This window comes from Streptomyces sp. NPDC045431, assembly GCF_040646655.1.
Lineage (GTDB): Bacteria > Actinomycetota > Actinomycetes > Streptomycetales > Streptomycetaceae > Streptomyces.
Genome location: NZ_JBEZAQ010000001.1, coordinates 678757 through 735387, shown reverse-complemented (window position 1 = coordinate 735387; position 56631 = coordinate 678757). Strand labels below are relative to the sequence as shown.

Annotated in this window: 47 protein-coding genes, 1 tRNA gene and 2 pseudogenes (2 of these 50 cut by a window edge); 18 read left to right on the top strand and 32 right to left on the bottom strand. The window is 72.0% G+C overall.

Annotated elements, in window-relative coordinates:
- Nucleotides 1–954, bottom strand: the beginning of a protein-coding gene (gene polA / locus AB0A69_RS03300) for a DNA polymerase I (protein WP_361415197.1). It extends 1701 nt beyond the left edge of the window; only the first 954 of its 2655 coding nucleotides appear in the window; the start codon lies at nt 952–954; its stop codon lies off the left edge, out of view.
- Between the two features lie 180 nt (nt 955–1134).
- Between polA and AB0A69_RS03295 the strand changes: the two genes are divergently transcribed.
- Nucleotides 1135–3417 carry an FdhF/YdeP family oxidoreductase gene (locus AB0A69_RS03295; RefSeq protein WP_361414741.1) on the top strand — a complete coding sequence of 761 codons (2283 nt, stop codon included), beginning with the start codon at nt 1135–1137 and terminating at the stop codon, nt 3415–3417.
- Between the two features lie 68 nt (nt 3418–3485).
- Nucleotides 3486–3962, top strand: a complete 477-nt coding sequence (locus AB0A69_RS03290) for a hotdog fold thioesterase (RefSeq protein WP_361414739.1) — start codon at nt 3486–3488, stop codon at nt 3960–3962.
- 137 nt (nt 3963–4099) lie between these two features.
- On the opposite strand, the gene AB0A69_RS03285 is transcribed toward AB0A69_RS03290, so the two are convergent.
- From AB0A69_RS03285 to AB0A69_RS03260, 6 genes are all read right to left on the bottom strand, one after another.
- On the bottom strand, nt 4100–4807 hold the full coding sequence (locus AB0A69_RS03285; protein ID WP_361415195.1) for an ABC transporter ATP-binding protein: 708 nt from the start codon (nt 4805–4807) through the stop codon (nt 4100–4102).
- Between the two features lie 56 nt (nt 4808–4863).
- Nucleotides 4864–5769 carry an ABC transporter ATP-binding protein gene (locus AB0A69_RS03280; protein WP_361414737.1) on the bottom strand — a complete coding sequence of 302 codons (906 nt, stop codon included), beginning with the start codon at nt 5767–5769 and terminating at the stop codon, nt 4864–4866.
- A complete protein-coding gene (locus AB0A69_RS03275) occupies nt 5769–7136 on the bottom strand; it encodes a branched-chain amino acid ABC transporter permease (protein WP_361414735.1) in 1368 nt (455 codons plus the stop codon). Before AB0A69_RS03275 ends, AB0A69_RS03280 begins: the two co-directional genes overlap by 1 nt.
- Entirely contained in the window at nt 7133–8056 is a 924-nt protein-coding gene (locus AB0A69_RS03270; protein ID WP_361414733.1) for a branched-chain amino acid ABC transporter permease, read from the bottom strand. The genes AB0A69_RS03275 and AB0A69_RS03270 overlap by 4 nt, the downstream gene beginning before the upstream one ends.
- Nucleotides 8057–8189: 133 nt before the next feature.
- Entirely contained in the window at nt 8190–9410 is a 1221-nt protein-coding gene (locus tag AB0A69_RS03265) for a branched-chain amino acid ABC transporter substrate-binding protein (protein ID WP_361414731.1), read from the bottom strand.
- A 121-nt stretch (nt 9411–9531) separates the two neighbouring features.
- On the bottom strand, nt 9532–11016 hold the full coding sequence (locus tag AB0A69_RS03260; protein ID WP_361414729.1) for a cation:proton antiporter: 1485 nt from the start codon (nt 11014–11016) through the stop codon (nt 9532–9534).
- A gap of 344 nt (nt 11017–11360) precedes the next feature.
- Between AB0A69_RS03260 and AB0A69_RS03255 the strand changes: the two genes are divergently transcribed.
- The 6 genes from AB0A69_RS03255 to AB0A69_RS03230 all read left to right on the top strand — a co-directional run bounded on the left by AB0A69_RS03255 (nt 11361) and on the right by AB0A69_RS03230 (nt 16746).
- The gene (locus tag AB0A69_RS03255) at nt 11361–12956 is read left to right on the top strand and encodes an amino acid adenylation domain-containing protein (RefSeq protein ID WP_361414727.1); all 1596 of its coding nucleotides are present in this window, start codon (nt 11361–11363) and stop codon (nt 12954–12956) included.
- A 1-nt stretch (nt 12957) separates the two neighbouring features.
- A complete protein-coding gene (locus tag AB0A69_RS03250) occupies nt 12958–13212 on the top strand; it encodes a phosphopantetheine-binding protein (protein ID WP_361414725.1) in 255 nt (84 codons plus the stop codon).
- Between the two features lie 136 nt (nt 13213–13348).
- Nucleotides 13349–14305, top strand: a complete 957-nt coding sequence (locus AB0A69_RS03245; RefSeq protein WP_361414723.1) for a chlorinating enzyme — start codon at nt 13349–13351, stop codon at nt 14303–14305.
- A 98-nt stretch (nt 14306–14403) separates the two neighbouring features.
- Nucleotides 14404–15039 (top strand): alanyl-tRNA synthetase, encoded by a 636-nt coding sequence (locus AB0A69_RS03240; RefSeq protein WP_361414721.1) that lies wholly within the window; start codon nt 14404–14406, stop codon nt 15037–15039.
- On the top strand, nt 15026–16021 hold the full coding sequence (locus tag AB0A69_RS03235; RefSeq protein WP_361414719.1) for a DMT family transporter: 996 nt from the start codon (nt 15026–15028) through the stop codon (nt 16019–16021). The genes AB0A69_RS03240 and AB0A69_RS03235 overlap by 14 nt, the downstream gene beginning before the upstream one ends.
- On the top strand, nt 16018–16746 hold the full coding sequence (locus tag AB0A69_RS03230) for an alpha/beta fold hydrolase (protein WP_361414717.1): 729 nt from the start codon (nt 16018–16020) through the stop codon (nt 16744–16746). The genes AB0A69_RS03235 and AB0A69_RS03230 overlap by 4 nt, the downstream gene beginning before the upstream one ends.
- A 16-nt stretch (nt 16747–16762) precedes the next feature.
- Here AB0A69_RS03230 and AB0A69_RS03225 read toward each other — a convergent pair whose 3' ends face one another.
- The gene (locus AB0A69_RS03225; protein WP_361414715.1) at nt 16763–17416 is read right to left on the bottom strand and encodes a response regulator; all 654 of its coding nucleotides are present in this window, start codon (nt 17414–17416) and stop codon (nt 16763–16765) included.
- A gap of 102 nt (nt 17417–17518) precedes the next feature.
- Between AB0A69_RS03225 and AB0A69_RS03220 the strand changes: the two genes are divergently transcribed.
- Nucleotides 17519–17591, top strand: a tRNA-Leu gene (locus tag AB0A69_RS03220).
- A gap of 92 nt (nt 17592–17683) precedes the next feature.
- A pseudogene (locus AB0A69_RS03215) lies at nt 17684–17773 on the top strand (helix-turn-helix domain-containing protein); the annotation flags it as partial.
- A 15-nt stretch (nt 17774–17788) separates the two neighbouring features.
- Here the strand turns inward: AB0A69_RS03215 and pyk are convergent.
- Entirely contained in the window at nt 17789–19216 is a 1428-nt protein-coding gene (gene pyk, locus AB0A69_RS03210) for a pyruvate kinase (RefSeq protein WP_361414713.1), read from the bottom strand.
- A 132-nt stretch (nt 19217–19348) separates the two neighbouring features.
- Nucleotides 19349–20047, bottom strand: coding sequence for an SIMPL domain-containing protein (locus AB0A69_RS03205; RefSeq protein ID WP_361414711.1), 699 nt, complete (start codon nt 20045–20047; stop codon nt 19349–19351).
- 112 nt (nt 20048–20159) lie between these two features.
- Here AB0A69_RS03205 and AB0A69_RS03200 point away from each other — a divergent pair, with 112 nt between their 5' ends.
- Nucleotides 20160–21965: a 5'-nucleotidase C-terminal domain-containing protein gene (locus AB0A69_RS03200; RefSeq protein WP_361414709.1), complete on the top strand. Its 1806-nt coding sequence runs from the start codon at nt 20160–20162 to the stop codon at nt 21963–21965.
- Here the strand turns inward: AB0A69_RS03200 and AB0A69_RS03195 are convergent.
- The 4 genes and pseudogenes from AB0A69_RS03195 to leuA form a co-directional block, all read right to left on the bottom strand.
- On the bottom strand, nt 21962–23332 hold the full coding sequence (locus tag AB0A69_RS03195; protein WP_361414707.1) for a SidA/IucD/PvdA family monooxygenase: 1371 nt from the start codon (nt 23330–23332) through the stop codon (nt 21962–21964). The genes AB0A69_RS03200 and AB0A69_RS03195 overlap by 4 nt on opposite strands.
- Nucleotides 23329–24975, bottom strand: a complete 1647-nt coding sequence (locus tag AB0A69_RS03190; protein WP_361414705.1) for an aminotransferase class V-fold PLP-dependent enzyme — start codon at nt 24973–24975, stop codon at nt 23329–23331. Before AB0A69_RS03190 ends, AB0A69_RS03195 begins: the two co-directional genes overlap by 4 nt.
- Nucleotides 24976–25083: 108 nt before the next feature.
- Nucleotides 25084–27567, bottom strand: coding sequence for an aminopeptidase N (gene pepN / locus AB0A69_RS03185; RefSeq protein ID WP_361414703.1), 2484 nt, complete (start codon nt 27565–27567; stop codon nt 25084–25086).
- A 78-nt stretch (nt 27568–27645) separates the two neighbouring features.
- Nucleotides 27646–29393: pseudogene (leuA, locus tag AB0A69_RS03180) on the bottom strand (2-isopropylmalate synthase).
- Between leuA and AB0A69_RS03175 the strand changes: the two are divergent.
- Nucleotides 29392–29544, top strand: a complete 153-nt coding sequence (locus AB0A69_RS03175) for a hypothetical protein (protein WP_361415227.1) — start codon at nt 29392–29394, stop codon at nt 29542–29544. The pseudogene leuA and the gene AB0A69_RS03175 sit on opposite strands and share 2 nt — an antisense overlap.
- A gap of 137 nt (nt 29545–29681) precedes the next feature.
- Nucleotides 29682–30383, top strand: coding sequence for an FCD domain-containing protein (locus tag AB0A69_RS03170; RefSeq protein ID WP_361414701.1), 702 nt, complete (start codon nt 29682–29684; stop codon nt 30381–30383).
- Between the two features lie 88 nt (nt 30384–30471).
- Here AB0A69_RS03170 and AB0A69_RS03165 read toward each other — a convergent pair whose 3' ends face one another.
- The 3 genes from AB0A69_RS03165 to AB0A69_RS03155 are packed head-to-tail and all read right to left on the bottom strand — an operon-like array spanning nt 30472 to nt 32707.
- The gene (locus AB0A69_RS03165) at nt 30472–31470 is read right to left on the bottom strand and encodes an asparaginase (protein WP_361414699.1); all 999 of its coding nucleotides are present in this window, start codon (nt 31468–31470) and stop codon (nt 30472–30474) included.
- Nucleotides 31467–31808 carry a chorismate mutase gene (locus AB0A69_RS03160; protein WP_361414697.1) on the bottom strand — a complete coding sequence of 114 codons (342 nt, stop codon included), beginning with the start codon at nt 31806–31808 and terminating at the stop codon, nt 31467–31469. The genes AB0A69_RS03165 and AB0A69_RS03160 overlap by 4 nt, the downstream gene beginning before the upstream one ends.
- Nucleotides 31809–31819: 11 nt before the next feature.
- On the bottom strand, nt 31820–32707 hold the full coding sequence (locus AB0A69_RS03155) for an AraC family transcriptional regulator (RefSeq protein WP_361414695.1): 888 nt from the start codon (nt 32705–32707) through the stop codon (nt 31820–31822).
- 165 nt (nt 32708–32872) lie between these two features.
- Between AB0A69_RS03155 and AB0A69_RS03150 the strand changes: the two genes are divergently transcribed.
- On the top strand, nt 32873–34648 hold the full coding sequence (locus tag AB0A69_RS03150; RefSeq protein WP_361414693.1) for a beta-galactosidase family protein: 1776 nt from the start codon (nt 32873–32875) through the stop codon (nt 34646–34648).
- A gap of 62 nt (nt 34649–34710) precedes the next feature.
- Here the strand turns inward: AB0A69_RS03150 and AB0A69_RS03145 are convergent, their stop codons facing one another.
- Entirely contained in the window at nt 34711–35475 is a 765-nt protein-coding gene (locus AB0A69_RS03145; protein ID WP_361414691.1) for a serine protease, read from the bottom strand.
- A 282-nt stretch (nt 35476–35757) separates the two neighbouring features.
- Here AB0A69_RS03145 and AB0A69_RS03140 point away from each other — a divergent pair, with 282 nt between their 5' ends.
- Nucleotides 35758–36645 (top strand): hypothetical protein, encoded by an 888-nt coding sequence (locus AB0A69_RS03140; protein ID WP_361415193.1) that lies wholly within the window; start codon nt 35758–35760, stop codon nt 36643–36645.
- Nucleotides 36646–36669: 24 nt separating this feature from the next.
- Here the strand turns inward: AB0A69_RS03140 and AB0A69_RS03135 are convergent, their stop codons facing one another.
- The 4 genes from AB0A69_RS03135 to AB0A69_RS03120 form a co-directional block, all read right to left on the bottom strand.
- Nucleotides 36670–37086 carry a ribonuclease domain-containing protein gene (locus AB0A69_RS03135; RefSeq protein ID WP_361414689.1) on the bottom strand — a complete coding sequence of 139 codons (417 nt, stop codon included), beginning with the start codon at nt 37084–37086 and terminating at the stop codon, nt 36670–36672.
- A 76-nt stretch (nt 37087–37162) separates the two neighbouring features.
- Complete coding sequence (locus AB0A69_RS03130; RefSeq protein ID WP_361414687.1) at nt 37163–38170, bottom strand: winged helix-turn-helix domain-containing protein; 1008 nt, start codon at nt 38168–38170, stop codon at nt 37163–37165.
- Between the two features lie 136 nt (nt 38171–38306).
- Nucleotides 38307–39905, bottom strand: coding sequence for a DEAD/DEAH box helicase (locus AB0A69_RS03125; RefSeq protein WP_361414685.1), 1599 nt, complete (start codon nt 39903–39905; stop codon nt 38307–38309).
- A gap of 109 nt (nt 39906–40014) precedes the next feature.
- Entirely contained in the window at nt 40015–40218 is a 204-nt protein-coding gene (locus AB0A69_RS03120; protein WP_005318814.1) for a cold-shock protein, read from the bottom strand.
- 222 nt (nt 40219–40440) lie between these two features.
- Between AB0A69_RS03120 and AB0A69_RS03115 the strand changes: the two genes are divergently transcribed.
- Nucleotides 40441–41082 carry an SIMPL domain-containing protein gene (locus AB0A69_RS03115; protein WP_361414682.1) on the top strand — a complete coding sequence of 214 codons (642 nt, stop codon included), beginning with the start codon at nt 40441–40443 and terminating at the stop codon, nt 41080–41082.
- Between the two features lie 86 nt (nt 41083–41168).
- Here the strand turns inward: AB0A69_RS03115 and AB0A69_RS03110 are convergent, their stop codons facing one another.
- The 4 genes from AB0A69_RS03110 to AB0A69_RS03095 all read right to left on the bottom strand — a co-directional run bounded on the left by AB0A69_RS03110 (nt 41169) and on the right by AB0A69_RS03095 (nt 43835).
- Entirely contained in the window at nt 41169–42242 is a 1074-nt protein-coding gene (locus AB0A69_RS03110; RefSeq protein ID WP_361414680.1) for an AI-2E family transporter, read from the bottom strand.
- Between the two features lie 185 nt (nt 42243–42427).
- Nucleotides 42428–42904, bottom strand: a complete 477-nt coding sequence (locus AB0A69_RS03105) for a pyridoxamine 5'-phosphate oxidase family protein (protein WP_361414678.1) — start codon at nt 42902–42904, stop codon at nt 42428–42430.
- Nucleotides 42905–42955: 51 nt separating this feature from the next.
- A complete protein-coding gene (locus tag AB0A69_RS03100) occupies nt 42956–43399 on the bottom strand; it encodes a hypothetical protein (RefSeq protein WP_361414676.1) in 444 nt (147 codons plus the stop codon).
- Nucleotides 43400–43481: 82 nt separating this feature from the next.
- Nucleotides 43482–43835, bottom strand: coding sequence for a MerR family transcriptional regulator (locus AB0A69_RS03095; protein ID WP_361414674.1), 354 nt, complete (start codon nt 43833–43835; stop codon nt 43482–43484).
- Nucleotides 43836–43895: 60 nt separating this feature from the next.
- On the opposite strand from AB0A69_RS03095, the gene AB0A69_RS03090 reads away from it, so the two are divergent.
- Nucleotides 43896–44789: an aldo/keto reductase gene (locus tag AB0A69_RS03090; protein ID WP_361414672.1), complete on the top strand. Its 894-nt coding sequence runs from the start codon at nt 43896–43898 to the stop codon at nt 44787–44789.
- A 13-nt stretch (nt 44790–44802) separates the two neighbouring features.
- On the opposite strand, the gene AB0A69_RS03085 is transcribed toward AB0A69_RS03090, so the two are convergent.
- Nucleotides 44803–45522: a VWA domain-containing protein gene (locus AB0A69_RS03085; RefSeq protein ID WP_361414670.1), complete on the bottom strand. Its 720-nt coding sequence runs from the start codon at nt 45520–45522 to the stop codon at nt 44803–44805.
- 20 nt (nt 45523–45542) lie between these two features.
- Nucleotides 45543–51431: a TIR domain-containing protein gene (locus AB0A69_RS03080; RefSeq protein ID WP_361414668.1), complete on the bottom strand. Its 5889-nt coding sequence runs from the start codon at nt 51429–51431 to the stop codon at nt 45543–45545.
- Between the two features lie 125 nt (nt 51432–51556).
- Between AB0A69_RS03080 and AB0A69_RS03075 the strand changes: the two genes are divergently transcribed.
- Nucleotides 51557–52720, top strand: a complete 1164-nt coding sequence (locus AB0A69_RS03075) for an SLC13 family permease (RefSeq protein ID WP_361415191.1) — start codon at nt 51557–51559, stop codon at nt 52718–52720.
- A 3-nt stretch (nt 52721–52723) separates the two neighbouring features.
- Here AB0A69_RS03075 and AB0A69_RS03070 read toward each other — a convergent pair whose 3' ends face one another.
- The 4 genes from AB0A69_RS03070 to AB0A69_RS03055 form a co-directional block, all read right to left on the bottom strand.
- The gene (locus AB0A69_RS03070; protein WP_361414666.1) at nt 52724–53572 is read right to left on the bottom strand and encodes an inositol monophosphatase family protein; all 849 of its coding nucleotides are present in this window, start codon (nt 53570–53572) and stop codon (nt 52724–52726) included.
- Nucleotides 53553–54161: a hypothetical protein gene (locus AB0A69_RS03065; protein ID WP_361414665.1), complete on the bottom strand. Its 609-nt coding sequence runs from the start codon at nt 54159–54161 to the stop codon at nt 53553–53555. The genes AB0A69_RS03070 and AB0A69_RS03065 overlap by 20 nt, the downstream gene beginning before the upstream one ends.
- A 7-nt stretch (nt 54162–54168) precedes the next feature.
- Nucleotides 54169–55143 carry a hypothetical protein gene (locus AB0A69_RS03060; RefSeq protein ID WP_361414663.1) on the bottom strand — a complete coding sequence of 325 codons (975 nt, stop codon included), beginning with the start codon at nt 55141–55143 and terminating at the stop codon, nt 54169–54171.
- Nucleotides 55144–55453: 310 nt separating this feature from the next.
- On the bottom strand, nt 55454–56631 hold the 3' portion of the coding sequence (locus tag AB0A69_RS03055; RefSeq protein ID WP_361414661.1) for a glutamate synthase subunit beta. Its footprint extends 283 nt past the window's final position; the window shows 1178 of its 1461 coding nt (coding positions 284–1461); its start codon lies beyond the right edge, outside the window; its stop codon occupies nt 55454–55456.

Genomic DNA, 56631 nt, shown 5'->3' with positions numbered 1-56631 from the left:
CTGCTCCAGCCAGAAGGCGAGCTCGCCGGAGCCGAGCACCGTACCGTCCAGTTCCACCCCGGCGGCCGGGGCGGGGGCCTCTTCCTCCTGCGCGCCCGGGTCGACCGCGAGGAGCCGGTCGCGCAGGCTCGGGTTGCGGATCTCCAGGACCTCCAGGAAGCCCTTGAGCGCGGTCCGGTCGTACGGCCGGCGCTCCAGGTCCGCCACCGTCTTCGGCAGCTCCACGTCACGGACGAGCTCGGTCAGGTGGCGGTTGAGCTTGACGGACTCCAGGTGGTCGCGCAGGGCCTGGCCGACCTTGCCCTTGACCTCGTCGGCCCGCTCGACCAGCTCGGCGAACGAACCGAACTGGTTGATCCACTTCGTGGCCGTCTTCTCCCCGACGCCCGGGATGCCCGGCAGGTTGTCGGACGGGTCGCCCCGCAGGGCGGCGAAGTCGGGGTACTGCGACGGGGACAGCCCGTACTTCTCCTGGACCTTCTCCGGGGTGAACCGGGTCAGCTCGGAGACGCCCTTCGTGGGGTACAGCACGGTCACGTGGTCGGAGACCAGCTGGAACGAGTCCCGGTCGCCGGTGACGATCAGCACCTCGAAGCCCTGGGCCTCGGCCTGCGTGGCGAGCGTGGCGATCACGTCGTCCGCCTCGAACCCGTCCACGGCGAACCGCTCGGCGTTCATGGTGTCGAGCAGCTCGCCGATCAGCTCGACCTGCCCCTTGAACTCGTCGGGGGTCGCGGAGCGGTTCGCCTTGTACTCGGGGAAGTCCGCCGAGCGCCACGTCTTGCGCGACACGTCGAACGCGACGGCGAAGTGCGTCGGCGACTCGTCACGCAGCGTGTTCGCCAGCATCGACGCGAAGCCGTAGATGGCGTTGGTCGTCTGGCCGCTCGCGGTGGTGAAGTTCTCCGCGGGCAGCGCGAAGAACGCCCGGTACGCCAGGGAGTGCCCGTCCATGAGGAGCAGGCGCGGACGGTTGTCGTCTGGGGTCTTCTTCGATGCTGTCTCAGCCACGGACACGATCCTGCCACGGACCACCGACAATGCCGGTCCCGGCCGAGGGGCGGTGCCCGCTGTCAGTGGGCCGTGACAGGATCGGAGACGTACATCGGACACAACCGCTCAAGGGGGAGCGCGATGGCCAGCAAGCCGCCCGCAGGTGACCCGGTCCAGGACGCGCCGCAGGTCCAGGCGCCCCAGCACGCCGCTGCCGGCCTCCCCGCGATCGGGCACACCCTCAAGATCGCCCAGCAGCAGATGGGCCTCGCCCGCACCGCGCGGACCCTGCTCAGGGTCAACCAGAAGGACGGCTTCGACTGCCCGGGCTGCGCCTGGCCCGAGGGCGACAAGCGGCACGTCGCGGAGTTCTGCGAGAACGGCGCGAAGGCCGTCGCCGAGGAGGCCACGCTGCGCCGCGTGACGCCCGCCTTCTTCGCCGCGCACCCGGTGGCGGACCTGGCCACCCGCAGCGGGTACTGGCTCGGGCAGCAGGGCCGGATCACCCACCCCGTGTACCTGCCGGAGGGCGCCGACCGCTACGAGCCGGTGACGTGGGAGCGCGCCTTCGCGATCATCGCGGAGGAACTGACCGCGCTCGGCTCCCCCGACGAGGCGGTCTTCTACACCTCCGGCCGCACCAGCAACGAGGCCGCGTTCCTGCTCCAGCTCTTCGCCCGCGAGTTCGGCACGAACAACCTCCCGGACTGCTCCAACATGTGCCACGAGTCGTCCGGCTCCGCGCTCACCGAGACGATCGGCATCGGCAAGGGCAGCGTGTCCCTGGAGGACCTGCACCGGGCGGACCTGATCATCGTGGCCGGGCAGAACCCCGGCACCAACCACCCGCGCATGCTCTCCGCCCTGGAGAAGGCCAAGGCGGCGGGGGCGAGGATCATCTCGGTGAACCCGCTGCCCGAGGCGGGCCTGGAGCGGTTCAAGAACCCGCAGACCCCGCAGGGCATGCTCAAGGGCGCCGCCCTCACCGACCTGTTCCTCCAGATCCGCATCGGCGGCGACCAGGCCCTCTTCCGGCTCCTCAACAAGCTGATCATGGAGACGGACGGCGCCGTCGACGAGGAGTTCGTACGCGAGCACACGCACGGGTACGAGGCGTTCGCGGCCGCCGCCAAGGCCGCCGACTGGGACGAGACGCTCGCCGCCACCGGCCTGGAGCGCTCCGAGATCGAGCGCGCCCTGCGCATGGTGCTCGCCTCGGAGCGCACCATCGTCTGCTGGGCCATGGGCCTCACCCAGCACAAGCACTCCGTGCCGACCATCCGCGAAGTGGTCAACTTCCTCCTGCTGCGCGGCAACATCGGCCGCCCGGGCGCGGGGGTCTGCCCGGTGCGCGGGCACTCCAACGTGCAGGGCGACCGCACGATGGGCATCTTCGAGCGCCCGTCCGCCGCCTTCCTGGACGCCCTGGACAAGGAGTTCGGCATCGCCGCGCCCCGCCACCACGGCTTCGACGTGGTGCGTTCCATCCAGGCGCTGCGCGACGGCGAGGCGAAGGTGTTCTTCGCGATGGGCGGCAACTTCGTGGGGGCGACCCCCGACACGGAGGTCACCGAGGCGGCCATGCGCCGCGCCCGGCTCACCGTGCACGTGTCGACCAAGCTGAACCGCTCCCACGCGGTCACCGGCACGCGCGCGCTGATCCTGCCCACGCTCGGCCGCACCGACAAGGACGTCCAGGCCGCCGGGAAGCAGTTCGTCACGGTCGAGGACTCCATGGGCCTGGTCCACGCCTCGCGCGGGAATCTTCCGCCGGCGAGTCCGCACCTGCTGTCCGAGCCGGCCATCGTGGCGCGCATGGCGCGGGCCGTGCTGGGCGAGGCGTCGGCCACGCCGTGGGAGGAGTTCGAGAAGGACTACGCCACGATCCGCGACCGCATCGCGCGCGTGGTGCCCGGCTTCGAGGACTTCAACGCCCGCCTCGCGGCGAACCCCGGCGGCTTCGCCCTGCCGCACGCCCCGCGCGACGAGCGGCGCTTCCCCACGAAGACCGGCAAGGCGAACTTCACCGCCGCGCCCGTCGAGTACCCGCGGGTCCCCGAGGGGCGGCTGCTGCTGCAGACCCTGCGCTCGCACGACCAGTACAACACCACCATCTACGGCCTCGACGACCGCTACCGCGGCATCAAGGGCGGCCGCCGCGTAATCCTGGTCCACCCGGAGGACGCCCGCGCGCTGGGCTTCGCCGACGGGTCGTACGCCGACCTCGTCAGCGAGTGGCGCGACGGCTCCGAGCGGCGCGCGCCCGGCTTCCGGGTGGTGCACTACCCCACCGCGCGGGGCTGCGCCGCCGCGTACTACCCGGAGACGAACGTCCTGGTGCCCCTGGAGTCCACCGCCGACGTCAGCAACACCCCCGCCAGCAAGTCCGTGATCGTGCGTCTGGAACAATCGGCGACCGTCTGAGCGTTCGCTTAGCCAGCCAGCCAACCAGTCGGCACAAGGCCGTACGACGACGAACGGAGCCGGGCCCCATGGGCGAGCAGACCAGCGTGAAGTTCCCGCAGGAAGTCATCGAGGAGTACGCCTCGCTCGGTGTCGACCTGCCCGCCCTCTTCTCCGCAGGGCACCTCGGCACCCGCATGGGCGTGCGAATCCTGGAGGCCTCCGCCGAGCGGGTCGTCGGCACCATGCCGGTCGAGGGCAACACCCAGCCGTACGGACTGCTGCACGGCGGCGCGTCCGCCGTCCTCGCCGAGACCCTCGGCTCGGTCGGTTCGATGCTCCACGGCGGCATCTCCAAGATCGCGGTGGGCGTGGACCTCAACTGTACCCACCACCGGGGCGTCCGCAGCGGACTGGTGACCGGCGTGGCCACCCCCGTCCACCGCGGGCGCTCCACCGCCACGTACGAGATCGTCATCACCGACGAGCAGGACAAGCGGGTGTGCACGGCCCGCCTGACCTGCCTGCTGCGGGAGGCCCCGCAGGGCGACGGCCCCACCGGCTGACCGCCCGGCACCACGCGTCCGCCGGAAACCTCGGCGCTGGAAACAACCGAAAAACAACTGGACCAACCGGAAACAGCCGGAAACAGCCGAGAGCCGGGAGAGCCCCGAAAGGCTCCCCCGGCTCCCGCTCCGGTCGGTCAGGCAGCACCCTCACCGAGGTAGGCGGCCCGGATCCGGGAATCGGCGAGCAGGTCCCGCGCCTCTCCGTCCACCGACACCGACCCGGTCTCCAGCACATAGCCGCGATGGGCGAGCCCCAGCGCCTGAGTGGCGTTCTGCTCCACGAGCAGCACCGTGGTGCCCTGCTCGTTGATGTCGCGGATGATCTCGAAGATCTGCTGCACGATCAGCGGGGCGAGCCCCATGGACGGTTCGTCGAGCAGCAGCAGCTCCGGCTTGCCCATCAGGGCCCGGCCGATCGCCAGCATCTGCTGCTCACCACCCGAGAGGGTGCCCGCGAGCTGCGTCCGCCGCTCCGCGAGCCGGGGGAACAGCCCGAAGATGCGGTCCAGGTCCCCGGAGTCCACCGACGAGAAGCGGTAGGCGCCGATCTCCAGGTTCTCCAGGACCGACATCCGCGGGAAGACCCGGCGGCCCTCCGGCACGTGCCCGATCCCGAAGTGGACCAGCTCGTGCGACTTGATGCCGTCGATGCGCTCGCCTCGCAGCCGCACTTCGCCGGCGCTCGGCCGCAGCATGCCGGAGACCGTGCGCAGCGTCGTGGTCTTGCCCGCGCCGTTGCCTCCGAGCAGGGCCACGATCTCGCCCTCGTTCACCCTGAGGTCGATGCCCTTCAGCGCCTCGATCGCGCCGTAGGAGACCCGCAGGGCGCTCAGTTCGAGCAGCGGCACGCCGGCCGTCCCCTCGGTTTCCGCCCGGCTCGCCGGATCCGTCGTCACGCTCACTGCCCCTCCTCCGCGTCCGAGGCCGACCGCTCGGCGATGATGTTCTGCAGCGTTTCGGCGTCCTCGGCCGACGATCCGAGATAGGCCTCGATGACGGCGGGGTGCCGCTGCACCTCGCTGGGCGTGCCCTCCGCGATCTTCTTGCCGAAGTTGAGCACCATGACCCGGTCCGCCACCGACATCACCAGCCGCATGTCGTGCTCGATCAGCAGCACGCTCACGCCCAGCTCGGTGTTGATCCGCCGGATGAGCTGCTCCAGCTGGAGCTTCTCCGTCGGGTTCGTACCGGCGGCCGGCTCGTCGAGGAGCAGTACCTGCGGTTCCGTGGCCAGCGCCCGCGCGATCTCCAGGCTGCGCTGGTCGCCGTAGCTGAGGGACCCGGCGATGTCGTTGAGCTTGTCCTCCAGGCCCACGAACTTCAGCAGCCGGTGGGCCCGCTCGTCACTGTGCCGCTCCGCCCGCCGTGCGTTCGGCAGACCCAGGATGATCGACACCGGCCCGGCCTTCAGCCGGGTCTCGGCGGCGATCTTCACGTTCTCCAGCGCGGTCAGCGCCGAGAACAGGCGGATGTTCTGGAACGTCCGCGCGAGGCCCAGGCGGTTGACCACATGGGGCTTGCGTCCCAGCAGCTGGTGGTGCCCACCGTCCTTGTCGTGGAAGGTGATGCTGCCCTCCTGCGGGGTGTAGGCCCCCGTCAGGGAGTTGAACAGCGAGGTCTTGCCCGCGCCGTTCGGACCGATCACCGCCAGGATCTCGCCCCGCCGCATGGACAGATCGACCTTGTCCAGGCTGGTCAGACCGCCGAACCGCAGGGTCAGATCCGAGGTCTCCAGGACCGTGCCGGCGTCCGGGGCCTCCGGTCGCCCGGCCTGCGCCTCGCCACTCGTCACTTCGGTGGCCATCACAGCTTGCCTCCCGCCCGCTCGGTCATGGCATCGGCCTCTCCGAGTCCTTCGTCCGCCATTTTCAGTTCCCGTTGGCGACGGCGGGACGGCCAGACGCCCTGCGGACGGTAGATCATCATCACCACGAGCAGCGCACCGAGGTACATGTACCGGTCGGACGGCTCCACGTAGTCACGCAGCGCCTCCGGCAGCCACACCAGGATGGCCGCGCCGATGAGCACGCCCGGGAGCGACCCCATGCCGCCGAAGATGACGTAGGCGAGCACCAGGATGGAGTTGAGGATGGCGAAGTTCTCGGGGTTGAAGTAGCCGACCTTGCTCGCGTAGACCACACCGGCGATACCGGAGGTGGACGCTCCGATGGCGAACGCCATCAGCTTGAACTTCACCGTGTCCACGCCGTTCGCGGCGGCCGCCACCTCGTCCTCGCGGATGGCGGTCCAGGCCCGCCCGACGCGGGAGTGCTCCAGCCGGACGAAGATCACGACCATGAGCACGATCAGCGTCACCAGCAGGTACCAGTACGGCATCCGCTCCAGCGACCACTGGTAGCCGAACGCGGAGAACTTCGGGATCTGCCGGGCGCCGGCCGAGCCGTTGGTGATGCCGTCCGCGTTCTTGGCCACCAGGTAGACGATCTCGTGGAAGCCCAGGGTGACGATGGCGAGGTAGTCGCCGCGCAGCCGCAGCGTCGGCGCGCCCAGCAGGATGCCCGCGATCAGGCAGGTGACCACCGCGACCGGGATGACCAGGAAGTTGTTGAGCACGACGGGCGGTTCGACGGGCAGCGCGCCGGTCCAGAAGGCGGCGCTGTACGCGCCGACCGCGAAGAACGCCACGAAGCCCAGGTCCAGCAGGCCCGCCCAGCCGATCACCACGTTGAGGCCGATCGCCAGCAGCGCGTAGATGGCGACCTGGTCGACGAGCACGGTCTGCCAGTAGCCGGACAGCTGCCCCGGCACCAGGAGGACGATCAGCAGCACGGCGGCGAGGAGGCCCCACCGCACCTTCGGCTGGGTCCGCACCACCGTGCGCGCCTGCTCCAGCTTCCCGCCGGGGCCGGCGGCGGCCAGCGACCTGGCCCGCTCGGTCGCCTTGGTCAGCAGGCCGGAGGTGAACTCGCGGACGCACCAGATCGCGACGGCCAGCGCCAGGATCACCCAGAGGTTGACGCCGGTGAAGCTGGTCCTGAGGGAGTAGAAGATGTCCCGGGTGTTGCCCTGCTCCCCCACCATCACGGTGAGCACCACGCCGAGCGCCAGCAGGGCACCGAGCCGCTGCCAGCGGGGCTGCTGGTACCACGCGACGTGGCGCAGCTTCGCCGCCGCCGTCATGGGCCTCTTCACCGAAGTGTCCGTGGTCATGCCGTCCTCCCCACACGCTCGCCGAGAATTCCCGTGGGCCGGAACATCAGCACGATGATGAGCACGGTGAACGCGGCGACATGGCGCCACTCACCGCCGAGGAGCGGAACGGTCAGCGTCTCGACGATGCCGAGCATCAGGCCGCCGAGCATCGCCCCCCGGATGTTGCCGATGCCGCCCACCACTGCCGCGGCGAACGCGGTGATGCCGGGGATGAAGCCCATGTCGAACTTGACCTGGAGGAAGGTCCCGTAGAGGTAGCCCGCCGCTCCGCCGAGCACGCCGCCGATCACGAAGGTGCGGGAGATGACCTTGTCGATGTCCACGCCCATCAGTGCGGCGACTTCGGCGTCCTGGGAGACCGCCCGGATGCTCGCGCCGAGCTTCGTACGGTTCACCACCAGGTCGAGGGCGATCATCATGACGACCGCGGAGCCCAGCAGCAGCAGCTGGGTGACGTTCAGGGTGGCCCCGAAGACCGTGAGGACCTGCTCGTTCTTGTACGCCTCCGGCATCGGCAGCGGGTCGCGGCCGAAGAGCTTGCCCGCGAGGTTGTAGAGGAAGAAGGACGCGCCGATGGCGGTGATCAGGAAGATCAGACGGGGCGCCCCGCGCCGGCGCAGTGGCCGATACGCGACCTTTTCCAGCCCGTAGGCGGTGAGGGCTCCGAAAGCGGCGCCGGCGGTCAGACCGAGGGCGACGTATCCGACCGATGCCACACCTGAGGGGTTACTTCCGGGAGCAACCAGGGTGAGGGATATGAGGCCGCCGTACGCACCGAACATGAACACCTCGCTGTGCGCGAAGTTGATCAGCTGCAGTACGCCGTAGACCAGTGTGTAACCGATGGCGATGACGGCATAGATGGAGCCGAGCACCGCCCCCAGGACCAAATAGTCCCAGAATTCACTGAGGGACATCTTGCTGACTTCCTTGTGGGAGCTGAGCGGCCGGAGAAGCGGTGTGCGCATACGTGGGGTCCGATGCGCCGCGCAGACAAGCGAGCGGCTGCGGGCCACACTCCCGGCCGGAGATGTGGCCCGCTTCCGGAAATCAGCTTCCGGCCAGCTCCTCGACCGGTCCCAGGTAGGCGATCTTTCCGTCCTTCACCTGGTACAGGAACACGTCCTGAATCTTCAGCGCACCCTTTTCATCGAAGGAGAATTCCTTCGTGAGGCCCTTGTAGGAAGCCTTCTTCAGCGCCTCGTACACCGCCTGCCGGTCCGGCTTGTCACCCAGCTTCTTCAGCTCCGCGATCACCATGTTGGTGAGGTCGTACGCCTCGGCCGAGTACGTGCCCGGGTCAACGTTGAACTTCTTGCGGTACTCCTCGGTGAACTTCTTGGTGTTCTCCTCGACCTTCGCGTCGGTGCACGGGCAGGTCAGGTACCAGTTGTTCGCGGCCGCACCGGCGAGCTCGATGAACTTCATGTCGTTCGTGCCGTCACCGGAAATCGCGGCACCCTTGTAGCCCGCTTCCACGAGCTTCTTGGCGAACGGCGCGGCGTCCTGGTAGTAGCCCGCGTAAATCAGCGCGTCGGCCTTGGAGTTGACCACGTCCTTGGCGGTGGCGCTGTAGTCCGGGGTCTTGGCGGGGACGGACCTCTTGATGACCTCGACGCCGGCGGCCTTGAGGTCCTTCTCCGCGATCCCCGCGAGCCCGACGCCGTAGTCGGACTTGTCGTCGATCAGGTAGACCTTCTTCGGCTTCAGCTTCTTCGCGTAGTAGGTGGCCATTCCGGCACCCTGGGCGTTGTCGTTGGGAACGCCCTGGAGGAAGGTCTTGAAACCCTGCTCGGTCAGGTCTCCACGCGTTGCGGACGCGGAGAGCGCGGCGAGACCGGCGTCACCGAGCAGAGGCGCGGCGGAATTGGTCGGTCCGGAGAATGCGGGCCCGATCAGCGCGACGACGTTCGGGTCGTCGATCGCCTTCTGGGCCGCGGCGGTGGCCTTTTCGGGGAGACCCTGGTCGTCCACCGCCATGTACTCGATCTTGAAGGGAAGGTCGCCCTTTGCGTTCGCCTGCTCGATGGCGAGCTTGATGCCCTTCTCCTCGTTCTCTCCCAGCGCCGTGTTGTCACCGGAGAGCGGCCCCTGGAAAGCAATCTTCAGGGCGTCACCGCCGCCTCCGGAATCACTGCTGCAACCAGTGAGCGCCAAGGCGCCCACAGCCACGGGAATGGCGAACTTGATGATGTTCTTGTTCAGCACAGAAGGCCCCCAGAAGCGCCTGACTTTTGTAAGCGCGTGCAGCGGGCGGAGCGCCCTCCACACCCAACCGCGCGTCAGTGCGGTGTGCGGGGAATGTAATCGTGCGATGAGCCACCCGTATAGGTGAGTCGACGATGTGTGATCCGCCCGTGACCTGCGTCATGTGCGGAATGCGGTACGCACCTTACCGAGAATCGGACAAGTCAGAGCGAACCACAAGATCCAGCCGTCCGGGCCCCTCACCCGCACCGACGGCGGCCGGAACTGTTTCCTCCCCGGAGCCGGGGCGTGGCGCCTCGCCCAGGGCACGGGGGCCCATCCAGCGCAGCACGGGACTCGTCACCACGGTCGTGACCAGGGCGACCAGGGTGAGCAGTCCGGCCATCCTGTCGTCGATCAGGCCCGCCTCGCGACCGATCTGGATCACCACGAGCTCGGTCAGGCCACGGGCGTTGAGCAGGACCCCCAACCCCAGGGCGGCGGGCCACGGCATGCCCGTCAGGCGTGCACAGATCCCCGCCCCCGCCACCTTCGACACGATGGCGAACACCAGCAGGCCGACGAGCGTGAGCAGGGTGCCGGCGCCCCAGCTCAGGTCCCTCAGGTTCACGGTCAGACCGAAACCGAAGAAGAAGAACGGCAGCAGGATCGTTTTGGCGACCCCGGCCACGCCCTCGACGGCCACCGCCGCGACCCGGTGGTGCCGGGGCCACATCAGCCCCACCAGCATGGCCCCGATGAGCTGGTGGACGCCGAGCGCCGCCGTCAGCGCGGCCGCCGCCATGACCCCCGCGACGAGGAAGGCCACCACACCGCCACCGCCGTCCGCCCTGTCCCTCTTCTCCGCCCACCGCGCGAGAAGCAGCCGGACCGGTCCCAGGCAGATCACCACCACGATCGCGAGGAGGAGGGCCTGTACGGCCAGCGGGCCCATGCCCGCGCCGTGCGAGAGCGCCAGGATCGCGGTCAGCAGGAGCCAGCTGCCCGCGTCGCCGACCGCGGCGCAGAACAGGCTGAGCTGACCGGTGCGCGTCTTGGTGGCGCCGATGTCGGAGAGGATGCGCGCGAGCACCGGGAACGCCGTGATGCTCAGGGCGCAGCCCACGAACAGCACGAAGGCGAGCGGATGCCCCGCCGGCCCGAGATGGCGCTCCACGAGCGGCAGCGCGATCACCGCGCCGGCGGCGAACGGCACGAAGAGCGAGGCCTGGCTAATGAGTACGGTCCGGGCGGCCGCCCCGCGCAGCCGCATCGTGGAGAGCTCCCGGCCCACCCCGAACATGAAGACCACTAGGCCGAGTTGGGCCAGCCCGCTCATCATGTCCCGTGCCTGGGAGGGGAAGAGCCATGCGCTGAATCCGGGGGCGAGCCACCCCAGCAGGGTCGGCCCCATCAGCAGGCCCGCGCAGATCTCACCGATCACCCGGGGTTGCCCCAGGGCCTTGAGGGCGGCGCCGCCGAGGTGCGCGGCGGCGAGCACCACACCGGCCGCGAGGAGGAAGTGACCCGCCCCGTCCAGCCCGCCCGCCGGGGCGACGCCCCGTCCCACCCCGGAGCCCGGACCGGAAGCCCGGGCGGCGGCTAACGCGATCACCACGAGCGGCAGGACGACCGTGACACCGATCGCGACGTAGAGGGCGCGACGGTCACGCCGGGCAGCAGAACGCATCACCACGAACGAATCTCCTTGATTACGGAGGCGGAAGAGCACAGCGGGCTCGCACCAGGGAACCGAGGAACACCGTTTGGAAGCGCGGATCTTCGTGAGAGGAACACCGGAGGCCGCGGCCCGACAAGACGTCGGCACCGCTCCTGCCCCGAATGGGGACCAGGCCAGCGTCACATGACCGAATGAAAGTCAAGCATGAACAAGCCAGCTCGAACGGGGTTGTGATGAAGACCACATCGAGCCGCTCGCTGATTGATCGTCGACCGTTTGTGGCAGCATGACCGACGTTCGAGCACATCCGTTCTTCTGTTCCACGAGCAACTCCCCCAACCCCAGGGAGCGTTGTGCGCAAGACAGAGATGGCGCCCACCGGCCTCGGAGAAACACGCGAGAACCGGACACTCACCTCGATCCTCGCCTCGACCGTCGCCACAGCACCCACCCGCAGGGCACTGGCACTCGAAGGAGAAACACTCTCCTACACCCGGCTGAACGACTGGTCCCTGGCCCTCGCCGAACAATTACGCACCCACGGAATACGCCGCGGCGACCGCGTGGCCCTCCGCATTCCACCGAGCATGGAAGCCATCGCCGCCATACTCGCCGTCCTCCACTGCGGAGCGGCCTACGTACCGCTCGACACCCGCAACCCCCGCACCCGCAACGACTTCATCCTCCAGGACAGCGGCGCCACCGCCCTCATCGGAGACACCACCGAAAACCTCCTCGCCCCCGGCCTGCCGGTCATCACCGTCGACGAGGTGACGGCCCTGCGCGACAGCACACCCTCGCGCCCCCTACCCGCGGACACGGGCCCGCAGCCGGACGACACCGCCTACGTCATCTACACCTCCGGAACAACCGGCCGCCCCAAAGGCGTACCCGTCCGCCACGAAAGCGTCGCCGCCCTCCTCCACTCCACCGCGCGGCTCTTCGAGTTCACCGCCGAGGACAAGTGGCTCCTCTTCCACTCCCTCGCCTTCGACTTCTCCGTATGGGAAATCTGGGGACCCCTCTCCACCGGAGCCGAACTCGTCATCCTCCCCCACTGGAGCGCCCGCACATCGGACGGATGCCTGAAAGCGGTACGAGAACACGACATCACCGTGCTCAACCAGACCCCCACGGCCTTCGGCGCCCTCGCCGACGCCGCGCTGACCTCCGGCCACGACCTCACGAGCCTCCGCTACATCGTCTTCGGCGGAGAGAAACTCACCCCACCGGTCCTGCGCCCCTGGGCGAAGCGGTACGGAGTCACCCGCCCCCGGCTCGTCAACATGTACGGGATCACCGAGACCACGGTCCACGCCACCTTCCACACCTGGACCGAACAGGAACTCACCGGCGAGGACTCCGTCATCGGCCACCCCCTCCCCGGCCTGCACACCCGCATCGTCACCGAGGACGGCCGCGAAGCCACACCCGGCGAACCAGGAGAGCTCTGGCTGGCGGGCACCCAGGTGTCCCACGGCTACCTCCACCGGGACGAACTCAACGCCGAACGCTTCCCCACCGCACCCGACCCCGCCGACGGAACCCCGCGCCGCTACTACCGCTCCGGCGACCTGGTCACCCGCCGCCCCGACGACACCCTCGTCTACCAAGGCCGGGCCGACCTCCAGGTCAAACTACGCGGCCACCGCATCGAGCTCAGCGACGTGGAAAGCGCCGTACGCGACCATCCGGCCGTACTCGACGCCGTCGTCTTCGCCCACACGTTCGCCCCCGGAGACACCCGCCTCGTCTGCGCCTACGCCACCCCACCCGGAAGCGGGACACCGGACGCCCGCACCCTGCGGGCCCACGTCAAGGAGCGACTGCCGTCCTACATGCACCCCGGCAGATACCTCCCCCTCCCCGAACTACCCCGGACCGTCAACGGAAAAGTCGACCGGACCGCAGTGGTCCAGGCATTCCAGGCAATCCGAGAAAGGAAATGACGTGTCGGAAACCCTGAGCCCCTCGGCGCGCACCGCCGAAGTCCAGAAGGCCACCCTCGACTGGGTCGCCGAACTCCTGGAGGACTCCGCCATCCGCCCCGAGGACAACTTCCTCGACCTCGGCGGACACTCCATGCTCGCCCTCCAGCTCAACCAGCAGGCGAAGGAACGCTTCGGCGCCGAGTACGACATCCAGACCCTCTTCGAAGGCACCCTCGCCGAAGCCGCCGCCCACCTCGCCGGCCGCCTGAACTGACGCTCCAGCCCCCCAGCACTCCAGCGCTGGACCACACACCCCACAGCACCCGGACCGGCAGCAGAAACCGAGAAGCGAACCACTCCTCCGTACACACGACCGTCCCACGACGTCGCAAGAGAATGGACGAGCCCGCATGACCACCTCGGAACAGACCGACTTCCGCCTCACCCCCGAGCAGCTCGAGCAGTTCGAGCGCGACGGATACATCGGCCCCATCAAGATCTACGAGCCCGAGGAAATGGAAGAGCGCTGGAACACCATCCGGCGCCAACTGCCGGACCGCTCCCACGCCATCTACCCCAACGACGCCCTCGGCGGCGTCACCAACATCTCCAACTACGACCGCCACCTCGACGTCGACCTGCTCTCCGAACACATCATGAGGGCCGAGATCGTCGACCGCGTCGCCTCCATCCTCGGCCCCGACGTCCTCTGCTGGCGCACCGAGTTCTTCCCCAAGTACCCCGGCGACGAAGGCACCGACTGGCACCAGGCCTCCACCTTCGCCAACGCCAGCAAAAAGCCCCAGATCCTCTGGCCCTCCCAGGACGGCCAGCCCGCCTTCGGCGGCACCATCACCGTCTGGACGGCCTTCACCGACTCCACCAAGGAGAACGGCTGCCTCCAGCTCATGCCCGGCACACACCGCCACATGAACTACGACGAGTCCAAGCCCATGGAGTACAACCCCGACGCCGTCAACGCCGTCGAGAAGGACGGCGTCAGGCGCGGCTTCTTCGGCTACGACTACCGCCAACTCCAGAAGGACCCCAACTGGAAGCCCGACGAGTCCCAGGCCTTCCCCCTCGTCATGAAGCGCGGCGAGTGCGTCATCTTCTGGTCCACCCTCATGCACGCCTCCCTCCCCCACACCGGCAGCAAGAAGGACTACCGCATGGGCTTCGCCGCCCGCTACGTCCCCACCCAAGTACAGGTCTACCCCGGCACCGAGGAAGTGGCCGAATACGGCGGTGGCATCCCCCTCGACAACTACGGGGCAGTACTCGTTTCTGGTAAAGACGAGTACGGCATCAACCGCATAGCCACCCGCAGTCAGCGCGGCTACGAATTCGTCCCGCGCTCACTCTGACACCCGCGAGCCGGCGGGACGGCACCCCCGCCCCGCCGGCAGCGGCACACTGACAAAGCCAGGCCCGGAGGCCCCCGTTGCGGCAGCATCACCTGTACTTGGAAGACACCTACCGTTTCAGCGTCACCACCCGCGTCCTCGACACCGGACACAGCGAACACGGGCCCTGGATCACGCTGGAACACAACATCTTCCACCCCCAGGGCGGCGGACAGCCCAGCGACACGGGCACCGTCGGCACCGCACCCGCACGCCCCTTCAAGGACCCCGAGGCCCCCGGCCACACCGTACGTCTCTCCTGCGACACCGACGCCACCGCCGGAGACGAAGTCACCACCACCATCGACGAAGAACTACGCCTCCGCCACGCCGCCCTCCACACCTGCGGCCACGTCGTCGACTCCTTCATCCGACAGGCGGGATTCCGCCATCGTGTCAGCAACCACTTCCCCGGCCAGGCCCGCATCGAATTCGACGCCGGCGCCGACAAGCCCGACCTCCAGAACCTCGCCGCCACCATCGAGGAACAGACCCGCAAGGCCATCGCCGCCGACCACAAGGTCCACGCCGACCACCGCGGCGACCAGCGGATCATCACCATCGACGGCGTCGGGGAAGACCCCTGCGGAGGCACCCACGTCACCTCACTGGGCCGCCTCACCGGCTTCTCCCTGCGCTCCATCAAGGTCAAAAGCGGTGTGCTGAAGGTGGGATACACCGTTGAGCACCTCTAAGGCCACCGTCCCCCAGGACACCGCCCCCCTGCCCCACCCCCCGAAAACCGACCGCCCCACCCGCGCCTGGATGGCCGACCTCGGCGTCCTCGGCGTCGCCATCGTCTGGGGCTCCACCTACGTCGCCATGCAGTGGACCGGCCAGTACATCTCCGTACCGGCCTTCCTCTTCCTCCGCTTCGCCCTCGGCGCCCTCGCCATCACCGCCCTCTCCCTCCACCTCTGGCGCCACGTCACCCGCGACGAAGTGCTCCTCGGCTGCCTCTTCGGCATCCTGCTCTTCGCCATCCTCTTCCTCGAAACCCTCGGCGTCCGCTACACCCTCGCCTCCAACGCCGGCTTCCTCATCGCCCTCTCCGTCATGCTCGTCCCCCTCGCGGAACGCCTCTTCCTCCGCGTCCGCATCGCACGCACCATCTACCCCCTCACCCTGCTCTCCGTAGCCGGCTGCGCCCTCCTCACCCTCCACCAGGGCCTCTCCATACGCAGCGGAGACCTGATCATCCTCGCCGCCGCCCTCATCCGCGCCGGCCAGATCGTCCTCTTCAGCGCCCGCACCCAAGGCCGCGACCTGTCCCTGCTCCGCGTCACCGCCATCGAGCTCTGGGTCGTCGCCGCCGGCGGCCTGCTGGTCGCCCTCCTCCAGCCCGGCCGGTCATGGGCACAGATCACCCAACTCCCCACCTCCGCCTGGCTGGTCATCGCCTACCTCGGCATCGCCGGAACCGCCTTCGCCTTCCTCGTCCAACTCCACGCCGCCCGCGCCTCCAGCCCCACCCGCGTAGGACTGGTCCTCTCCACGGAGCCCTTCTTCGCCGCGGTCTTCGCCGTCATCCTCCTCGACGAGCACCTCGGACCCGTCCAGATCCTCGGCGGCGGACTCATCCTGCTGTCCGCCATCGCCGGACGCTGGGTCGACGCACGCCACCGCAACGGCAGCCCCACGACGAAGACACCGGAACAACGGGAGACACCCCCATGAAACCCACCCCCCTGGTCCTCCTGCACCACTCCGGCGGATCAGCCCAGGTCTTCTCCCCCCTCATAGCCGCCCTCCCCCCGGCCATCACCCCCGTCCCCCTCGAACTCCCCGGCCGCGGCCGCCGCTGGCGCGAAGAACCCCTCACCACCGCCGAAGCAGCCCTCACCGACCTCGCCGAGCAACTCCCCGCCGCGGGCGTGACCGGGCACTTCGCCCTCTTCGGCCACAGCATGGGCGCCTACCTCGCGCTCGCCCTCGCCGCGAAACTGGAACGGGAAGCCTCCCCCGCCCAGTGCACCACCCTCTTCGCCTCGGCCAACGCCGGACCCCAGTGCGCCGTCCCGCTCTTCGAGGGGAACCCACTCGAAGCCGACGACGAGGACATCCTGCGCACCGGCGCCCGCTTCGGCGGCCTGGACCCCCAGATCCTCGCCCACCCACAGCTACGGCAGCGCACCGCCCGCACCCTGCGGGCCGACTTCGGCGTCTGCGACTCGTTCGTCCGCGAACTCCGCAGCAACGTCACCGAGAGCCCCCTCGTCGTCTGCTACGGCATCGAGGACTCCTTCAGCCAACACCAGCTGACCATGTGGCGGTGCAGCTCCGCCTCCGCCACGGAACTGGTCCCCTTCCCCGGCGACCACTTCTACCTCACCGAGCAGGCACCCGCCCTGGCGGACCTCATCACCCGACGGCTCACCGCCACCGTGGCCCAACCCGCCTGACCCGCCCGCCCGGCGGTCACTGACCCTTGGCCGCCTTCTTCTCCTCGGCGTCCTCGATGACCGCCTCCGCGACCTGCTGCATCGACATCCGCCGGTCCATCGACGTCTTCTGGATCCACCGGAACGCGGCCGGCTCCGTCAGCCCGTACTGCGTCTGCAGGATGCTCTTCGCCCGGTCCACCAGCTTGCGCGTCTCCAGGCGCTGCGAAAGGTCGGCGACCTCCTTCTCCAGCGCCTTCAGCTCCGCGAACCGCGACACCGCCATCTCGATGGCCGGCACCACGTCGCTCTTGCTGAACGGCTTCACCAGGTACGCCATGGCCCCGGCGTCCCGCGCCCGCTCGACCAGGTCGCGCTGGGAGAACGCGGTGAGCATCAGGACCGGGGCGATGGACTCCTCGGCGATCTTCTCGGCGGCGGAGATCCCGTCGAGGACGGGCATCTTCACGTCCAGGATCACGAGGTCCGGCCGGTGCTCCCGCGCGAGCTCGACGGCGCGGGCACCGTCACCGGCCTCACCGACGACGGAGTACCCCTCCTCCTCGAGCATCTCTTTCAGGTCGAGGCGGATGAGGGCCTCGTCCTCGGCGATGACGACGCGGGTCGTCAGCGGCGGGACGTGCGACTTGTCGTCGTCGGCGACGGGCTGGGGCGACTCGGGGGCGGTCACGTAGGCTCCTCGTTCCAAGGCTGGCACAGCTCCCCATGAGCCTACCTAGCTCCTGTAAGGTAGGGGCACGGCGGGTAACCGCCAACCTTCGATTCGAAGGATACCCCGGTAGCCCAGCGGTAGAGGCAGTGGTCTCAAACACCATCCAGCGTGGGTTCGAATCCCACCCGGGGTACAAATGCTTTTGATTCCATGGTCGGACATCCAGTGGCGTTCCACTCGATAGCGCGATCGAATTTCCGTCGTTTCTCGCCACGGCCGAGGTCCTGCACCCGCGGTGGCAACCCCTACAACATCTCCGTCGCCCGACGGGCGTCCGTCGCGCTCATGGACGCCCATGTCGGGCCGAAGTACTGAGCCTCACAACCGGGGCTACGCCACCCGGTCGCCGATGCGGTGGACACGGACCAGGTTCGTGGAGCCCGGGACGCCCGGCGGGGAGCCGGCGGTGATCACGACCAGGTCGCCCTTGCGGCAGCGGCCGATCTTGGTGAGTTGCTCGTCGACCTGGGCGACCATCGCGTCCGTGGACTCCACGTGCGGGCCGAGGAAGGTCTCGACGCCCCACGTGAGGTTCAGCTGGGAGCGGGTGGCCGGCTCCGGGGTGAAGGCGAGCAGCGGGATCGGGGAGCGGTAGCGGGAGAGGCGCTTGACGGTGTCGCCGGACTGGGTGAAGGCGACGAGGTACTTGGCGTCGAGGAAGTCGCCGATCTCGGCGGCCGCGCGGGCGACGGCGCCGCCTTGGGTGCGGGGCTTGTTGCGCTCGGTGAGGGGGGTCAGGCCCTTGGCGAGGATGTCCTCCTCGGCCGCTTCGACGATGCGGCTCATGGTGCGGACGGTCTCGATGGGGTAGCGGCCGACGCTGGTCTCGCCGGAGAGCATGACGGCGTCGGTGCCGTCGATGACGGCGTTGGCGACGTCGCTGGCCTCGGCGCGGGTGGGGCGGGAGTTCTCGATCATCGAGTCGAGCATCTGGGTGGCGACGATGACCGGCTTGGCGTTGCGCTTGGCGAGCTTGATGGCGCGCTTCTGGACGATGGGTACCTGCTCCAGCGGCATCTCCACGCCGAGGTCGCCGCGGGCGACCATGATGCCGTCGAAGGCGGCGACGATGTCGTCGATGTTCTCGACGGCCTGGGGCTTTTCGATCTTGGCGATGACGGGGACGCGGCGGCCTTCCTCGTCCATGACGCGGTGGACGTCCTCGATGTCGCGTCCGCTGCGTACGAAGGAGAGGGCGATGACGTCGGCGCCGGTGCGCAGGGCCCAGCGGAGGTCGTCGATGTCCTTGGTGGAGAGGGCCGGGACGGAGACGGCGACGCCGGGGAGGTTGAGGCCCTTGTTGTCGGAGACCATGCCGCCTTCGGTGACGGTGGTGTGGACGCGGGGGCCGTCGACGGAGGTGACTTCGAGGGCGACGCGGCCGTCGTCGACGAGGATGCGTTCACCGGGGGTGACGTCGTCGGCGAGGCCTTCATAGGTGGTGCCGCAGGTGTGGCGGTCGCCTTCGACGGGTTCGACGGTGATGGTGAAGGCGTCGCCGCGTTCAAGGAGTACGGGGCCTTCGCGGAAGCGTCCGAGCCGGATCTTCGGGCCTTGAAGGTCGGCGAGGACGCCGACGCTGCGGCCGGTTTCGTCGGAGGCTTTGCGTACGTGCGCGTAGCGCTCCTCGTGTTCGGCGTAGGAGCCGTGGCTGAGGTTGAGGCGGGCGACGTCCATTCCGGCCTCGACCAGTGTCTTGATCTGGTCGTATGTGTCGGTGGCGGGCCCCAGGGTACAGACGATTTTTGCTCGGCGCATGGTTCGACCCTAGGGCCTACCGGCGGGTAGAGAATTGGTCCCGCATGACGACTCAACAACCTTTGCATGAAGGGCTATTGACAAGTGTTGAATTGTGCGCAGGGGTGCTCTGATGAGCGCTGGGCGTGAGCGCTACAGGGCGGGCGGGTGCATGGTGAAGCGGGCGTTCACCTGAGCGGTGACGGTCTGGCGCTGGGGTTCGAGGTCGAGGGCCGGTGCCATTTCGGTGGCTTCGGCGGCGAAGGCCATGCGGGGTGATCCGCCGGGTGCGTTGGGCCGCAGGGGGTAGGAGGGGGCGTTCTCGGCGCCGAGGTCGGCGAGTTCGACGAGGGCGGCGAGGCGGGTGCCGAGGGCGTCGGCGTATTCGCGGGCGCGTTGGACGGCTTCCTTGACGGCTTGGCGGCGGGCGGCGCCGTGGGCCGGGGAGTCGGGGCGAAGGGCCCACCAGGGGCCGTCGACGCGGGTGAGTTCCAGGTCGGCGAGGCGGGTGGTGAGTTCGCCGAGGGCGGTGAAGTCGGAGAGTTCGGCGGTGAGGTGGACGCGGCCGTGGTAGGCGCGGACGCGTTCGCCCTTGCCGCGTTTGGTGAGCTCGGGGCTGATGGAGAAGGCGCCGGTCTCCAGTTTTTCGACGGCGTCGCCGTAGGACTTGACGAGGTCGAGGACGGCGGCGTTGCGGCGGGTGAGGTCTTCGAGGGCGCTGCGGCGGTCGGTGCCGCGTGCGCCGACGGAGATGCCGATGCGGGCGATTTCGGGGTCGACTTCAAGGCGGGCTTCGCCGCGTACGGCGACGCGGGGGGCTTCGGCGGTGCCGTACGGCAGGTCGCTGGTCATGGCCCGTCATTTCCTCCTGGTCACCGGATCGAAACCTGGTGGGGCCTGTTTCCGGGGGCTGCCGTGCGTCAGAATCTACGCGCGTTGTGCACTGCGAATCGAAGGAGATCACATGCCGCTGAACCGTAGGACCTTCCTGGAGCGGTCGGCTGCCGCCGGTGCCGGCGTGGCCTTGGCGGGGTCGGTCGCGGGCCCGGCCGTGGCGCAGGACGAGACGGGCGGGAAGGCCGGGAAGGACAAGCGGTACTCCTTCACCGTCATGGGGACCACCGACCTGCACGGGAACGTCTTCAACTGGGACTACTTCACCGACAAGGAGTTCGACGACAAGGCGCACAACGACGTCGGTCTGGCGAAGATCTCCACGCTGGTCGAGCAGGTCCGGGAGGCGAAGGGGCGGCGGAACACGCTGCTCATCGACGCGGGCGACACGATTCAGGGCACGCAGCTGGCGTACTACTACGCCAAGGTGGATCCGATCACGGCCGAGCGGGGCCCGGTCCACCCGATGGCGCAGGCCATGAACGCGATCGGGTACGACGCCGCGGCGCTCGGCAACCACGAGTTCAACTACGGCATACCGGTGCTGCGGAAGTTCCAGGAGCAGTGTGACTTCCCGCTGCTGGGTGCGAACGCGCTGGACGCGAAGACGCTGCGGCCGGCGTTCCCGCCGTACAGCGTGCACCGGCTGCGTACGCCGTGCGGGCGGGATGTGCGGGTGGCGGTGCTGGGGCTGACGAACCCGGGGATCGCGATCTGGGACAAGGCGAACGTCAGCGGCAAGATGGTCTTCCCGGGGCTGGAGGAGCAGGCGGCGAAGTGGGTGCCGAAGCTGCGGGCGATGGGTGCGGACGTGGTGATCGTGTCGGCGCACTCGGGGTCGAGCGGGACGTCGTCGTACGGGGATCAGCTGCCGTACATCGAGAACGCGGCGGCGCTGGTGGCCGAGCAGGTGCCGGGGATCGACGCGATCCTGGTGGGGCACGCGCACACGGAGATCCCGGAGTACCGGGTGCGGAACAAGGAGACGGGCAAGGACGTCGTGCTGTCCGAGCCGTTGAAGTGGGGGCAGCGGCTGACGCTGTTCGACTTCGAGGTGGTGTGGCGCAGGGGCCGCTGGGTGGTGGAGAAGGTCGGTGCCTCGGTGCTGAACTCGAACACGGCCGAGGAGGACCCGGAGATCGTGAAGCTGCTCGGTGACGAGCACGCGAAGGTGGTGGCGTACGTCAACCAGGTGATCGGTACGTCGCCGGTGGCGATGTCCACGGCGGAGGCGCCGTGGAAGGACGAGCCGATCATCGATCTGATCAACCACGTGCAGGCGGAGACGGTGCGGGCGGCGCTGGCGGGCGGGGAGTACGCGGCGCTGCCGGTGCTGTCGCAGGCGTCGTGCTTCTCGCGTACGGCGCGGATCCCGGCGGGGCAGGTGACGATCCGGGACGCGGCGGGGCTGTACCCGTTCGAGAACACGCTGGAGGCGCGGCTGCTGACGGGCGCGCAGCTGAAGGAGTACCTGGAGTACTCGGCGAAGTACTACGTCCGGACCGCGTCGGGGGCGCCGGTGGAGACGGCGAAGCTGACGAACGCGGAGGGTACGCCGGACTACAACTACGACGCCGTGTACGGGCTGACGTACGAGATCGACATCGCGCAGCCGGTGGGTTCGCGGATCGTGAACCTGTCGTTCGAGGGGAAGCCGCTGGACCCGGCGGCGCGGTTCGTGCTGGCGGTGAACAACTACCGGGCGAGTGGTGGTGGGGCGTTCCCGCACGTGGCGGCGGCGAAGCAGGTGTGGTCGAACTCGGAGGAGATCCGTAACACGATCATCCAGTGGGTGCAGGCGAAGGGGACGATCGACCCGGCGGCCTTCGCCTCGGTGGGGTGGAGGCTGACGCGGGAGGGTGTCCCGGTGTTCTAGCGGGTGCGCTGGTGCGGGAGCCCTGGGAGGCCGAAGGTGGTGAACGCCGTCCGGCTCGGCAGCGGGTAGGGCTCCTTGCCGGTGAGTGAGTTGAGGATGGTGGCGGCGCGCCAGGCTGCGAGGCCGAGGTCGGGCGCGCCGACGCCGTGGGTGTGGGTTTCGGCGTTCTGTACGTAGACGGCGCCGGTGACGCAGGGGTCGAGGACGAGGCGGTATTGGTCGTCGATGCGGGGGCGTTCGGCGGAGTCGCGGCGGAGGTAGGGGTCGAGTCCGGCGAGGACGCGGTGGAGGGGGCGTTGGCGGTAGCCGGTGGCGAGGACGACGGCGTCGGTGACGATGCGGTCGCGGGTGCCCTGCTGGATGTGTTCGACGTGCAGTTCGACCTTGGTGGTGGCGAGGCGTCCGGCGGTGCGGACGCGGACGCCGGGGGTGAGGACGGCGTCGGGCCAGCCGCCGTGGAGGGTGCGGCGGTAGAGCTCGTCGTGGATGGCGGCGATGGTGTCGGTGTCGATGCCTTTGTGGAGCTGCCACTGGCGGGGGACGAGGTCGTTGCGGACGTGTTCGGGCAGGGCGTGGAAGTAGCGGGTGTAGTCGGGGGTGAAGTGCTCCAGGCCGAGTTTGGAGTACTCCATGGGGGCGAAGGCCTCGGTGCGGGCGAGCCAGTGGATCTTTTCGGCGCCGGTGGGGCGGGCGCGTAGGAGGTCGAGGAAGATCTCGGCGCCGGACTGGCCGGAGCCGATGACGGTGACGTGTTCGGCGGCGATGAGGCGGTCGCGGTGGTGGAGGTAGTCGGCGGAGTGGAGGACGGGGACGGTGGCTGCGGCGGCGAGGGGCCGGAGGGGTTCGGGGATGTAGGGCTCGGTGCCGATGCCGACGGCGAGGTGGCGGGTGTGGGTGCGGCCGGGTGCGTGTGCCGCGCCGTCGGCGTCGAGCTGGGTGTAGTCGACTTCGAAGACGTCGCGGTCGGGGTTCCAGCGGACGGCGTCGACCTGGTGGCCGAAGTGGAGTCCGGGGAGGTGGTCGCTGACCCAGCGGCAGTACGCGTCGTATTCGGCGCGGTGGATGTGGAAGCGCTCGGAGAAGTAGAAGGGGTAGAGCCGTTCGCGGCTGCGGAGGTAGTTGAGGAACGTCCAGGGGCTGGTGGGGTCGGCGAGGGTGACGAGGTCGGCGAGGAAGGGGACTTGGAGGGTGGCGCCTTCGATGAGGAGGCCGGGGTGCCAGTGGAAGGCGGGGCGCTGTTCGTAGAAGGCGGTGGCGAGGCCGCCGGGGACGCCGTGGGCGAGGGCGGCGAGGGAGAGGTTGAAGGGGCCGATGCCGATGCCCACCAGGTCGTGGGGGTGATCGGTGGTGTGGGGGTGATCGGTCATCGGGTGGTGCTGCCTTCCACGAGGGTGAGGAGGTGGGCCAGGTCGTCGGGTGTGGCGTGGGGGTTGAGGAGGGTGGCTTTGAGCCAGAGGCGCCCGTCGGCGGTGCGGGCGCGGCCGAGGACGGCGCGGCCTTCGGTGAGGAGGGTGCGGCGGATGGCGGCGACGGTGGTGTTGGGGGCACCGGTGGGGCGGAAGAGGACGGTGGAGAGGGTGGGGCGTTCGTAGAGCTCCAGGGCGGGGTTCTTCTCGACGAGGTCGGCGAGGTGCTGGGCGGCGGCGCAGACCTGGTCGACGAGGGTGCCGAGGCCGCTGCGGCCGAGGGCGCGGAGGGTGACGGCGATCTTGAGGATGTCGGGGCGGCGGCTGGTGCGTGGGGAGCGGCCGAGGAGGTCGGGCAGGCCGGCTTCGGTGTCGTCGTCGGGGTTGAGGTACTCGGCGGTGTGGGCGAGGGGCCGTAGGAGGGCCCGGTCGGGTACGGCGAGGAGGCCGGCGGCGAGTGGTTGCCAGCCGAGTTTGTGCAGGTCCAGGGTGACGGTGGTGGCGCGGTCGAGGCCGCGGAGGAGGTGGCGGCGGGTGTCGCTGAAGAGCAGCGGGCCGCCGTAGGCGGCGTCGATGTGGAGGTCGGCGCCGTGGGTGTCGCAGAGGTCGGCGATCTCGGGGAGGGGGTCGATGCGGCCGGTGTCGGTGGTGCCGGCGGTGGCGGCGACGAGGACGGGGCCGCGCAGGCCGGTGAGTACGGCGTCGAGGGCGGTGAGGTCGAGGGTGCCGTCGGGCGCGGGGACGGTGACGGGCTCGGGCATGCCGAGGAGCCAGGTGGCGCGGTGGAGGGAGTGGTGGGCGCCCGCGCCGCAGACGGTTTGCACGGTGGCGCCGAAGGCGCCGTGGCGTTCGCGGGCGAGGAGGAGGGCGAGCTGGTTGGCTTCGGTGCCGCCGGTGGTGACGAGCGCGTCGGGGGCGGGTCCGGTGGGGTGGACCTCGGTGGCGAGGGCGTGGGTGACGAGCTCTTCGAGGGCGGAGGCGGCGGGGGCCTGGTCCCAGGAGTCGAGGGACGGATTGAGGGCGGCGGCGGCCAGGTCGGCGGCGACGGCGAGGGCGAGCGGTGGTGTGTGCAGGTGCGCGGCGCAGTGGGGGTGCGCGGGGTCGGCGGCGCCGTAGGCGAGGGCGTGGGTGAGGGTCCGGAGGGCTTCGTGGGGGCCGGTGCCGGTGGGCGGGATGAGGGTGTCGGTGCCGGGGCGGGCGGGTGCGGCGGGGCGCTCCGGGCGGTGCCCTGAGGAGGTGGCGGGCGGTGCGGCGAGTCGTACTCGGGCGCCTGCGGAGGCGCCGGGCGCGGCGGCGGGGCCGACGCAGGCGCCGGGGTCGGCGGTGGGGTTCTCCGGGAGGCCTGTGAGGGCGCCGGGCGCGGCGGCGGGGCCGGCGGAGGCGCCGGGGTCGGCGAGAGGCTGCGGCGGGAGGCTCGCGGAAGCGGCGGCCTGGTGGCCCGTCAGGGTCTCGTAGAGATGGGCCGTCACCGCGGCCGGGCCGCCGGGGGGTAGGGGGCCGCCGCGGGCTGTGGTGCCGGTGTGGAGGGCGTCGAGCACGGTGTCGACGAGGGGGCGCAGCGCGTCGGGGCCTGCGGGACCTCCGGCGAGGGACGGGGTGCTCATGGGGCCAGCGTGGACCGCCGCCGCACCGGGTGGGTACCGGTGCGGGGCGATCACAACCCGAAAGTGGGACGCCTTCGGCGAGAGGTACGCCGCCGGGTCCCGCTGCTGCTATGCCTCCCGGACGCGGAGTGCGCGGCGCAGGTCGTCGAGCTGGTCGGCGAGCTGGCGGCGCAGGGCCGGGATCATGGTGCCGGTCGCCAGGGTTTCCTCGCCGAGGCGCAGGTTCTCGGCGTCGACCGCGTGGGCCGGGAAGGCGAAGCGGCCGGCGGCCTCGGCGATGGCGGGGCCGCGGCGGTCGGCGAGGGCGATGGCGTCGGGGTAGAACCGGGGCACGTACTCCCGTACGAGCTCGGCCTGTTCGGGCTGCCAGAAGCCCTTCGCGGTGGCGGTGAAGAGGTAGTTGGAGAGCGTGTCGGAGGCGAACATCCGCTCCCAGGCGGCCGCCTTGGCCTCGGGGGCCGGGAGTGCGGCGCGGCAGCGGGCGGCGCCTTCCTGGCCGGTGGCGCTGGGGTCGCGGTCCAGCTCGGCGGCGATGGCGTCCTCGTCGGTGGCGCCGAGGACGGCGAGGCGGGTCAGGATGCGCCAGCGGAGCTCGGGGTCGAGGTCGGGGCCGCCGGGGACGGCGCCTTCGTCGAGCCAGCCCTGGAGGGTGCCGGGGCGCTGGGCGGTGTCGATGCGGTGGCGTACGGCGGTGAGGCGGAGGCCCGGGTCGGTGCCGTCCTCGGTGCGGCGGATGAGGTCGCGGGTGAGGTCGGTGAGCAGGTCGAGGGCGTCGGGCCGGGCCTCGGGGAGGACGTACCGGTCGGCGATGTGGGTGGCGGCGAAGCCGAGGACGCCCTGGACGATGGCGAGGTCCTTCTCCTCGGGGAGGTGGGCGCGGGCGGTCTCCAGGTAGGCGGCGGGGGCGAGTTCGCCGTCGCGGACCATGTCCCGCAGGGAGTTCCACACGACGGCGCGGGTGAGGGCGTCGGGGATGCCGGAGAGGTTGCGGAAGGCGGGTTCCTCGGAGTGCTCGTCGAGGCGGACCTTGGCGTAGGTGTGGTCGCCGTCGTTGAGGACGATGAGCGCGGGGCGGGGGCCGGGGATGTGCGCCGGGGCTTCCTGGGGGACGTCGAGCTCGATGCGGTCGCGCAGCACCAGCCGGCTGCCGTCGGCGAGTTCGCGGTCGTACAGGCCGGCGGTGACGCGGTGCGGGCGGCTGCCGGTGCGCTGGACGGCGAGGGTGCCGGTGGCCGGGTCGTAGGCGGGGGTGAGGGTGTCGACGCCGGCGGTGCGCAGCCAAGTCTCGGCCCAGCCGTGGACGTCGCGGTCGGTCACGGAGGCGAGGTTGTCGATGAAGTCGGCGAGGGTGGCGTTGCCGAACTTGTGGCGGGCGAAGTGGGCGTTGATGCCGGCGAGGAAGTCCTTCTCGCCCATCCAGGCGACGAGCTGCCGCAGCGCGGAGGCGCCCTTGGCGTACGAGATGCCGTCGAAGTTGAGCATCGCGGAGGCGATGTCGGGGACGGCGTCGGCGTCGGGGGCGACGGGGTGGGTGGAGGGCCGCTGGTCGGCGTCGTAACCCCAGGCCTTGCGTACGACGCCGAACTCGATCCAGGTGTCGGGGTAGCGGGTGGTGGCCTCGTTGACGGTCTGGTAGCCCATGTACTCGGCGAAGGACTCGTTCAGCCAGATGTCGTCCCACCACTTGAGGGTGACGAGGTCGCCGAACCACATGTGGGCCATCTCGTGGGAGATCACCATGGCGCGGGTCTGGCGTTCGGTGACGGTGACGGCGGAGCGGTAGACGAAGTCGTCGCGGAAGATGACGAGGCCCGGGTTCTCCATGGCGCCCGCGTTGAACTCGGGCACGAAGGCCTGGTCGTACGAGTCGAAGGGGTACGGCTCCTCGAACTTCTCGTGGTACCGGTCGAAGCACTGCCGGGTGACGTCGAGGATCTCGTCGGCGTCGGCGTCGAGGTGGGGGGCGAGGGAGCGGCGGCAGTGGATGCCGAAGGGCAGTCCGGCGTGTTCGGTGCGGATGGAGTGCCAGGGGCCGGCGGCGACGGCGACGAGGTAGGTGGAGATGAGGGGGGTGGGGGCGGTCTGCCAGCGGCCGTCGGCCTGGCGGGTGGTGATGCCGTTGGCGAGGACGGTCCAGTGGTCGGGCGCGGTGACGGTCAGCTCGAAGACGGCCTTGAGGTCGGGCTGGTCGAACGCGGCGAAGACGCGCTGGACGTCTTCGAGGAACAGCTGGGTGTAGATGTAGGTCTCGCCGTCGGTGGGGTCGGTGAAGCGGTGCATGCCCTCGCCGGTGCGCGAGTAGCGCATGGTGGCGTCGACGCGCAGCTCGTGCGGGCCTTCGGCCAAGGTGAGGGGGTAGCGGTTGTCGTCGAGAGCCCCGGGGTCGAGGGGCTTCCCGTCGAGGGTGAGGGCCCGGAGGGTGACGGGCTTGAGCTCGACGAAGGTGTCGCCGTGGGTGCGGGCGGTGAACCGGATGACGGTGGTGGAGTCGAAGGTCTCGTCGCCGGTGGTGAGGTCCAGGTCGATCGTGTACCGCTGGACGTCGAGGAACCGGGCTCGGGTCTGCGCTTCGTCGCGCGTCAGTGCGGGCATGGGCCCATGCTGCCCGATGCTCGAAGGCCGGACACGCGAGTTCATCTCAGGGCTGAGCGGACCCGAGCCCAGGGGTCCTCAGGCGGTCGGGGTGACGGCGGAGGTGGTGACGGTGGTGGTGACGGTGGCGGTCTCGTGCACCGCGTGGGCGCGGTGTGCCGCCGCGATGACGGCGCGTACGGAGGCGGTGAGCACGGAGGTGTCCCGGCCCACGCCCCACAGGGTGGTGTCGCCGATGCGGCACTCGGCGTAGGCGACGGCGGGGCTGTCGGGGCCGGTGCCGGTGGCGTGTTCGGCGTAGTGGCGGATGTCGACGGGGGTCCCGGCGGTGGCGAGGGCGTCGGTGAGCGCGGAGAGCGGGCCGTTGCCGGTGCCGGTCACCTCGCGGCCGTCCGGGAGGGTGGCGCGGAAGGTGTGGTGGCCGGGGGCGTTTTCGGTGGTGTGCCAGGTGGCGGGGGTCAGCGAGCCGTGCTCGTACGGGGCGAGGTAGGTGGCGTGGAAGAGGTCCCACAGCTGCGGGGCGGTGACCTCCTCGCCGCTGTCGTCGGTGGCGTGCTGGACGACGCGGGAGAAGTCGATCTGGAGGCGGCGGGGCAGGTCGAGCCCGTACGCCGTGTGGAGGAGGTAGGCGATGCCGCCCTTGCCGGACTGGCTGTTGACGCGGATGACGGCTTCGTAGTCGCGGCCGATGTCGGCGGGGTCGATGGGCAGGTAGGGGACCTCCCAGGGGGCCTGCTCCGGCGGGACGCCGAGGGCGGCGGCGCGGGCGGTGTGGTGGGTGAGGCCCTTCTTGATGGCGTCCTGGTGGGTGCCGGAGAAGGCGGTGTGGACGAGATCCCCGGCGTAGGGGTGGCGTTCGTGGACGGGCAGGCGGTTGCAGTGTTCGACGGTGCGGCGGACGGCGTCGATGTCGGAGAGGTCGAGCAGGGGGTCGACGCCCTGGGTGTGCAGGTTGAGGGCGAGGGTGATCAGGTCGACGTTGCCGGTGCGTTCGCCGTTGCCGAAGAGGCAGCCTTCGACGCGTTGGGCTCCGGCGAGGAGGGCGAGTTCGGCGCAGGCGACGCCGGTGCCGCGGTCGTTGTGGGGGTGGACGGAGAGGATGACGGCGTCGCGCCGCGCCAGGTTGCGGTGGGTGTACTCGATCTGGTCGGCGTACACGTTGGGTGTGGCGATCTCGACGGTGGCGGGGAGGTTCAGGGTGACGGGGCGGTCGGGTGAGGCGTCCCAGAGGGTCGGGCCGGTGAGGTCGTCGCAGAGTTCGAGGATGTAGTCGGGCTCGGTGGCGTTGAAGACCTCGGGTGAGTACTGGAAGCGGATGTCCTGGTGGGGGCGGGTGTCGGCGAGCTTGGCGATGAGCGTGGCGGCGTCGCGTACGAGGGCGTGGATCTCGTCGCGGCTCCGGCCGAGGACGATGTCGCGCCAGACGGGTGCGGTGGCGGTGTAGAGGTGGACGACGGTGCGGGGCAGGCCGTCGATGGCCTGGAAGGTGCGCTCGATGAGGTCGGGGCGGGCGGGGGTGAAGACGACGACGGTGACGTCGTCGGGTACGGCGTCGCTCTGGGCGAGGTGGCGTACGAAGTCGAAGTCGGTGCGGCTGGCGGAGGGGTAGGCGACCTCGATCTCCTTGAAGCCCATGGCGACCTGGAGATCGAACATGCGGCGCTTGCGCGCGGTGTCCATGGGTTCGGCCAGCGCCTGGTTGCCGTCGCGCAGGTCGACGGGGACCCAGAGGGGGCGCGGTCGATGGTGCGGGTGGGCCAGGTGCGGTCGGTGAGGGCGGGGAGGGGGACGCGGGAGTGGGCGGGGCGGTAGCGGTGGCTCGGCATGGCGCCGCCGCGCTGCGGGTTCCAGGCGGGGGCGGTGTCGTTTTCCGTGGTGCCGGTGATGCCGGTGATGCCGGTGGTGCCGGTGGTATCGGTGGTTCCGGTGGTGCCGGTGGCGTACGACATGAAGCCTTCTCTGTTGGACCGGAGTTGACCGGCATGGCCGAGCCCCGCGGCGGGGTGCCGGTCGCGTCAGGCCCCGCCGCGGCGGCCGAGAAGGAGACCACGCAGCTTCATGCGGGGTACAGTAATCATGGAACAACTCCTCAGACAAGCTGAGAGGTGAACGGGATGTCGTCCCTCGGCGCACTGCGCCCCAGCCCCCTGGTCGAACAGGCCGCGGAACGGTTGCGCGAGCAGATCACGGGCGGGCACTGGCCGGTGGGCACCAAGCTGCCCGGCGAGACGACCCTCGCCAAGGAGCTGGGCGTCGGCCGCTCCACGGTCCGCGAGGCGGTGCGCGTCCTGGCCGGCGCGGGGCTGGTACGGCCGCGGCAGGGCGCCGGCGTGTTCGTCGTCGCCACCGAGCCGGCCGGGCCGGTGGAGGACTGGACGACCCGGCTGCGCCGCGCGGCGGTCACCGACGTGTACGAGGTCCGCGCGATGGTGGAGGTCCAGGCGGCGCGGCTGGCCGCGGTACGCCGTACGGAGGCGGACCTGGCAGCGATGGACGCGGCGCTCGCGGCGCGCACCGAGGCGGCGGGCGGCGACGACGCGGCGTTCGTGGACGCGGACATCTCGCTGCACGCGGCGGTGGTGGCCGCCGCGCACAACCCCGTGCTGACGGACCTGTTCGGCGAGTTCGTGCCCGCGCTGCGGGAGGGCCTGATCAGCCTGGTGCAGCTGCTAGACCTGCGCGACCGGGAGCCGGGCCACAGCGCCGACCTGCACGCGGAGCTGGTGGAGGCGGTGCGCCGGGGCGACCCTGAGGCCGCGAGCGGCGCGCTCCGTGCGGACATGGAGGCGACGCTGGCGCTGCTGCACGGGGCGTGACGGAGGCGCCACCCGGCCGAAGGCGCCACCTGGCCGGAAGCTCAGGCCCGGGGCCCCTGCGCGACCCCGCGCCCGCGGCCCTCGCCGCTCAGGGCGTGGTGGGCGCGGTGGGCGCGGTCAGGGCCTCGAACGCCGCCGTGACGCGCGCGTGGTCGGCGCCGTCGGCGAGGAGGGCGTGCAGGAGCAGGCGCGCCTTCGGCGGGTCCAGGTCCGCCGCCGGAATCAGGCCGCGGGCGAGGACGTCCGACTCCGAGCCGGGGCCCCGGTAGGTGCGGGTCAGCAGCGAACCGGAGCCGGTGCGGGAGGCGAGCACCACGGGCATCCGGGCGGCGAGCCGGGCCAGCGGTTCGACCAGCCACGCCGGCACGTGTCCGGCGCCGAAGGCCGCGACGACCAGGCCGTCGAAGCGATCGTCGACGGCCTCCAGCAGTTCGCCCCGGTCGCCGAGCGACAGGGTGATCAGGGCGACGCGGGCCGGCCGGTCGAGGCGCAGCGGCCGGTCGACGACGGGCCGCCCGGGCCGCAGCAGCACGCGCGGCTCGCCCTCGACCACGGTGCCGAGCGGGCCGGCGCCCGGGGAGGCGAAGGTGGCGATCGACGTGGTGTGCGTCTTGCGGACGTGCCGGGCGGCGTGGATCTGGTCGGCGAACACGGCGACGACGCCCAGCCCCCGGCAGCCGGGGTCCGCCGCGACGGCGATCGCCGCCGCCAAGTTGGCGGCGCCGTCGGCGCCGGGCAGGTCCGGGCGGCGCATCGCGCCGGTGACCACGACCGGCCGACGGTGCGTGGCGCAGGTGAGGTCCAGCAGGAACGCGGTCTCCTCCAGGGTGTCCGTGCCCTGCACCACCACCACGCCGGAGCCCGCGTCCACCGCCTCCCGCACCTCGCGGGCGAGGGCCGCGAGGTCGTCGAAGGCCAGCGACGAGCTGGGCAGCCGCCGGAAGTCGCGTACCTCGGCCGTCACGCCGTCCGGGAGGGCGCCCGCCGCCGCCAGTACCTGGGCGCCGCCGAGCCGTGCGGCGTCGCCGCCCCGCGCGGAGGCGGAGATGGTCCCGCCGAGGGTGAAGACGGTGACGCGGGCCGTCATGCGTCGGGGGACGAGGCGGTCGCGATGGTCTCGTGGTGGCGGATGACCTCCGCGATGATGAAGTTCAGCAGCTTCTCGGCGAACGCCGGGTCGAGCTTCGCGCTCTCCGCGAGCTGCCGCAGCCGGGCGATCTGGCGGGCCTCGCGGGCCGGGTCGGCCGGGGGCAGGTGGTGCCGGGCCTTGAGGTGGCCCACCCGCTGGGTGCACTTGAAGCGCTCGGCCAGCATGTGGACGACCGCCGCGTCGATGTTGTCGATGCTCGACCGCAGCTCGGCCAGTTCCTCGCGGACGGAATCGTGGATGGCGTCGTCGATGCCGTCGATCTCGCTGGTGCTCATGATGAGCGAGCTTAGACGGGACCGGACCCGATCGTCGGTGGGTGTTCGGGATCTGGAATCCGCGTGCTCCAGCCGCCCGGCACCGACCGCCCCTGCTGCTCGCGGAAGCGGATCGGCGCGGTGCCCACGCGCCGGGTGAACAGCCGCGAGAAGTACGCCGGGTCGTCGTAGCCGACGCGGCGCGCGACCGCCGCGACGGGCAGCTCGGTGCCGGCGAGGAGCTCCTTGGCGCGGCCGAGCCGGATGCCGAGGAGGTAGTCCTTGGGGCTGCACCCGGCGCCGCGCCGTACCGCCGTGCGCAGCTCGGCGGGGGTCATGCCGTGCCGGGCCGCGTGCTCGGCGACCGACAGGGGCTGGAAGGCGTCGCGGGCGAGGGCCTCCAGGACGGGGTCGCCGTCGGCGTTGGTGTCGGCGCGGGCGCGGCGCAGCGTGACGAGGAGTTCGTGGACGGCGGCGGCGGTCTCGACCTCCAGGAGCGGGTTGCCGCGCCGGGCGGCGCGCGCGATGCGGCCGATGACGGAGCGGGCGGGGCCGGCGTCGGCGAGCGGCACGACGGGCCGGTCGGGCTCGATGTAGCCGAGTTCGGTGTACGTGGCGGTGACGGGTCCGGTGAAGTCGACGAAACCCTCGTCCCAGCCGGTGGCCGGGTCGGGTGCGTAGTGGTGCGGTACGCCGGGGGTGAGCCAGAGCAGCGCGGGCGCGGTGACGGTCAGGCGCCGCCCGTCGGGGCAGCGGTACCAGCCGCCGCCCGCGTTGATCACGACGGCGACGTGGTGGTCGAGGGTGCGCGGGCCGACCGTGGGCAGGGTGCCGTGCTGGAGGCCGACGCCGAGGCAGACCAGTCCGAGGCGCTGGTGGAGCGGGCCGGGCGTGAAGAAGCGCATCCAGGTGCGGTACATCCCTCTCCCTCCCCGACTCCCAGGACTCCTGGGACTCCCGGGACTCCCGGCACTCCCGGGCGAACCGTTTTTGCGTCCAAACAGCGCTGATCTTTGTCCATGGACCGGCCGACCGCCAGAGGGCGAGAGTTGGTCGCGGAACGTGATCGGGAGAGGGGCGGAACGGTGGCCGGGTTCACGGTGGGTGACGATGACTTTCTGCTGGACGGCAGGCCGGTGCGGCTGCTGTCGGGCGCCGTGCACTACTTCCGGGTGCACGAGGAGCAGTGGGACCACCGGCTGGCGATGGTCCGCGCGATGGGCCTGAACTGCGTGGAGACGTACGTCCCCTGGAATCTGCACGAGCCGGAACCCGGCCGCTACCGGGACGTGGGGGCGCTGGGCCGGTTCCTGGACGCGGTGGCGGCGGCCGGGCTGTGGGCGATCGTGCGGCCGGGCCCGTACATCTGCGCGGAGTGGGAGAACGGCGGGCTGCCGCACTGGCTGACGGGCCCGCTGGGGCGCCGGGTGCGGACGGAGGACGCCGCGTACCTGGTCCACGTCGAGCGCTGGTTCCGCGCGCTGCTGCCGCAGGTGGTGGAGCGGCAGATCGACCGCGGTGGCCCGGTCGTCCTGGTGCAGGCGGAGAACGAGTACGGCAGCTACGGCTCCGACCGGGGCTATCTGCGGTACGTCGCGGATCTGCTGGCGGCGTGCGGGGTGACCGTGCCGCTGTTCACGGCGGACGGGCCCGAGGACCACATGCTCACCGGGGGCTCCATCCCGGGGGTGCTGGCCACCGCGAACTTCGGGTCGGGCGCGCGGGAGGCGTTCGAGGTGCTGCGGCGGCACCGGCCGCGCGGGCCGCTGATGTGCATGGAGTTCTGGTGCGGCTGGTTCGATCACTGGGGCGACGGGCCCGCGGCGCGGGACGCCGACGACGCGGCGGCGGCGCTCGCGGAGATCCTGGAGTGCGGGGCGTCGGTCAACGTGTACATGGCGCACGGGGGGACCAGCTTCGGCGGCTGGGCCGGGGCGAACCGGTCGGGGCCGCTGCACGACGGTCCGCTGGAGCCGACGGTGACGTCGTACGACTACGACGCGCCGATCGACGAGGCGGGCCTGCCGACGGCGAAGTTCTGGGCGTTCCGGTCGGTGCTGGCGGCGTACGCGGAGGGCGGCCGCCCGTTGCCGGACGTGCCGCCGCCGCCCGCGCGGCTGGCGGCGCCGGTCCGGGCGGCGGTGTCGCGGTGGGCGCCGCTGCCGGAGGTCCTGGACGCGCTGGGCAGCGCGGAGTGGGAGGGGCCGGTTCCGCCGACCTTCGAGGAGCTGGGCGTGGACCGCGGCCTGGTGCGCTACCGGCTGCGGCTGCCGGGGCCCCGGCAGCCGTACCCGCTGTCGGTGAGCGGGCTGCGGGACCGGGCGGTGGTGTACGTGGACGGGGTCCGCGCGGGGGTGCTGGACGCGGAGGAGGCGGTGCTGGCGGAGCCGGTGGCCGGGCCCGCGGAGGTGGAGCTGTGGGTGGAGTCGCTGGGGCGGGTCAATTACGGGCCGAGGCTCGCGGAGTCCAAGGGCATCACGGGCGGGGTGCGCCATGAGCGCCAGTACGTCCACGGGGTGCGGGCGCGGGGGCTGCGGCTGGACGCGTTCACGGCGGAGGCGGTGGAGAAGGTGCCGTTCGCGCACCTGGCCGGCGACCGCGAGTCGGGCGCCGGTGAGCCCGGTCTGTACCGGGCGGTCGTGGAGGTGGCCGACGGGGCCGCCGGGGACGCGGCGCTGGAACTGCCCGGCTGGGCGCGGGGGTTCGTCTGGGTCAACGGCTTCTGCCTGGGCCGGTACTGGAGCGTGGGGCCGCAGAAGTCGCTGTTCGTACCGGGGCCGGTGCTGCGGGAGGGGACGAACGACGTGTGGGTGCTGGAGCTGGAGGGCGCCGGCGCCGCCTTCGACGTACGGCTGGCCTGAGAGGTATGCGGACGGGGCGGGCCGCCGCTGCTCGGGCGGCCCGCCCCCTGGTGGCTCTGGGGCTACAGGGTCGCGGCCGCGGACTGGATGGCGGCGGCGAAGGTGGACACCTCGGTGTAGACGCCGGGGTAGTTCGGCCGGGCGCAGCCCTGGCCCCAGCTCACGATGCCGACCTGGATCCACGCCCCGGTGTTGTCCTTGCGGAACATCGGGCCGCCGGAGTCGCCCTGGCAGGTGTCGGTGCCGCCCTGGGCGTAGCCGGCGCAGATCTCCTCGCTCGGAACGAGCTCGTTGCCGTACGACTGCTTGCAGCTGGTGTCGGAGACGAAGGGCACCTGGGCCTTCAGCAGGTAGCGCTGCTGGCTGCCGCCCTCGCGGGCCGCGCCCCAGCCGGCGACGGTGAAGGTGCCGCTGTTGTACGTCGTGGTGGAGGCGATCTTCAGGGTGGGCAGGTTGATCGGCTTGGCCAGCTTGATCAGCGCCCAGTCCTTGCCCTTGCCGTTGTAGCCGGGGGCCTGGAGGACCTTGGTCGACTTGACCTTGATGGCACTGGCGCTCTGGAGGTCCACGACACCGGCGGTGGCGGTGATGCTGGTGTTGTTGCCGGAGCCGCTGACGCAGTGGGCGGCGGTCAGGACGATCTGCTGGGTGTAGAGCGCTCCGCCGCAGCCCATGGAGAGCCGGACCATCCACGGGAACTCGCCCTGGGCGGCGGGGGTGCCGCCGACGACGGGCCGCTGGGCGGCCTGGGCGGCGCCCGCGGAAAGGGGCTGGAGGCTGACCGCGGCGAGTATGACGGCGCCTGCGGCCGCGCATCTCTTGAACATGCCGAGGATCTTGTTCAACTGTCTGCCTTTCGTGGGGGGTTGAGCCTCACGCGCACATGAGGGGCCGATGCCGCCCGGCAGTTGGGTGACATGGGCTCGTCAAAGCGTGGATCCGATTGTCGGGAGCGGATCATGAGCCCCACAAGAGCGACTTTTCGGCCACTCCGGCCCCCGGCCGGCGCCGTACAGTTGAAGAGGGCGGCGTCGTGCTTGGGGGTACGGGACGTGGCGAACGGCAACGGCAACGGCAACCGCGACAGCGGCAGCGGGCGCGAGGGTGGAGTGGGCGGCGGGGTCGTGCACGGCTACCCGCACCTCGACACCGTGCGGGCGGCGATCACGGCGGTGTACCGGCGCCTGACCCCCGAGGGCCTGTACGCGTACGCCTCCAGCGTCGCCCCCGCCGACGTGACCTTCGCGGACGCCGACGATCTGCACCTCGGGGCGCAGCGGGTGGCCGGCGCGCTGGTGCGGCAGCTGCGGCTGCCGGAGGCGCGGATGATCGTCAGCTTCCGCGGGATGCGGCACGCGGCGAGCGTGGAACTGGCCTCGGGGCCGGAGTACTTCATCGAGCTGAACGACCGCTTCCGCACCCACCGGCGCGACATCGGGGCCGCGCTGGCCCACGAGATCACGCATGTGCTGCTGCACCGGCTCGGACTGGGCTTCCCGGGCACGCGCGACAACGAGATCCTGACGGACACGGCGACGGCGTACCTCGGCGCCGGGTGGCTGCTGCTGGACGCGTACCGCGAGGACGGCGTGTCGAGCCAGAAACTCGGCTACCTCACCCCCGAGGAGTTCGGGTACGTCCTCGCGAAGCGGGCGCTGGTGTTCGGCGAGGACCCGTCACCGTGGTTCACCAGCCCGCAGGCGTACACGGCGTACACCCGCGGCCGCGACGAGGCCCTGCGCGACGGGCGCCGGCCTCCGCTGACGGCCGCGGGGTGGGCGGGGCGCCACCGCTACGCGAAGGACCGCCGCTACGCCCAGGACCACCCGGGCGCGGCGACGGGCCTGCCGTACGCCTTCGAACACGGCGGTCAGGACGCGGCGTTGCGCGTGTCGTTCCCCTGCCCGACGTGCCAGCAGCGCATCCGGGTCCCGGTACGGGGCCGGGTGCGGGCCCGGTGCGGGCTGTGCCGGACGGTGCTGGAGTGCGACACGTAGAGCACGCGGGTTCAGCAGGCGTGGTCAGCAGGCGTGGTCGACGAGGTCGAAGGACTTGTAGTGGTCGGCGGTGTAGTAGTCCTCCCGGGGCGCGTCGCCCGTGACGATGCGGCGGGCGCCGCGGTCCGAGGAGCCGGGGGTGATGACGGTGTACTCGTGGTAGTAGCCGGCGGCCCGCTTCGGCAGGATCCGTTCGCGGTTCTGGAAGACGGAGCCGTCCTTGCGGTACGGGTAGGGGCCGCCGTCCTCGATGAGGCCGAGGGTGTCGTGCGCCTGGGGCGGCAGCTCGGAGTAGCAGATGTCACCGACGGCCGCAGCGGAGTACGCCGTTGCCGAAGTGAGGGCCGCGGCGGGGGCGTTGGCGGCGGCCGGGCCGACGAGGAGGGCGGAGAGCAAGGCGGCGGCGCCGCCGAGCAGGGTGAACCGTGGGGGAGTTCTCATGGGCCCATCATGAGGTCGCCGGGCATGACCACGTCAGGTCTCCCCTCCGGCTCTTTTCCTGGTCTTGACGGCGCCTTTACCGATCGGCTCCGTCGTGCCGGCGCACCAACAGGGTGCCCAGTGACGTGCGTTCGTGGCGGACCGACTTGCCGGCGCGGACGGTGGTGATCAGGCCCGCGCCGCGCAGGGCGGCGGTGTGGGCGGAGGCGGTGGCGTTGCTGACGCGCAGGCGGCGGGCGAGCCCGCTGGTGGTGTGCCCTTCCGCGAGCAGGAGCAGGACGTCCAGGCGGGTGCGGCCGAGGACGGCGGCCAGGGCGTCCTCCGTGCCGGGCGCTTGGGCCCGCGTGAGCGGCAGGCCGGGGCCCGCGGCGTACGTCAGGGCCAGGGGGCCGTCGGGGGGATCGGCGAGCAGGGGGTGTCCGGTCCAGTGGAAGGTCGGCAGGAGGACGACGCCCCGGCCGCGCAGCCGGATGTCCCGGTCCTCGCCGGGAGCCGCAAGGCCTGCGGGGGCTACGGGGTCCGGCCACTCCCAGACGCCGTCGCGCAGGCGGCTGCCCGGGACGAGCGCGGTGAGGGCGGCGCCGACCCCGTGCTCGGCCGCGGCCAGGGCGTGGCGGGCGAACTCCCTCTGGTGCAGGTCCCGCACCTGGTCCCACACCGGCCGCACCACGGTCTCGAACGCCGCGTGCTGGGCGCGGCGCAGTACCCGCCAGGCCTCGGCGTCGCCGCGGTGCAGCTCCCGGACCCACGGCGGCGCCGGGGCGGGGTGGGCGGCGTACACGCGCTCGAGCTCGGCCCGGACCGTCTCGGGGCGCGTGGCGCGGACGGTGTCGAGGGCCTCGTCGAGCGTGCCGCCGAACACGTCGAGGAAGCGGGGCGCCCGCCCCGCGGGGACCAGGTCCCCGAGCGGTTCGACGGCGGACGGCAGGGCATGGAGCAGCCGGCCCCGCCAGCGCCCGAAGAGGGGGTCGCCGCCGGGGCGGAACATCGTCATGAAGGCCGCGTTCAGCTCCTGCAGCGGAGCGGGGCGGGACGAGAAGCGGACGCGGGCGAAGTCGGCGGCGGTGAAATGAATGCGGATCACTGCCTCGACCTCCCCGCGCCAGCCTAAGCGTTCGGCCCTGAGAGTCCAGCGCGCGCGAGTCCAGCGCGCGCCGATTCAGCGCGCGCGGATTCAGTCGCGAACTCGGCGCCGAGAGAACGGCACTGAGAGACCGGCGTCACGCGGCGGTGCGGCGACGGCCGGACTGGGCGGTGCCGTTGCCCCGTCCCGCCCTGCCCGCCGCTCCCCCGGAGCCGGCCGCTCCGGCCGTTCCGGCCGCTGCGCCCGTTCCCGTACGGCGAGGACGGCGGCGCCGCCCTCCGGAGCCCTGGCCCTGGCCCTGGCCTTCGCCCTGACCCTGGCCCTGGCCTTCGCCACGGCCCCGGCCGCGCCCCTGGCGTCGGGGGCCGGACTTCTCGGCGGGCTGCGCCGGCTGCGGCACCTCGATGACGACCGGTACGCCGGACGGCTCCCGGGCGCCGGTGAGGCGGGCCAGCTCCTCGTCGGAGGACTTCACGCGGGCGGCCTGCGGCGTGATGCCCGCGTGGGACATGAGGCGGCTCATGTCCCGCTTCTGCTCCGGCAGGACGAGCGTGACGACGCTGCCGGACTCGCCCGCGCGGGCGGTGCGGCCGCCGCGGTGGAGGTAGTCCTTGTGGTCGGTGGGCGGGTCGACGTTGACGACGAGGTCGAGGTCGTCGACGTGGATGCCGCGGGCCGCGACGTTGGTCGCGACGAGCGCGGTGACCCGGCCGTCCTTGAACTGCTCCAGCGTGCGGTTGCGCTGCGGCTGCGAGCGCCCGCCGTGCAGACCGGCGGCGCGCACGCCGCTCGCGAGCAGGCGCTTGACCAGGCGGTCCACGGAGCGCTTGGTGTCCAAAAAGAGGATCACCCGGCCGTCGCGGGCCGCGATGCGGGTGGTGACGGCCTTCTTGTCGGTCTCGTCCGCGACGTACAGGAGGTGGTGCTCCATGGTGGAGACCGCACCCGCGGACGGGTCGACCGAGTGCACGACGGGGTCGGTGAGGAACATCCGCACCAGCCGGTCGATGTTCTTGTCGAGCGTCGCGGAGAACAGCATCCGCTGGCCGTCCGCCTCGACCTGCTTCAGCAGCGCCGTGACCTGGGGCAGGAAGCCCATGTCGGCCATCTGGTCGGCCTCGTCGAGGACGGTGACGGCCACCTGGTCGAGGCGGCAGTCGCCGCGCTCGATGAGGTCCTTGAGGCGGCCGGGCGTGGCCACCAGGATCTCGGCGCCGCGCCGCAGCGCGCCCGCCTGCTTGGTGATCGACATGCCGCCGACGACGGTGGCGATCCGCAGCTGCACGGAGGTGGCGTACGGCGTGAGGGCGTCGGTCACCTGCTGCGCGAGCTCACGCGTGGGGACCAGGACCAGCCCGAGCGGCGCCGTCGACTCGGCCCGGCGGCCCGCGGTCCGGGCGAGCAGGGCCAGCCCGAAGGCGAGGGTCTTGCCCGAGCCGGTGCGCCCGCGGCCGAGGATGTCGCGGCCCGCGAGGGAGTTCGGCAGGGTGGCGGCCTGGATCGGGAACGGCTCGGTCACGCCCTGGGCGGTGAGCGTCTTCAGGAGCGCGGCCGGCATGTCGAGGTCACCGAAGCCCGCGGCCGGCGGCAGGGCGGGGGTGGCGCTCTCCGGCAGCGTGAACTCGCGCGGCGGCGCGATCACGGTGCGGGCGGCGCCGGCGGTGGCGCGACCGGCACCGGCGGCGGCGCGGGGCTTCGTGGAGCGCTTGCGGACGGGGCGTTCGGGTCGGGTCATGCAGCAGCCTTCGCTCTCAGGGCTCTTGGGGCCTGGACGGCGCAAGCCGGGACCCGCACCTGCGGTTGGCAGGGTGCGGGCCCCGGCTGCGGGGAATCGCGTCAGGCGATCAGGCGGGGAGGATGTTCTCCGCCTGCGGGCCCTTCTGGCCCTGGGTGACGTCGAAGGTCACCTTCTGGCCTTCCTGGAGCTCACGGAAGCCCGAGGTGGCGATGTTGGAGTAGTGGGCGAAGACGTCGGCGCCGCCGCCGTCCTGCTCGATGAAGCCGAAGCCCTTTTCCGAGTTGAACCACTTCACGGTTCCAGTAGCCATGATTTTTCTCCTGAATGGTGTCGGGGCCCCATCCGGAGAAAACGCCGGTGAAAACAATGAGTGCGCCTGAGGTCATTCCCGCTCAGGCGCACATAAAGTTCATGGGTACCAAAACTGCAACACGGCAACCGTAGCACGCCGCCCCGGAGCGTGCCGGGCCGGTCGCGTGACCTGTGCCACTGTACGGGGATCATACCGCCGGGTCGGTGCTTGAATCCCCGGATGACCCAATCGATCAAGCAACCGTGGGGACTGAGCGTCTTCGGCGCCGGCACCGTCTTCGCCGAGCCGCGGCTCGCGCGGGTGAACCTGACGGTCGACAAACTGGCCGCGAGGCCCGAGGACGCCTTCCGGGAGGCGGGCGAGGCCGTGTCCGCGCTGCGCCGGGCCCTGCGCGAGCACGGGATAGCCGACACGTCGGTCTCGGGATCGCGGCTCGCCCTGGCGTCGGCGCACGACGGGTACGGGGACAAGCGGAGGTTCCTCGGCTACCGCTGCACGGCGCGGTACACGGTCGAGACGACGTCCCTGGACACCTTGCAGCAGCTCGTCGTGGACGCGGTGTCCGCCGGGGCGAACCACGTCGACCGCGTCGTCTTCGACGTCGAGGGCAAACCCGCGCTGCGCGACGAGGCGCGGCGCCGGGCGGTCGCGGCGGCGCGCCGCAAGGCCGAGGTGTACGCGGAGGCGACCGGGGCCCCGCTCGGTCCCGTCATCCACATCGAGGACGTGGACCCGGAGGAGCTGAGCCGGGGCTACCGCGGCCACGGCAGCGACGCGGCCGAGGGCCTGGAGGGCGACCTCGCGCCCGGGATGGTGGAGGTGACCGCCGCGGTGCTGCTGGGCTTCTCGCTCGGCCGCTGAGCGGCGCGGCGGCCTGTCGAAGGGCGCGGCGACAGGCTCGGGCCCGGGCGGCCGGTCGTCACACCCGGGCCCCGGCGGTCCGGTCGTCACGCCCGGGCCCGGCGCAGGGCCTGGTGGACCGCCCACACCACGGACACCAGCGGCACCGCGACCACGGCGCCCAGCACGCCCGCCGCGATGGCGCCGCCGATGACGGCGAGGGCGACGACGACGGGGTGGAGCCGGACGGCCCAGCTCATCACGAGCGGGTGCAGCACATGGCCCTCGATCTGCCCGATGATCACGATGAGGGCCACGACGACGGCCGCGACGACCGGGCCCTTGGCCGCGAGCGCCACCACCGCCGCCACCGCGAGCGCGATCGGGGAGCCGATCAGCGGGACGAAGGCGGCGAAGAACTCCAGCAGGGCGAGCGGCATGGCGAGGGGCACGCCCAGGAGGAGGAGCGCGATGCCGACGAGGATCGCGTTGGTCGCGGCGACCAGGACGATGCCGTGCGTGTAGCCGGTGAAGGTGCGCCACGCGGTCCGGCCCGCGAGGGCCACCCTCGTCCGTGCGGTCGGGGGCAGCTGGGTGCAGAACCAGCGCCACTGGCGGTCGCCGGAGTGGAGGAAGAAGACGGAGCAGAACAGCGCCAGGGCGATGACGGTGACCACCTCCACGAGGCGCCGGCCGCCGCTGATCGCGGTGGAGACGAGGGTGGAGCGGTGGTCGGAGAGGAACTGCCCGATGCGCGCCTGGATGTCGGTCAGCGCTTCCGGGTGAAGCCGGAACGGAGGCCGCTCCAGCCAGCGCTCGATCCGTTCCACCCCGGTGGCGAACTCGTCCTGGAGCACCCGGCGCTCCCCCGCGACCGCCTCCCCCACCAGGGCGAGGACCCCCAGCAGGAGCACGATGCTCAGGATCAGCGAGACGGCCACGGCCAGCGGTCTCGGCAGCGCCCGCGCCACGATGTCGACGGCCGGGCGGAGCATCGCCGTCACCACCAGCCCCAGGAAGACCGCCACCCCGATCTCGTGGAACCGCCCCAGCAGTGCGAACAGCGTGTAGACCAGCGCCCCGACGACCAGCACGCGCCAGGCGTGCGCGGCGGCGCTGCGCAGCGGCGGGTAGACGCGCACCCCCGCCTCGGGGTCATCCCGGCCCGCCGCACCGGGCACGGGGCCTGCGGGGGCCCCGCGCGGCGCCGCCCGGTGGCGTACACGGGGTGAGGGCCGGGGCGGGCGGCGGCGGGCAGGCCGAGCGGGCCGGGCACGCGGGACGGGCTGCGGGTCGGTGGGCACCTCTCACCTGGTACCACCACGCCCCGGCGCGCCGGGCGAACGGCGCGCGCATGTGGGCCGTCTCAGTCCTTGCCCGGCCGCATGGTGCGCAGGGCCTCGCCCGGACGCCAGATCCGCAGGACGAGCGCCTCGCCCTCGACGGTCGTGCGGACGACCTCGGTGAGCTCGGCGCGGAAGAGGTGGAACGGCTGTGGCACGCCTACCTCGTCGGCGAACCACGCCAGGGTGTCCGGGTCGGTCACCTCGACCGCCCGTCCCCCGATCCGTACGTCGCCGCCGCCCATGTCCGTACCGCTGCCCGGGTTGGCGTACACGGCGAACCGGGGATCGCGCAGCAGGTCCCGTGCCTTGCGCGACCCCGGCATCATGCCGAGCCACAGTTCGCCGCGCCCGAAGGTGACCTCCAGCCCGCTCAACCGGGGGAAGCCGTCCTTGCGAAGGGTCCCGAGGACGTGGTGCTTGTACGGGTCGAAACGGCGCCGGACGGTTGCGGCGAAGTCCGGCTCCGCCGCCTGGAACTCTGACCACCTGAATGTCATGGCTCCATGGAAGGCGGGATACCGGACATCTCCTGTCGGGTTTCCGGAGGCTCAGAAGCGCAGTGCGTCCGGCCGGTACGGGTTCGCGCCGATGTAGCGCGTCTCGCAGGTGGCGGTCGCGCCGCCGGGGGCCGGGTGGCAGATGCGCAGGGTCATGCGCAGGACGCCGCTGGGGTCGGAGACGGTGACGTCGGGGAACTCGGCGGTCGTGCCGCAGCCACCGGTGTTGTGCCGGTCGCCGAGCGGGACGGTGCGGCCGGCTCCCGTGGTGACGGTGAGAGAGGCGTACACCGCGCGGTCGTCGCAGGTGGCGTCCGTGACGCGGAGCGTTCCGCCGGTGATGGTCTGGCGGTCGGTCCAGCTGTACTGGAGCCGTACGCGGTCCCCCCAGCTCGCCGTCACCTCGGCGGTCGCCGTCGTGTCGGCCCGGCCCGTGCCGGCCGCCCCCAGTGTGAGTGCGGTCGCCGCGGCGACCACGAATCCTGCGCGGCGCATGTGTGTCTCCCATCCGGTAGCCGGTACCGAGGAGCAGCTCTACCCCGGCCCCGCTGCGGTGTCCCGGCGGCCGGGGTGACAATCACGCGTTGGGCGCAGCGGATGCCGCCACCAGCGCGGCCAGCGAGGTGCGGGCCGACTGGAGGTCCGAGATGCGGTGCTCGATCTCGTCGAGGCGGGCGACGAGCAGCGGGCTGAGGCACGGTTCGACCTCGGCGTCGCTGCCGCAGACGCAGTCGAGCACCTCGCGGATGACCTTGGTGGGAAGGCCGGCCTCCAGGAAGGTCCGGATGCGGCGCACGACGAGGGGGGCGTCGTCGCCGTAGAGGCGCTGGCCGCCGGCCGTGCGCCGGGCGTCGAGGAGGCCCTGCTCCTCGTAGTAGCGCAGCAGGCGCACGCTCACCCCGGTCCGCCGGGACAGCTCTCCGATCCTCAACGTGATCCCCCTCACAGGTACTTGAAGCTCACACGGGTGTGAGTTTCTACGGTTCTCAGCATGACGAACAACATCCACAGCACCCACACCGTCGACTCCGTCGTCCGCATCGGCGGCGACCTTCCCGTACGGCGCCTGGGCTACGGCGCCATGCGCCTCGCGGACGCCCCCGACGGGCCGTCCGGCGCCGAGGCACGCATATGGGAGGCACCCGTCGACCGGGCGGCGGCCATCCGTCTGCTGCGTACCGCCGCGGAGTCCGGCGTGGAGCTCTTCGACACGGCGGACGCGTACGCGCTGGGCGCGAACGAGGAACTGATCGCCGAGGCGCTGCAGCCGTACCGGGAGGGCGTGGCCGTGGCCACGAAGGTCGGCGTGGTGCGGCCGTCGCCCGCCGAGTGGGTGCCGCTCGGGCACCCCGCGTACCTGCGCCAGCAGGCCGAGCTGAGCCTGCGCCGGCTGCGTACGGAGCGGATCGACCTGCTGTACCTGCACCGGATCGACCCGGAGGTGCCGCTGGCCGATCAGATGGGGGCGCTCAAGCAGCTTCAGGAGGAGGGCAAGGTGCGGCACATCGGGCTCTCGGAGGTGGGTGTGGAGCAGCTGAAGGAGGCGGAGGAGGTGGCTCCGGTCGCGGCCGTGCAGAACCTGTACAACCTGGCCGCGCGCGACCACGAGGCGGTGGTGGACCACACCGCCGAGCAGGGGATCGCGTTCGTGCCGTTCTTCCCGATCGCGATGGGCGAGCACGCCGGGCCGGGCGGCCCGGTGGCGGCGGTGGCGGCGGAGCTCGGCGCGACCCCGGCGCAGACGGCGCTGGCCTGGCTGCTGCACCGCGCTGCGCACATCGTGCCGATCCCGGGCACGAGGTCCGTCGCGCATCTGCGGGAGAACCTCGCGGCGCTCGACGTCGCCCTCACCGAGGAGCAGTTCCGCCGGCTCGACCGGCCGTGAGCGCAGGCTCGGCTCAGCTCCGTACGATGCCCTGGGCCCGCGCCGCCGTCAGCCAGGTGGGGAACTCGGCGACCAGCCGGTCGTACAGCTCGGGGTCCGTGACGCGGCGCGGGTCGGTGCCCGCGTGGAAGAAGCCCGCGTTGTCGACGCGGCGCTTGGCGGGGACGGCGAGTTCGTCGAGCTTGCGCAGGAAGTCGAACTGGCGGCTGCCGGGGTCGCCGAAGCCGACGAACTGCCAGAAGAGCGGCAGCTCGGCCGCCTTGCACAGGTAGCGCTCGGCGGCGAGTTTGTTGATGGGGCCGCCGTCCGTCTGGAAGACCACGAGGGCGGGGGCGGTGGCGCCGCTGTCGAGGTAGTGGTCGATGACGGCGTCCATGGCCAGGTGGTAGCTGGTCTTGCCCATGTGTCCGAGCCCGGCCACGATCCGGTCGATGCGGCCTTCGTGCTCCCCGAGCACGATGTCGGTCTCGGCGTCGACGTCCGTCGAGAAGAAGACGACCGGCACGCGCCCGTCGTCGTCCAGGTTCGCCGACAGGCCAAGCACCCGATCGGCGAGCGCCTGAACGCTGCCGTCCTGGTAGTAGGGCCTCATCGAGCCCGAGTAGTCGACGATCAGGTAGACCGCCGCCCGGGCGCCGCTCAGCCCGTGCTTGCGCAGCGAGACGGCCGCGGTCTTGTAGAGGCCGACCAGCGCGGGCGCGGTCTCCTCGACCTTCTGGAGGCTGAGAGGCATACGGGAAGACTAGAGGACCGTCACACCTCCTCCCCCAGGGGCAGCCTCCGCACGCCCGGGAGGTACTCGTCCAACTCCCCGGGCTGGAACCGGTACATGCCCACCACGTGCCAGAACTCGCCCGCCACGTCTCCCTCGTACTTGTAGCCGCCCGACGGGGTGAGGGTCGCCCAGCCGTCCGGTACGCCGATGAGGGTGGCGCGGGGGGAGGGGGCGCCTCCGTCCAGGGGCAGGTTCCACAGCCGTACGGTGCCGTCCTCGCCGGCGCTGGCGAGTTCCGTGCCGTCGGGGCTGAAGGTGACGGCGAGGATGCGCCCGGAGTGGCCGGTGAGTTCGGCGAGGACGGCGCCGGTGTCGGCGTTCCACAGGGTGACCTTGCGGTTGTCGCCGGCGGCGGCGAGGACCGGGCGGGTGGGGTGGGCGGCGACGGTCCACAGCTTGCCGCCGCCCGGGCGCAGCCGCAGCGCGACCTCGCCGTCGCGCCAGACGATGGCCGTACCGTCCCAGCCGGCGCTGGCGAGCCAGGCGTCGCCGGGGCCGAAGGCGACGCCGTACACCCGGTCCCCGTGTCCGGCCAGCTCGGCGAGGAGCCGTCCCTCGCGCGCCTGCCAGAGGCGTACGAAGCCGTCGTCGCAGCCGCTGGCGAGGACGTCTCCGGCGGAGCCGTCGGCGCGGAACGCGATGGACCGGACGCGGCCGCGGTGCTGGGCGAGGGTGGCGATCCGGGCTCCGGTGGACCGGTACCAGAGGCAGACGGTGTCGTCGTCGTTGGCGGTGGCCAGCAGGTCGCCGGCGGGGTTGAAGGCCTGGGCCCAGATGTGCTCGGTCTCGGCGTCGAGCTCGCGCAGGGACTCGCCGTCGGTGTTCCACAGGTAGACCCCGCCGTCACTGCCGGCGGTGCCGAGGACGGGTCGGGCCGGGGAGAAGGCGGCGGAGACGAGCCGGTCGCCGCGCCCGGACAGCTCGTGGGTGCGCACCCCGGTGCGGGTGTCCCACAGCAGCACGTGGCCGTCGCTGCCGCAGGTGGCGAGCGTGGTGCCGTCGGGGCTGTAGGCGAGGTCGCCGACGCGCCGCCCGTGGCCGCGCAGGATGCGCTTGCCCTGGCCGGTGGCGGCCTCCCAGATCTGCGCGCCGCCGTCGTTGCCGACGGTGAGCAGCTGGCTGTCGTACGGGTGGAAGGCGCAGGCCCAGGCGGAGCCGCGGTGCGGGGTGGGCTGGCGGGCGTGGAGGGTGACGGCGTGGCCCTGGCGCGGGGTGCGGGTGACGGTCCACAGCCGGACGGCCCCGTCGCTGTCGCAGGCGGCGAGCAGGGATCCGTCGGCGTTGAACAGCACCTGGTAGACGGCGCCGGCGGAGCGTTCCAGCCCGCCGAGCGGGGTGCCGACGGCCGGGTCCCAGAGCCGTACCTGTCCGTCGGTGTCGCCGCTGGCGAGGAGGCGTCCGCCGGGGTGGAAGTCGAGGGTGTAGACGCGCCCGGTGTGGCCGGTGAACTCCTGGCGCAGCCGCCCTTCGGCCGCCTGCCAGACCCGTACGGTGCCGCCCTGGTCGCCGGTGGCGATGGCGGTGCCGTCGGGGCTGTAGCGGACGCGGTAGACGGCGCCCTGGTGGCCGGGCAGGTCGCGGGCGAGCGGTTCCGTGCCGGTCCGCAGGGACCACATGCGTACGCCGGCGGCGGCGTCGCCCGTGACGAGGGTGGTGCCGTCGGGGCTGAAGGCGGCGGCGTAGACGGGCGCGGCGTGGCCGGGCAGCCGGTGCGTGGGGGTGCCGGTGGCGGTGTCCCAGACGGTGACCAGGCCGTCGGCGTCGCCGGTGGCGAGGCGGGTGCCGTCCGCGCTGAGGGTGACGGGCCACACCCCGCCGGGGTGGACGTCGAGGACGTGGCGGCAGGCGCCGGAGACGGGGTCCCAAAGGCGTACGGTGCCGTCGGAGCCGCCGCTGGCGATGACGCCGCCGGCGCACTTGACGGCGTACACGCGTCCGGCGTGGCCCTGGAGGGTGCGCAGGGCGCGTCCTGTGTCGGCGCCGCAGACGAGGATGCCGCCGTCCTCGCTGCCGACGACGAGGAGTTCGCCGTCGGGGCTGTACGCGATGGGCTCGGGGAGCCGGCTGGTGCGCATGTCGTAGCCGTACGGGACGCCGACGGAGGAGGGGCGGAAGCCGGCGTCGACGGGCATGCCGGGGGCGAGGGCGGCGGTGCGCAGTTCGGGCGCGGCGCGGGTGGCGTCGTCGGTGACGGGGTCGATGAGGGCGGCGCGGTGCCAGCGGCTGCCGGTGAGGGCGGCGCCGCGCAGGTCGGCGCGGGTGAGGCGGGCGCGGCGCAGGTCGGCCCGGGTGAGGGTGGCGCCGCGCAGGTCGGCGCGGTCGAGGCGGGCGCCGGTGAGGCGGGCGTCGGTGAGGTCGGCCCGCTCCAGGGTGGCGCCGACGAGGCGGGCGTCGGTGAGGTCGGCGCCGGTGAGGTCGACGCCGGTGAAGTCGCGGTGGGAGAGGTCCTCGCCGGCGAGGCGGGCGCCGCGCAGGTCGGCGTGGGCGGGGACGCGGAGCCGGTCGCCGATGCGTACGGCGTTGGCGCGGGCGGCCTCGCTCACGCCCGCGTGGGCGGTCTCGCCCGCCCTTGCGCGGTCGCCTTCGAGGGTGTCGCGGACCCAGCGGACGCACTTCTCGTGGTCGGCGAGGTCGCAGAGGAACTCGACGGCGAGGCGGCTGAGCGGCCGGGCGCGCAGCAGCGCGTCGTCGCCCCGGTCGAGTCGGCGGGCGGCCTCGCGGGCGAGGAGCCACTCCCCGACGGAGCCGTGGATGAAGTGGAACAGCCCGTCGTCGGTGCGCACCAGCAGGGTGCCGGCGCCGATGGCGTGGCCGAGTTCGGCGCTGGAGCGGGGCGTTTCGGTGAGGCGGCTGAGGGTGGTGGCGACGGCCTCGGTGAGCTCGTCGAGGCGCAGGGCGGTACGGCCGGACTCCCACAGGCGCTCGGCGAGCGCGGTGACGGCGGCCCACAGTTCGGCGAGGTCGAGGCCGGGCGGGGAGCCGGGGCCCTTCCGGTGGCGTTCCTCCTCGTACTGGAGCCAGGAGGTGAAGACGTCCTCGTAGAGGCGGGCGGGGCTGAGCGCGCGGCCGGCTCCGGCGACGGCGCGCAGCCGGTCGGCGTCGAGCTGGGCGACGAAGGACAGCAGCCGGGGGTTGCGGCACAGGGCGAGCAGGTCGGGGATGTTCTCCAGGAGCCGGTAGCGGCGGTCGGCGGTCTCCTCGTCGCCGTACGTCTTGACCAGGTAGGAGCGGATCTGGTCCGGGGTGAAGCCCTCGACGGAGAGGATGCGGCGCTGCGGGAGCAGGCCGACGCGCTCGCCGAGGGCGGTGAGGACCTGTTCGTGGGACTTGAAGTGCTGGGTGCGGCTGGAGACGACGATCTTGGCGTGGTCGACGGCGGCGTCGAGGAGGACCTGGAGGTGGTCGGCGGCGCGGTCGTAGCTGACGCGGTTGACGAGCTCGTCGAAGCCGTCGAAGAGGAGGACGACCCTGCCCTGGGCGAGCATGTAGCGCAGGGCGCGCAGGTCGATGGTGTCGACGCCGTGGGCGGCGAGGTGGGCGGCGACGAGCCCTTCGAGGCTGTGGGCGCGGTCGAGGGTGTTGAGCGGGATGAGCAGCGGGGTGAGGTGCGGGAGTTCGTCGGGGATGCGGCGGGCGAGCTCGCGCAGGGCGAAGGTCTTGCCGTGCCCGAAGTCGCCGAGGAGGAGGACGAACCGGCCGTGGTCGGCCTCCAGGAGCTCCAGCAGGTCGTCGACGAGGTGGTCGTGCTCGCCGCCCTCGTGCGCGCCGTCGTGCGGGTGGTCGGCGTCGCGGTAGCGCTGCGGGAGGTAGCGGACGGGGGCGTAGCTCTCGCCGGCGAGCAGGCGGGCGGTCTGGGCGGCGACGTAGCCGCGCAGGTCGAGCAGGCCCTGGAACTCGACGAAGCTGCGCACGCGTACGCCGTGGCGGACGGCCCGCTCGCGCAGCTCGGCGGGGGGTGCGGGGCCGTCGTGGACGAGCTCGGCCTCGACGCCGGAGCCGGTGGCGCCGGGGCCGGCGGCGTGGAGCTGGGCCAGGAGCCGGTCCAGCTGTTCGCCGGTCGGGGTGCCGGGGTGGACGGCGATGCGGGCCTGGCGTACGACGCCCTCCTCGCGCCAGGTGGCGATGATCTGGTCCATGTCGCCGGGGGCGCGGCGCGGTACGTCGCGCAGGCGGACGCCGTCGCGGCGGGCCAGGCAGACCTCCTTGACGCGTTCGGTGAGCGAGTCGGGGTCGGCCGGTTCGTCGGGGAGGGCCGCGGGTTCGCGCGCCGGGTCGGCCACCGTGGCCGGGCGGGGCGCGTCCGGTACGGGGAACACCCGTCCGGCGCGGGGCCAGCCGGCGGGAAACGTCTCCGGGCCGGTGCGGCCGCGGTCGTACCAGCGGGTGATGCCCTCGGCGGTGAGGCGCAGCAGCTGGAAGCGGGCGGGGGCGGCGGCGCCGAACACGGGCAGCCCGGCCGCCGGGTCGGCGCCGGTGCCGGGCAGGCGGGTGTGGCCGGGCACGGTGCCGGTGGAGCGGGGACCGCCGGTGGGGCCGTGCAGCAGCAGGTGGAGGCGGGGGCCGGCGAGCTCGGTGAGGGTCTCGGTGTCGGTGAGGGCGCCGGGCCCGCCGACGGCGTCGCCGGGCCTGCTGCCGGGGGTGAGGGGGTGGCGCAGGGCGCCGACCCGGAGCCAGCCCTCCTCCTCGTACGGGCGCAGCGCCTCGGCGAACCAGACGGCCTGGTCGCGGCCGATGTGGCCGTACTGGTCCTCCAGGCGGTGGCTGTAGGCGATGGACGAGTTGAACCCGGCGACGACGGTGTTCAGTTCGGGCACCGGGAAGAGCGTCCAAGGTTGGTCGCTGTCGAAGACGGTGTCGAGCCCCTGGTAGAAGCTGCGGAACAGGCGTGTGTAGTGGCGCCACTTGGGCCAGTACGGGGGTTGCGGGGCGATCTCGTCGGCCTCGCAGGTGTGGAAGTAGGCGCGGCAGGCGGCCTGGTTGACGTCCTGGGCGCCGGGGACGATGACGACGCGCTGCGGCGGCAGATCGAGCTGGGAGCGTACGGCGGTGAGGAAGCTCAGCGCCTGGTCGCATTCGCGGGGGCTGCCGGAGGCGGTGAGGTCGCCGGTGACGACGAGCAGGTCGGGCGCGGGTGCGCCGCCGTCGCGCAGGACGATGAGCTCGCCGCGCAGCTCGCGGCTGAGCGTGTCGGGTTCGCGGCCGCGGCCGAAGTCGGGTCCGGCGAGGTGGAGGACGGTGACCGCGTCGTGGGCGGCGGGCGACTGCGGGCCCTGCGGGAAGCGGGGCGCGCGCTGGGGGCGTCGGCGGCCGGCCCAGCCGGGGCCGCCGAGCCACCGCTGGGCGGGCAGTCCCGCCACGGGCGCGCCCGTGGCGCGGGCGGTGGCGGCGTCGCCGGGGTAGCCGGGGCGGCGGCCGGGGCGGGCGTGGCCGTCGAGGGCCTGTTCGACGCGGGTGAGCAGCAGGGCCCGGGCGGTGGTGGCGTCCGGGACGCCGACGAGGTCGACGTACGTGATGGTGGCGAGCAGCCCCTCGATGGGGATGTCGTCGACGCGCACGGTGAGCAGGCGGCGCTCGGGGGTCTCGGGGTCGGCGCGCAGGGCGGCCTGCCACTCCATGCGGCCGTACAGGGAGCGTTCGTAGTGGCGGGAGAGGATGGCGATGACGGCGGCGGACTCGCTGACGCCCCGGTCCATGAAGTCGATGAAGTTGCTGCCCGGGACGAAGTCCCAGGCCTGGACGACGGTGCGGTAGCCGGCCTCCTCCAGGGTCCAGGCGATCCAGGACGCCCAGGCCTCGTCGGCGGGCGAGTAGCTGATGAAGAAGTCCAAGTCGCTTGCCCGGGCGTCGGTTTCACCATCCGTCAGCATGCGAACAGATTAGGCCGGGGAAGGCGCCCTGTCCGGTCGAAAACCCATCTCGAAAACCTATGCTCGTGCTCGTGACGGTGACCGTGACGTACTACTTCAGGCGCTTCCTCGGAGGCTTCCATCCGCTGGACTGGCTGGCGGTCGCGCTCCTGGCGCTGGGGCTGCTCGCCGTGGCGACGGGGCTGCTGCCGACCGGGCCGGCCTCGGACGTGCTGGCGAGGATCGGGCCGCTGCTGGTGTTCCTGGCGACGGTGATCGTGCTGGCCGAGCTGACGGGGAAGGCGGAGGTCTTCGACGTCGTCGCGACCTGGGTGGCGCGGGCCGGGCGGGGCAGTTACGCGCTGCTGTTCGGGCTGTGCGTGCTCTTCGCGTCGGTCACCACCATCACGCTGAACCTGGACACGACGGCCGTGCTGCTCACGCCGGTGATGCTGGCGCTCGCCACCCGGGTGGGCATCGCGGCGGTGCCGCTGGCCATGACCACGGTGTGGCTCGCCAACACGGCGAGCCTGCTGCTGCCCGTCTCCAACCTCACGAACCTGCTGGCGGCCGACCGGGTCGCGCTCACCCCGACGGGCATGGCGGCGACGATGTGGGCGCCGCAGGCGGTGGCGATCGGCGCGACGATGGCGTGCCTGTGGGTGTTCTACTGGCGCCGCGGCCGGCGGGGCGCCGAGCGGTACGCCCCGCCGGAGCCGCCGCGCCCGGCCGACCCGGTGCTGCTGCGGGTGTGCGCGGTGGCGTGCGCCGCCTTTCTGGTGGCGCTCCTGGTGGACCTGGTGCCGCTGTGGGCGGCGTCGTCGGCGGCGGCACTGGTCGTGGTGGTGGCGTTCGCGGTACGCCGCCGGGCCGAGCTGCGGTGGTCGCTGGTGCCGTGGCGGCTGCTGGTGCTGGTGCCGGGGATGTTCCTGGTGGTGGAGACGGTCAGCGTGCACGGCCTGCACGAGATCCTGGCCCGCCTGATCGGCACCGAGGAGGGCCCGCTGGGCGTGCTGCGCACGGCGGCGGTCGGCGCGGGCTTCTCCAACGCGCTGAACAACCTCCCGGCGTACGTCGCGGGTGAGGCGGTCGTCCCGCTCCCCCACCACGACCAGCTGCTGGGCCTCCTGATCGGCGTCAACGTCGGCCCCCTGGTCACCCCCTGGGCGTCCCTGGCGACGCTCCTCTGGTTCGAACGCTGCCGCTGGCACGGCACGCAGATCGCGCTGGGCCGCTTCATGGGGACGAGCCTGGTGCTGGCGGTGACGGGGACGGTGGGCGCGGTGGGAGCGCTGGTGCTGGTGGGGTGACCCTTACGAGGAACCGCGCATCGCCGACGCGACCTCCTCCAGCACGTACGCCAGCGTCTCCGCCCGCGCCGCGACGAAGCTGCGGCGGGTGTCCGGGCCGGTGTAGCCGGGGCGGAAGCGGGCGCCGTCCAGGGTGCGCAGCTCCACGCCCGCCTCGGCGGCCAGCAGCGCGCCGGCCGGCAGGTCCACCCCCTCCGCGCGGTAGCCGACGAAGCCGTCGATGGTGCCGCGGGCCAGCAGGCTCCAGCCCAGCAGCGGGGCCCACAGCTGCAGGACGCGGCGGCAGCGGCGTTCCAGGGTGGAGCGCAGGGCGGTCGCGGTGGGGTCGGCGCGGCCCACGGCGTGGCCCTGGGTCCAGGCGAGGACCGGCCCGGGGCCCGGCAGGTCGCCGCGTGGGCCGGGCAGGCGGGTGCCGTCGTCGCCGTGGGCGCCCTGGCCGCTGACGGCGTGCCAGGTGCGGCCGGTGACCGGCTCGTGGACCACGCCGACGACCGGCGTCTCGCCCAGGCAGAGCCCGATGCCGACGACGTACGCGGGCAGGCCGATCGCCACGTTGTTGGAGCCGTCGAGCGGGTCGACCAGCCAGGTGCGGCGGTTGCCGGTGTCGAGGAGCCCGGCCTCCTCGGAGAGGATCCGGTCCCGGGGGAAGTGGCGCCGGAGCCGGCCGAGGATGAGCTCCTCGGCGGCGAGGTCCAGGTCGGTGACGACGTCCCCGTCCGCGCCCTTGGTGCGTACGGCCCTGGCGTCGGCGAAGTGGCCGCGCAGCAGCCGCCCGGTGGCCTCGGCGGCGGCGACGGCGACGCGCCGCTCGGCGGCGAAGGACGAGGGCCCGTCAGTCCCGGCGTGCGGCATGGATCCTCCCGAGGGCCGTGCGGACGGCGTGAAGGGTGTCCTCGGTGCCGCACAGGCGCCGGGTGGTGCGGCGCGGCGGCCCGTCGAGCGGCCCGAGCGACAGGTCGCGGCCGCCGGGCAGGGACCGTCCCCGTACCAGGGTGACGGCGGTCCGGCCCGGCGTCACGACCGTGGTGTGGAACTCCCCGGCGCCGAGTGCGTACGTCGTGCCCGCCGGACTGGTCTGCACGGGCCCGGTCTCACCGCGTACGAGCCGGGTGGTGGGCCGGATCTCGTCCACGCCGTCGGGGTGGCTGCGCACCTCGAAGACGCGGTGCGTGGGCGCGTCGGTGTCGTCCCGTATCCGTACGCGTACGTTGCCGACCTCGCCGTACAGGACGTGGCTGTACAGCTCCCAGCTGTGCGCGTGCAGCGGCGGGACGGGGTCGTCGTCGCCGTGGGGCTCGCCGAAGAGGTGGACGCAGACGCCGTCGGGGCCGCTGCGCAGGAGGGGCAGGCACAGGAAGCCGAGCGGGTGCCGCACGGCGCGCAGCCGCCGTCTTCCGGTCGCTATCTCGCGCAGGGCCCGCTCGGCGGCGTCCAGGTCCATGGGCGGCTCACCTCCCGTAGGGGTCCTCGGCGTGCAGGGCCTTCTCGATGATCCCGCCGACGTCCGCCTCGGTGTACGTGCGCGGCAGCGGCAGCGCCAACGCGTCGAAGAGCGCGCGCACTTCGTCGACGGTCGGGGAGAGGCTGAGCAGGGTGGCGTCGCGCAGGTCGAGGGTGGTGGCCTGCTCGCGGCTCTGGTGCAGTTCGGTCAGGTAGTAGTCGTAGAGCGGCTGGCCGCGCTCGACCTTGAGGTTGACCCGGTTCGGGTCGTCCTGCGTGATGATCAGGCAGGAGTCGGAGAGATCGAAGCGGAGGGTCGGCACGGTCGACGACAGGTGGACGCTGATGTCGAGGGTCGTCAGCTGCATGCGGTACCAGCAGGCGGCGAGGACGGTGGCGTACGACTCCTTGCGGGCGCGGGCCGGGGTCCACAGGTCCCCGCCGTGCGAGCCGGACCCGGTCCCGGTGCCGGAGAACATGCGGCGGAACTGCGCGTACGTGGCGCAGGCCCGTTCGTCGGCCGGGTTGAGGATCTCGATCTTGACGTTGAGCTGGGAGCGGTTCTGCTTGGCGGCGCGTACGCACTCGGGGAGGGTGACGGCCCGGAGGTAGGTGCCGGTGCCGCCCTTGAAGTACCAGAGGTTCGTGGACTGGCGGGCCTTGCGCAGCTCGTCGCGGACCTCGTTGCCGGCGAGGGAGCGGACCATGGTGAGGTCCTCGATGGCGCGGCGGGTGCCGGCCATGGCGTCCTGGATGGCGAGCGGGCGCCGGGCGCGCTCGGAGAGCGAGCCGACGGCGAGGGCGCCGAGCACGACGAGGGTGGCGCCGGAGGCGAGGTCGGACTCGATGAGCTTGTCGCCGAAGATGTCGAGGAAACCGATGGTGAGGCCGATACCGGCGGCGAAGACGACCTCGAAGTTGCGCAGGGCGAAGGCGACCGCGCGCTCGATCCGGCCCGTACGCCCCGTTCGCCCCGTGGTCATCGCGTCCCGTCCCCTCCCCCGCTCCCCCTCGGCCGGGTACCCGATCTTAGGCGGGCCCGCTCCGGTCCCACCAGGGCGCACCGGGGGCACACGGCCCCGGACAGGGCGCAGCGCCTGCCATCGATCCGGTCGGGGACGGCGGCAGGCGCTGCTGTGTTCCGCACGCCGTTGTACGGGACGATGAGGGGTGCCTCGGGCCGCGATGCGGCCGGGGCCGGTGGGGCGTGTCGGTGGGTCGTTGCCGAGCCGTCGGAGGACGCCGCGTACGCCATCGTACGCGGCGCCCGGCCGACGACTCGAGCCGGGTGGTCTAGACCGTCAGCGCGCGGTCCGTCGGGCGGATCGGGGCCGGGAGCTCGCTCGCGCCCGTCAGGTAGCGGTCCACGCCGCGGGCGGCCGAGCGGCCCTCGGCGATGGCCCACACGATGAGGGACTGGCCGCGGCCCGCGTCACCGGCGACGAAGACGCCGTCGACGTTGGTCGCGAAGTTCTCGTCGCGGGCGATGTTGCCGCGCTCGTCGAGCTCCAGGCCGAACTGCTGGACCAGGCCGTTGGACTGGTCGGTGCCGGTGAAGCCCATGGCGAGGGTGACCAGCTGCGCGGGGATCTTCCGCTCGGTGCCGGGCTTCTGCTCCAGCTTGCCGTCCTTGAACTCGACCTCGACGAGGTGGAGGAACTGGACGTTGCCGTCCTCGTCGCCCTCGAAGTGGGTGGTGGAGACGGAGTAGATCCGCTCGCCGCCCTCCTCGTGGGCCGAGGTGACCTTGTACAGCATCGGGAAGGTCGGCCAGGGCTGGCCCGCGTTCCGCTCCTCGCCCGGCCGCGGCATGATCTCCAGCTGCGTGACGGAGGCCGCGCCCTGGCGGTGGGCGGTGCCCACGCAGTCCGCGCCGGTGTCGCCGCCGCCGATGACCACGACGTGCTTGCCCTCGGCGGTGATGGGCGGCTGGATGAAGTCGCCCTCCTGCACCTTGTTGGCGAGGGGCAGGTACTCCATCGCGAAGTGGATGCCCTTGAGGTCCCGGCCCGGGACCGGCAGGTCGCGGGAGACGGTGGCGCCGGCGGCGATGACGACCGCGTCGTACCGCTGGCGCAGCTTCGCCGCGTCGATGTCGCGGCCGATCTCGATCTCGGTGCGGAACTTGGTGCCCTCCGCGCGCATCTGCTCGATGCGCCGGTTGATGTGCACCTTCTCCATCTTGAACTCGGGGATGCCGTACCGCAGCAGACCGCCGATGCGGTCGGCCCGCTCGTACACGGCGACCGTGTGGCCGGCGCGGGTCAGCTGCTGCGCGGCGGCGAGGCCCGCCGGGCCGGAGCCGATGACGGCGACGGTCTTGCCGGACAGGCGCTCCGGCGGCTGCGGCGTGACGTCACCGCTGTCCCACGCCTTGTCGATGATGGAGACCTCGACGTTCTTGATGGTGACGGCGGGCTGGTTGATGCCCAGCACGCACGCCGCCTCGCAAGGCGCCGGGCACAGCCGCC

Bases quoted from the DNA above. Each gene is read 5' to 3' on its own strand.
- AB0A69_RS03295 (WP_361414741.1), top strand. From the start codon at position 1,135: ATGGCCAGCAAGCCGCCCGCAGGTGACCCGGTCCAGGACGCGCCGCAG.
- AB0A69_RS03290 (WP_361414739.1), top strand. From the start codon at position 3,486: ATGGGCGAGCAGACCAGCGTGAAGTTCCCGCAGGAAGTCATCGAGGAG.
- AB0A69_RS03280 (WP_361414737.1), bottom strand. From the start codon at position 5,769: ATGGCCACCGAAGTGACGAGTGGCGAGGCGCAGGCCGGGCGACCGGAG.
- AB0A69_RS03275 (WP_361414735.1), bottom strand. From the start codon at position 7,136: ATGACCACGGACACTTCGGTGAAGAGGCCCATGACGGCGGCGGCGAAG.
- AB0A69_RS03270 (WP_361414733.1), bottom strand. From the start codon at position 8,056: ATGTCCCTCAGTGAATTCTGGGACTATTTGGTCCTGGGGGCGGTGCTC.
- AB0A69_RS03260 (WP_361414729.1), bottom strand. From the start codon at position 11,016: ATGCGTTCTGCTGCCCGGCGTGACCGTCGCGCCCTCTACGTCGCGATC.
- AB0A69_RS03245 (WP_361414723.1), top strand. From the start codon at position 13,349: ATGACCACCTCGGAACAGACCGACTTCCGCCTCACCCCCGAGCAGCTC.
- AB0A69_RS03230 (WP_361414717.1), top strand. From the start codon at position 16,018: ATGAAACCCACCCCCCTGGTCCTCCTGCACCACTCCGGCGGATCAGCC.
- pyk (WP_361414713.1), bottom strand. From the start codon at position 19,216: ATGCGCCGAGCAAAAATCGTCTGTACCCTGGGGCCCGCCACCGACACA.
- AB0A69_RS03205 (WP_361414711.1), bottom strand. From the start codon at position 20,047: ATGACCAGCGACCTGCCGTACGGCACCGCCGAAGCCCCCCGCGTCGCC.
- AB0A69_RS03200 (WP_361414709.1), top strand. From the start codon at position 20,160: ATGCCGCTGAACCGTAGGACCTTCCTGGAGCGGTCGGCTGCCGCCGGT.
- AB0A69_RS03195 (WP_361414707.1), bottom strand. From the start codon at position 23,332: ATGACCGATCACCCCCACACCACCGATCACCCCCACGACCTGGTGGGC.
- AB0A69_RS03190 (WP_361414705.1), bottom strand. From the start codon at position 24,975: ATGAGCACCCCGTCCCTCGCCGGAGGTCCCGCAGGCCCCGACGCGCTG.
- pepN (WP_361414703.1), bottom strand. From the start codon at position 27,567: ATGCCCGCACTGACGCGCGACGAAGCGCAGACCCGAGCCCGGTTCCTC.
- AB0A69_RS03175 (WP_361415227.1), top strand. From the start codon at position 29,392: ATGGCGCCGCCGCGCTGCGGGTTCCAGGCGGGGGCGGTGTCGTTTTCC.
- AB0A69_RS03170 (WP_361414701.1), top strand. From the start codon at position 29,682: ATGTCGTCCCTCGGCGCACTGCGCCCCAGCCCCCTGGTCGAACAGGCC.
- AB0A69_RS03165 (WP_361414699.1), bottom strand. From the start codon at position 31,470: ATGACGGCCCGCGTCACCGTCTTCACCCTCGGCGGGACCATCTCCGCC.
- AB0A69_RS03160 (WP_361414697.1), bottom strand. From the start codon at position 31,808: ATGAGCACCAGCGAGATCGACGGCATCGACGACGCCATCCACGATTCC.
- AB0A69_RS03155 (WP_361414695.1), bottom strand. From the start codon at position 32,707: ATGTACCGCACCTGGATGCGCTTCTTCACGCCCGGCCCGCTCCACCAG.
- AB0A69_RS03145 (WP_361414691.1), bottom strand. From the start codon at position 35,475: ATGTTCAAGAGATGCGCGGCCGCAGGCGCCGTCATACTCGCCGCGGTC.
- AB0A69_RS03135 (WP_361414689.1), bottom strand. From the start codon at position 37,086: ATGAGAACTCCCCCACGGTTCACCCTGCTCGGCGGCGCCGCCGCCTTG.
- AB0A69_RS03125 (WP_361414685.1), bottom strand. From the start codon at position 39,905: ATGACCCGACCCGAACGCCCCGTCCGCAAGCGCTCCACGAAGCCCCGC.
- AB0A69_RS03120 (WP_005318814.1), bottom strand. From the start codon at position 40,218: ATGGCTACTGGAACCGTGAAGTGGTTCAACTCGGAAAAGGGCTTCGGC.
- AB0A69_RS03115 (WP_361414682.1), top strand. From the start codon at position 40,441: ATGACCCAATCGATCAAGCAACCGTGGGGACTGAGCGTCTTCGGCGCC.
- AB0A69_RS03105 (WP_361414678.1), bottom strand. From the start codon at position 42,904: ATGACATTCAGGTGGTCAGAGTTCCAGGCGGCGGAGCCGGACTTCGCC.
- AB0A69_RS03100 (WP_361414676.1), bottom strand. From the start codon at position 43,399: ATGCGCCGCGCAGGATTCGTGGTCGCCGCGGCGACCGCACTCACACTG.
- AB0A69_RS03090 (WP_361414672.1), top strand. From the start codon at position 43,896: ATGACGAACAACATCCACAGCACCCACACCGTCGACTCCGTCGTCCGC.
- AB0A69_RS03085 (WP_361414670.1), bottom strand. From the start codon at position 45,522: ATGCCTCTCAGCCTCCAGAAGGTCGAGGAGACCGCGCCCGCGCTGGTC.
- AB0A69_RS03080 (WP_361414668.1), bottom strand. From the start codon at position 51,431: ATGCTGACGGATGGTGAAACCGACGCCCGGGCAAGCGACTTGGACTTC.
- AB0A69_RS03070 (WP_361414666.1), bottom strand. From the start codon at position 53,572: ATGCCGCACGCCGGGACTGACGGGCCCTCGTCCTTCGCCGCCGAGCGG.
- AB0A69_RS03065 (WP_361414665.1), bottom strand. From the start codon at position 54,161: ATGGACCTGGACGCCGCCGAGCGGGCCCTGCGCGAGATAGCGACCGGA.
- AB0A69_RS03060 (WP_361414663.1), bottom strand. From the start codon at position 55,143: ATGACCACGGGGCGAACGGGGCGTACGGGCCGGATCGAGCGCGCGGTC.